Raw genomic sequence first — 56,067 nt, forward strand, 5'->3', positions numbered from 1 at the left:
CGGCGAGGAGTGTACGGGAAATGCGGGTGGGCATGGTGAAACCTTTCAGGCTGCAGGATGTCTGCAGCAAGAGGTAGAACACTTGGCCGCCCTGCCCAGCCCGATCAGATCCTATCCATACCAGTCCAGCGCCCCATGATCGGAGATCAGGTCCACGGCCCCGTTCAGCATCCGGAAGAACATGTCGTCACCGCGCGGCGTCTGCGTGACCAGCATGGCGGCGAAATAGGCGGTGAAGAAATGCTGGTAAGCCCCGGCCACATAATGGCGCAGGAAGTCCTCCCGGCCATAATTGGAGACGCCCAGCCGGTCGAGCTCTGAGAGATAGAGATCGACAAGCGCGCTCTCATTGGCCTGGCGTGTGGCCGGGTCGATGGCGCCAGCGATGAAATAGCCGACATCGGCGCCGCCCGGCCCATAGCCGAAACTCTGCCAGTCCACCACGGTGACCGGCTTGTCTTTGTTGGAAAGGTCGAACAGCATGTTGTCCGGTCGGAAGTCCGAATGGATCAGGCATCTCTGGCCTTCCCGGCTTTCATCGAACTTGTCCATATTGCGCGACATGCCATCGCCGACCCGGATGGCTTCGGGTGTCACGCGGTCGCCATAGCGCGCCTTGAACCCGTCCCAGAGACCAGCGACCATGTCCGGATCGAGAACGTCGGGCGCGTTCGTCGTGCCCATCACCCAGTCATATTCGTCCAGCCTGTCGTCTTCCCAATAGGCTGAGTGGAGCTTGGCGGCCTCTTTTAGCACCAGCTTGGCCTCGTCCAGCGTGACCCCGGCCAGCTGGTCGCCCTGTTCGGCCGGCGCCATGTCGCCCATCATCAGGACGAAATCATGGGTGTCCTCATTCACGTCCGTGAAATAGCAGCGGGGGGTGGAAATCCGCGCATCCGGCTGCAGCAGCTGGTAGAATTTCACCTCGCGCAGGTAATTACTCAGCTTGATGCCGGTGGCGCGGCTTTCTTCGCCTTCGGCTGGAAACTTGCCGACCAGCGTCTTCGGCGCGTCCGGCGCGGCGCTTTCATAATCGAGCTTGAAGCGCACACAGTCGCCGATCTGCCCGGTGCCGACCTTGCCAGCCTCGAACGACCTCACCTTGGCGTCCACGCCGCCATCGCGCAGCGCCGCGGTCAGCCAGTCGGCATCGATCTCTTTCCAGTCGCGGATATCAGGCATTCGCGGCGTCTCCGCTCAGGGGGTGAACATAGACCTCGTTGTGCTTGATGAGGCTGTTCTCGAGAAGAACGAGGTCGAAACCGCGCAGCTTGCCCTCGCTGGCGCCGTCACCGACATCGCAATACCAGCGCCCGCAGAAGCCGCCCTCAATGGCCCAGACCGTTTCCGGCAGATAGATCATGGGCGGGGTCGATCCGAACAGTGTTTCAAGATAGCCGCGCAGCGCCTCGCGGCCCTCCACGCCGTTGGGCACCTGCGGGTCCTTGTACACCGTATCGGCCGAATAGAAGCCGACCAGCCGCTCGACATCCTTGTCTGTCCAGGCTTGCAGCCAGTCTGCGTTGAAGCGTTCGATATCCATGGGGCTCATCCGTTGAGAACCCTTTCCTTGTGGGCGTCAGTGAAAATCTCGTCGGGCACGCTTTCCGGCCCGCCCATGATGGCAAAGCCGTGCATGCCGAGCGTCTGGTCGGACGCGCTGCGCTCATGATAGCGCTTGCGCCGTTCGCGGGCCGCCTCGCCAAATTCCATGTCGAGCGTTGCCTGAAGGTGGCCGGCAAAGCGAAGCCGCCGCATCCGTTCGGCGCGCTCTTGTGCGTAAGATGAAAAGTCCGGCGCCGCGCCCGGCGGGGTCGCTTTCAATATGTCGGAAACGATCCGCACATCGCGATACGTGATGGAGAGGCCAAGCCCGTTGATCGGGTCGTTCCAGCCGGCCGCATCCCCGATCAGCACACATCCGGCTGCGAAAGGCTCATCGGTCCAGCTGTCATTGTTGAAATAGGAGAGGAGCGGTCCGGCCGGTGTGCCATCGGCAATGGCTTCATTGCCGGGGGCGCAATTCATGCGGAAGCTCTCCAGGAATTTGCGCGGCCCGTCCTCGCCCGCGAACCGGCCTTTCTCTTCCAGCGCATAGCCGCCATAGACCCGCACCTTGTCGCCGCCCTGCGGAAAGGCGAGAAAGCCGAACTGGCCCTCGGTGCCGATGGCCTGACGGGACGCATCCCATCCTTCGACGCCTTCGACCAGCAGGCCCGCAAACCAGTGATGCGGCTTGTCCTGATGCAGCTTGATGCCCGCTTCCTTGCGCACCGGGGACATGCGGCCCTCTGCGCCAACCACCAGCGGCGCCTCAGCCGTATGCGTCTCGCCCTCATGCTCATAGGTCACAGAAGGGGACGCCCCCAGCTGGATGTCGGTGACATTCACACCGCGCAGCGTCCTTGCACCGGCGCGGCCCGCTTCATCGAACAGGGTCTGGCAATGATGCGGATGGCCGATGGTGAGCGGACCTGGAACGGTTTCGGCGAAAATGCCGAGGGGCAGGGCGGTGGTCTCTGCCTCTGCCGGATCGCGGCTCTCATCATAGGTGACGTGGCTGGTGATATGATGCCCGCCCGCCTCGACCAGCAAGTCATAGAGACCAAGGCGCTGGACTTCGGCGACGCCCCAGGGCGCAATCCATTCGCCGCGCACGCGGTCTTCATATTCTGTCGATTTTTCAAGCAGCAGGACTGACTGTCCGGCCTTTGCCATGGTCGCGGCCAGCGCAGAACCACCGATGCCGCCACCCACAATGATCAGATCATAGCTCATCTTTTCCTCCCGGATGTCTCTTGTCGGACATTCACGTTGGGCAAAGCGTATCGGGAGGAATGGTCTTGGCAAGACGCGACGCCGCGTCAGGACTGTCTCAAAGCTCAGAAAAATGCTGAGGCTAGAAGCTCGCTCATACGTCCTTTAGTAGCCAAAAAAGCAGGATCGGCAGAGCGAGAGCGCCACCCACAACAGCAAGCTTGTTTGACATTGGAAATCTCTCTTCCGTACGGTCTACGGCGCTATTGAACGGTGGCTGCCCAAAAGCCTTTCCACAACTGGGGCAGGTATTCCAGCTGGGGTTTAGCGCTGTGTTGCAATCTGGACATTTCATCGGGCTGCTCCTCCAAGGCGGATCAACTGAAGATTGATGGACGGCAGCATATCATCGACTTTCTTCCTGTCAGCTGTAAAAGCCCTCTCAATGAACGGATTTCTCTATGTCGCTCTAGGCGGCGCGCTTGGCGCCAGCCTCCGCCACGGGGCGGGGCTTGCGGCTGTGCGCCTTGGGCTTTCGGGCTGGCCATGGGCGACCTTCTTCGTCAACCTGCTCGGCAGCCTTCTCATGGGGCTGCTGATCGGGTTTCTCGCCTTCCGGGGCGAGAGTCTTGGCGGCGGGCAGGGCACGCGTCTCTTCCTCGCCACCGGCCTTCTCGGCGGGTTTACCACCTTCTCGGCTTTTTCGCTGGAAGTGGCACAATATATCCAGAAGGACGACTGGACGCGCGCCATTGCCTATGCCGGTCTTTCCGTTGTAGCGGGCCTCGCTCTCGTTCTCCTCGGCCTCTTCGTGATGAGAAAGGTGCTCGCATGAGCCAGCAAGTCATCAATGAAACTGTCAGCCCCAAGGAAGAGGGCACGCGCCTCGACCGCTGGGTGAAACGCCGCCTCTCGGTGACGCAGGGCCAGCTGGAAAAGCTGCTGCGCTCGGGACAGATCCGCGTCGATGGCAGCCGCGCCAAGGCGAAGGACCGTCTTGAGGCGGGCATGGTCGTGCGCCTGCCCCCCGTCCATCAGCCCACCGAGTCTGAGAAAAAGGCCATGAAGGCGAATACCGCCTCTGCCAAGGATGAGCAGTTCATGCGCGAAATGGTCATCTATCAGGATGATGACCTCTTCGCCCTGAACAAGCCCGCCGGGATTGCCGTGCAGGGCGGCACCAAGCAGGGCGACCGTCACATTGATGGCATGCTCGACATCCTCTCGGATGGCGAATACCGCCCGAAGCTGGTCCATCGGCTGGACAAGGAAACATCCGGTCTACTCCTCATCGCGCGTCACCCGGCTGCCGCCGCCTGGCTGGGCGATCTCTTCCGCTCGCGCGACATGGAGAAGGTCTACTGGGCTGTTACCGTTGGCGCGCCGAAACCGCCTGCCGGTCAGGTCCGCTGCTGGATGACAAAGGGGCAGGGGCCGGAAGGGCGCGAACGCATGGTCCAGTGCGCCCAGAATGATGAAGGCGCCCGCCACGCCATCACCGACTATGTTACCGTCTCTCAGGCAGGCCAGAAAGCGGCATGGGTGGCCCTGCGCCCCCAGACCGGCCGCATGCATCAGCTGCGCTTCCACATGCATGAGCTTGGCACGTCCATTCTCGGCGATGACAAATACCTCACGCGCCGCGAGGTCCCGCAAGGTGTCGCCAATGGCCTTCACCTGCATGCCCGCGCGCTCCTCATCCCGCGCAAGAACAAGAAGCCGCTCCTGCTTCAGGCCCCGCTCTCGGGCCACATGAAGCAGACCTTCAAGACGCTCGGCTTCCTTGAGGCCGAAGCGGGGAAGGATCCGCTGGAGCTATTTCTTTAGGGGCTTGCTTGCGAGAACTAGGGTCTGATCTATTCCGTCAGCTTAATCTAGCTGCATGGCCAGAGGGCAAACGCCCGCCTCGGTTTGGCCGGGGGGGAGTGTCAATAGCCACCATCGAAAGTGCAGAGCGCGATCTCGGCTTCTCCATTCCGCCGGATTTCAGATATTTCCTTCTAAATTTGGACGATCCAGACAGTGTGTTTTTCCCGTGGTCTGACTTTTCGATTCAACTCTATCGACAGAAGATAAATCGGGTTTGGGAAGGAATCGCGTTCGATATCGATGACGGTTTCTGGATGCGAAGATGGGGAAATAGGCCTGCGTCCTCGGCTGATGCGATCACCATCGCCAAAGCCGATTTTGCTCTCTGGCCGCCGCTTCTTCCCATTTTTGGCCACAGATTCTTGCCTGCAGCGCCGTGCCAGCCCAACAATCCTGTTCTGTCCATCATGCAGACCGACATTATATTTTACGGTGTGAATCTAGCGGAATATTTGATCGACGAATTCGTGAATCCGGAACCGGCATTTGGGGTGTGTTGGCCTGGCCGGCATATCGATGTCTGGACCGACTTGGTTATGGGCGAAGGCCTGGAGGAGTGACTGAATGACCACCCTCAAACTCGCCATCTGGGACATCGATGGCACCATCGTCGACAGCCGCGAAGTCATCCAGACGGCCATGTGCCGGGCCTTTGGCACATGCGGCCTGCCAGAGCCGGAATATGAAGCGACCCGCAAGATTGTTGGCCTCGGCCTGGAAGAGGCCTGCCGCATGCTCGCGCCCGATTATCATGACATTCCCGGCCTCACACAGGCCTATCGGGAAGCCTTTGTCCTAAGGCGCACTGAGGAGGGCTTTACCGAGCCGCTCTATGACGGCGCCGAAGAGACACTGAAGCGCCTTGCCGAGGAAGGCTGGCTCATCGCCATGGCGACCGGCAAGTCCCACCGCGGTATCCGCGCCATCTTCGAAATGCATCCGCTGGAGCCGTATTTCGACACGATCTGGTGCGCCGATGACGGCCCCGGCAAGCCGCATCCCTTCATGGTCGAGCAGGCGATGAATGCGCTCGGCTGTGAGCCGCACCAGTCGCTGATTATCGGCGATGCGATCCACGACATCGCCATGGGGCGCAATGCCGGCATCCACACAATGGGCGTCAGCTGGGGCTTCGGCCGGGCCGATGAGCTGGAGGCGGCCGGCGCGCATGAAGTGCTGCATGACTACAGCTCACTGAACCTCGCCCTCGATAGGTTTGCCCAAGCCCTTGCTGATCGAAGCTCAGTGGCCACGACTTGATCGAAACCGATTGGGCCGAGCCGGCGATTTGGCGAGCCCCATGACGCTCCAGCAAAAAAAATGAACTCTTTTAGGAACAGGATCGGGGGAATGACGTTGCTGTCCTGAGTATTCAAGCAACAAGGGGAATCTCATGAAAAAGTCTATTGTCGCGCTTCTCGTCGGTATGGGTGCAATTGGTGGTGTTGCAGCATGCGACAGCAATGACGGCCCGGCCGAAGAAGCAGGCGAAGAGCTCGACGAAGCTGGCGACGAAATGGAAGAAGCCGGCGACGAGATCGAGGAAGAAGTCGAGTAAGACTTTTCATTCAGTTGAACGGGAAAGCCGGCCTGGAAACCAGGTCGGCTTTTTCTATTTAGTGCACTGATAAACATGACAAAAAATGCAGAGAGCGTGGATCGATCCTGAGGGCGTTGCGTTGAGCTTCTAACCGGAACGCAGACAGAACGCGAAAGGACGCAAAGCTGTGAAACTCAACATCGACCATATCCTGACGGGACTTGCAGTTGCCGCAATCGGTGGCGGTGCACTGGCTTTGTCGGCCCACTCCAGCGTATCCAGCGCGACCATCGCCTCGCAGTTCACCCCGAACGATCAGGCCGTATTCGACCGCAATTTCCAGATCGCGGACCGGTCCTGCGAAGTCGGCTATGCCGCGCAGGAGCTGTGTTTCGAACGCACCGCGCTTGAAGACCGTATCGCTGTCGGTGAGCCCTTCCCGGAAACCATGTATCCGCTGGCGCTCGAATGGCGCGCAAAGCTCGCGCTCGACCGCAAGGCGGACAATCTGAAGACTGTGCGGATCGGCCAGACGCTCATCCTGATGGACCGTGAAGACCGCATGGTTGTCGACAAGATGGACCTCTCGCCCCAGCGCCATGCTGAGTCGGCGCTCGCCGCCGAAGGCTAGGTGCACCCGCCACTTTGCCCCATCGCGCGGGCATGGCATGAGGTCGCCTCATGACAGAGCGCAAGCCCCAGACCCCCAATCTGCCCCGCCGCTTCTACAAGGAGGCGGCGGTTTCGCGTGAGGGCGACACCTTTGCCATCCTTCTCGACGGCAAGCCTGTGCGCACCCCGCAGAAGAACCACCTCGCCACCACGCACGAAACGCTCGCCAATTTGATCGCCGCCGAATGGGACGCGCAGGGTGAGCTGATCGACCCCACCACCATGCCGCTCACCCGCCTGCTCAACGTCTCGATAGACGGCACACCCGGCGCGCGCGACGCGATGGCGGACGAGGTGGCGAAATACACAGAGACCGATCTTGTCTGCCACCTTGCCGAGGGGCCGAGTGAGCTGCGCGCCCGCCAGGAAGCTGGCTGGGGGCACTGGCGCCAATGGGCCGGCAAGTCGTTCGACATCGTCCTGGTCCCCGTCGAAGGCATCATTGCCTCGCCGCAGCCCGACGCCTCGCTCAAGGCCGCGCGCGCCCATGCCGCCAGCCTCGATGACCTCCGCCTCACCGCACTCACTTGGGCGATGGCGCTCTATGGCTCCGCCGTCCTCGCGCTGGCGGTAGAGCAGGGGGAGCTGGATGCGCTCGACGCATTTGATCTCTCCCGGATCGATGAGACCTGGCAGATCGAGCAGTGGGGCGAGGATGACGAAGCGATGGACATCGTCGCCCGCCGCCGCGCTGATGCCGACGCCATCGGGAAACTGTTTGCCGCCATTGCGCGTTAGGCTGGTCTGGCCGCAGCGCCCGGCAAGGGGCCGGAAAACCAGATGTCTGCGCGCCAGCCAATGGGAGGCGCTTGCCATGACATACCGACTTCACCTTGCCTGCAGCGCGGCTGCCACGGCGCTTTTCCTGACCGCCTGCGACCCGGTCACACCCGCCGATCCCGCACCGCTGACCCCGCCCGAAGAGACCGGCGCCCCCGCAGGCCCGGGCCTGCCAGCTACCGACCCATCATCCGGCACACAGGCCCAGCCTGCCGGAGCCGATGCAGAAGACCAGACCTCCTGCACCACAATTAGTGCGGACGGCCTCTGCGGCGTCAGATTCGGCATGAGCGCGGAAGAGGCGAAAGCGGCCCATGAGAGCGGCCTCCATGAAATGGGCGACAGCGCGGCGGGCGAGGAGCAGGCCTGCTACTATCTCGGGCCCCAGCGCGGAAACTATGATGTCGGCTATATGGTGGTCGATGGCAGCGTCCAGCGTGTCGATATCCGCGCGCCCGGTGTCGCCACCGCCCAGGGGCTGGAGGTCGGCATGCCCGCCACGGCCGCTGAGGGCCTCTATCAAGAGATCGAGCGCCAGCCGAACAAGTACACGGACCGCGACAATCTCATCATCCAGCTTCAGGGCGACGCAAAGCTCATCATGGAGACCGATGAAGCCGGGAATATCTCCACCTACCGCGTCGGCCTGCCGCCAGCGGTCGATTATGTGGAAGGCTGTTCCTGACGCGCCCACAAGGCTGAACAAAAGCTCAGGCGCCGCACCAGACCACATGGCGCCTGAAATTTATTCTGCGCTAAGCGTCTGAATAGAAACAACAAAACAGGGTGAACGAAACCCGAATGCGCCGGTCAGCCTGGGTTCCGGAGCCCCATGTTTTCCTGCACCCATGATGAAACGCATCATGAAGACCCGGGTGGCAGCGCTGGCTTTTGCGGCTCTCCCACTCACCGCAGCTCCGGCCCTCGCAGACGAGGCGCCGCACCGCACCCAGACCGCCTTTTCCGGCGCCATCCTCAGCGTCGGTGACGCCTCCTTCTATATCTCTGTCGGCAATGATCGCTGGCGGGGCCGCGACGGGCGCTATTACAACAATGACCGCTATGGTCAGCGCCCCTGGGAAGTCCGCCAGATGCGCCGCCAGGCCGTCCGCATGTGTTCGGCCGCCATCCAGCGTGAGGGCTACCGCGCGGGCTTCCGCGATGTCGATATCGACAATGATCTGCGCGTGAACCAGATCGGCCCGCGCGGCTTCCGCGTCCTGTTCGATGATGTGGAGTTCGAAGGCCGCCGGCGCGAATTCTACCGCGATGTGAACTGCACGGTCCGTCAGGGCAGCGTGGTGCGGATCACCGGCCTGCCAGAGCGCGGCCGCCGGGGGCACGGCCATCATGACGACCGCTGGGACAGGGGACGCGGCGATCACCATGACCGCTGGGACCGTGGCCACAATGGCTATCGCAGCTACTCGTCCACGACCACAAGGACGCCGGTCACCCGCACCGTCACCACGACGCGCACGGTCAGCTCCAGTGATCAGGGCAGGGGCCGCACCGGCCCGGGCGGCCAGCGCCGCTATGGCAAGGACGGAAATCTGCGCGGCGGGCGCGCCGGCAACTAGGCGGCAGATACCCCCTCCAGAATGACAACTGAAGAAAGGCTGGCAGGTTGCCCATGGGGCAGCCTGCCCTTTTTCTTGCGTCGCCCGTCCCATTCAGTAACAAGGACAGCCAGATTTGAAGGACTCACCGATTAAGAGGCTGCCGGTATGAAAGATGTGATCGAAGCGCTTGAGGCAAAACGTGAGGAAGCCCGCCTGGGCGGCGGCGAAGGCCGCATCGCCAAACAGCACGAAAAGGGCAAGCTCACCGCGCGCGAACGCATCACCCTCCTGCTCGATGAGGGCAGCTTTGAGGAAACCGATATGTTCGTGGAGCACCGCTCCCACGATTTCGGCATGGAAGAGCAGCGTATTCCCGGCGACGGCGTCGTCACCGGCTATGGCACGGTCAATGGCCGCCTCGTCTATGTCTTCTCAAAGGACTTCACCGTCTTCGGCGGCTCGCTGTCGCTGGCCCAGTCGGAAAAGATCGTGAAGATCCAGAAGGCCGCGGCCCGCAATGGCGCGCCCGTCGTCGGCATCTTCGATGCGGGCGGTGCGCGCATCCAGGAAGGCGTCGACAGCCTCGCGGGCTATGCCGACATCTTCATGGAAAACGTCCTCTCCTCCGGTGTCATCCCGCAGATCTCCGTCATCATGGGGCCGTGCGCGGGCGGCGACGTCTATAGCCCTGCCATGACCGACTTCATCTTCATGGTGAAGGACACCTCCTACATGTATGTGACCGGCCCGGATGTGGTGAAGACCGTCACCAATGAGGAAGTCACGCATGAGAGCCTGGGCGGCGCGTCCGTTCACGCCAAGAAGTCCGGCGTTGCCGACGGCGCCTTCGACAATGACATTGAGGCGCTGATCCAGATGCGCCGCCTCATCGACTTCCTGCCGCTGTCGAACCGCGAGGAAGCCCCGAAACGCCCAAGCTTCGATGATCCGGACCGCGTGGAAGAAAGCCTCGACACGCTCATCCCGGACAATCCGAACACGCCCTATGACATGCGTGAGCTGATCGAGAAGACCGCTGATGAAGGCGACTTCTTCGAGATCAGCCCCGATTTCGGCGCCAACATCCTCTGCGGCTTTGGCCGTATGGAAGGCTCCACCGTCGGCTTCGTCGCCAACCAGCCGATGACCCTCGCCGGCGTCCTCGACATTGACTCCAGCCGCAAGGCCGCCCGCTTCGTGCGCTTCTGCGACTGTTTCAATATCCCGATCGTCACCTTCGTGGACGTGCCGGGCTTCATGCCGGGCACCAAGCAGGAATATGGCGGCCTCATCAAACATGGCGCGAAGCTATTGTTCGCCTATGCCGAAGCCACCGTCCCGAAAGTCACCGTCATCACCCGCAAGGCCTATGGCGGCGCCTATGACGTGATGAGCTCCAAACACCTGCGCGGCGACATGAACTATGCCTGGCCAACCGCCGAAATCGCCGTGATGGGCGCCAAGGGCGCGGTGGAGATCATCTTCAGGAAAGACATTGGCGACGAGAAGAAGATCGCCGAGCACACCAAGATGTACGAAGACAACTTCGCCAACCCCTATGTCGCCGCCCGCAAAGGCTATATCGACGACATCATCATGCCGCACTCCACCCGCCGCCGCGTCTGCAAGGCGCTACGCACCCTACGCGGCAAGGAACTCGAGAACCCGTGGAAGAAGCACGATAATATTCCGCTTTAGGGGGCGGAGACTATTGGCTGGTAAAAGAACTTCTCAGCAGACATTTTTTGCCAAGTTCATGGCCATTATATCAATAGTTGGCACCATTTGCACTTTGGCCAGCATTTGCATTTGGATTTTCACTAGGAATGATTCACGCGAGCAAGACACGTTGGTGCATCAGGCTGAAATATACCTTCAGAACTATGCGCACCAAGAAGATACAATTTCCGAATATTTCCTGCATCAGTCGAGGCTCTCTGAAATTGTTGAAGTTCTCAATTCAAATGGGAGGCCAATTTCTATTAAAAATAGAGAGTACGTTGGCATAGATTGCCAAGGTCAAAATATTCGATCTTCATTGCACTTTGATGCTGAAGTAGTAAGCATAGATAATTGTGTATTTGAAGGAGGAAGCGTCCGTTTGTCCGGATCAGATATATGGTTAACGAATGTACAAGGTCGACCCGAATATTTTTCGATTAAGCTACGACCGCGTACGTCGATGGCGAGGACTGAATGGCCAGAAGTCTGGATTGTGAAATCGGAGATCGGACCAGAGAATTTTAGAATTCAATCGATTACTTCGGGAAGAATGATCCTGGAGCGGTTCAATTTGGATGCGACCTACGCCAATACGAGCATAGCGATAACAGAAGATCGGACGATTTTCGGAAATGAAATAATCGAATTTTCTCTTGCTATTAAAGGAGTGCTTGAGGTCGTGGGGCCGCAAGACTCGCACTTGCTCACTCAACTACGGTGGTGCAAGGACGAGTTCGAGCAATTCGAGTCAGCGGACGGCGAGGATTTCTACGTAGCTGCCAATAGCAGAATCGAATGCCATCCGCCGCAGTTCGATACGTTCCGCAGCGTTGCTGCTCAGCGGCGGTGATTGGCATTTCGATGCCATTATTTCCATTCCACAAACATTTTCGAAATGGGGTTTTCTGCTAGTACTCTTTCGCTTGAGAGCTGCGAACGGCAGGCCCTGCCGTTTGGCCATAGCCAGCCTCTGACGATCTGTTTCGTGCGATCAAGAGTGAAATCCTACGGATGCGAAGCGCCTTTGACCGCCTGGAACAGATCGGACGGCGCGCCCCACCTCAAAATACGCGGCTTTTCCCTCTCCCCTTGGAGAGGGTGCGAAGGGTGAAGCATCGCACTGCGATGCGCCGGAGCACGGGTGAGGGGTAGGAGACATCGTACCAAGCGCTGCCGTCGCAGTGATGCTCCATGCGATAGCGCGTCACTACGCACACGCCGCTTTGTTGAAACGTCGTGACCCCTCATCCCCGGCCCTTTTCCCCAGGGAGAAGGGAGTTGCGTTTGTCTCAACTGCCGCGCAACATCCCCGCATGTCAGACCCCCGCAGCACGGCACGCGCGCGGCGCCTTCGCCAGACGGCGAACACGCCCGAACAACATGCGTGGCAGACGCTCCGCAAGCTGCGCGCGTATGGCTTCCCGGTCAAACGCCAATACCCCATCGGCGCCTATGTCGCCGATTTCGCCATCTACCGCGCGAAGCTTATCATCGAAATTGACGGGAGCATCCACGCCCGAGAGGACATCACCCTCAGCGACCCTGTCCGCCAGCGTGAGATCGAAGCGATGGGCTGGCGGATGGTGCGCTTCAGCGCAGAAGAGGCAATGGACGCGGATCTGCTTTGGGGGCGGGTGGCGGACGCATTGGGACTTTGAGATGCGCGCTTTTCCCCTCTCCCCTGGGAGAGGGGGTAGGGGGTGAGGGGGTGGAGACGTCGTATCAAACGCTGCCGTTGCAGTGATGCTCCGTGCGAACGCGCGTCACGGCGCGCACCCCGCTTTGCTGAGACGGTGTGACCCCTCATCCCCGGCCCTTCTCCCCAGGGAGAAGGGAGAAGGGAGAAGGGAGAAGCCGCCCCACATCACCGCTTGGCAATCTCATTTTTCATGGTATGGGCAGCGCAAGATCGCACCCCACGGGAAGTTACGTCCATGGCCATCAGCCTCGACATCATTATCGATCCGCCAAGTGCCGGGCTGGTCACGCCTTTCACCGCGTAATCAGCCGACGTCTTCCTGCCTTTAAAACCTGTTTCATGAGGCATGGGGTGGCCGTCGCCGCCTGATGCGCGCTTTTGCCTTTCCCTGTCAGAAGGCAGCGCGGCCCGCCGTCCCGAGATGACGGCCTGATCGCCCGCTGATCGCATCATGAAATATCTACCCGCGACGGTTTACGTCCTCCTCGCCCTTGTCTGGGGCAGCAATTTTATCTTCGTCAAATGGGCGGCTGAGAGCATCACGCCCGCGCAGATCACCCTGTTGCGGGTGTTGTTCGGCTTTGTCCCGGTCCTGATTTTCGCGCTGGCGCGCCGGGCGCTCAGCTGGTCGCATCTTCGCCATCTCCACCATTTCGTGGTCATGGCGCTGCTTGCCACTGCGGTCTATTACTACGCCTTCGCCGCTGGCACGGCGCTTTTGCCGTCTGGCGTGGCCGGCATGCTGGGCGGGGCGATCCCGCTCTTCACCTTCCTGTGCGCCTGGATTTTCCTGAAGGAGGAAACCATCGGCGCGCGCCAGGTGGTGGGGATCCTTCTCGGCCTCGGCGGGATCATCCTCATCGCCGCGCCCTGGTCTTCGGATGGCCAGATCGCGCCGCTTGGTGTCGCCTGGATGATCGGCGGCGCGCTCAGCGTGGGAAGCTCCTTTGTCTATGCAAGGCGCTTCGTCACCCCGCTCCGCCTGCCCGCGGCGGCCCTGACGACCTATCAGATCGGCCTCGGCCTTCTCTTCCTCCTGCTCTTCACGGACAGGTCCGGCATTGAGGCGCTTCTGGGGGATAGACGGGCGAGTGTCGGTCTGGTCCTCGGGCTTGGCCTCTGCGGGACAGGGTTTGCCTATATCGCGTACTACTATCTGATCGACCGGCTTGGCGCCGTCACCGCCTCCAGCGTGACCTATCTTCCGCCCATCGTCGCCCTGTTCATCGGCGTCGTCCTGGCAGGAGAGGACATCACACCGGCGACCGGCGCGGCCGTCGTGCTGATCTTTGCCGGGGTCGCGTGCCTGCAGCGTTTCAAGCTGCCGGGGGCGGCGGTGGTCGCGCTCGCAGCCGTCAGAAGACGGGCGCCGCGATAGGGGGGCGGGGCAGCTTGCCGGATAAAATCTCAGGCAATCTGTCCCACCCCGCCAGACCACGCCCATACTCCCGGCCATGCTGACGCGCGCGTGGATCCTCGAAACCCTTGCAAAGCTGCCAGTCTGGACCTGGCCGCTTTTCCTGATCGAGGTCTGGGCGTTCGAGCGCTATTACCGCGCCTATCGCGCGGCCAATCCCATCGGCATGCTGGGGATCGGGGTCCTGGCCAACGGACGGATCGTCATCAAGCTTCGGGTTGCCGGAAAGCCAGAGGGCGAGCGCGGGAGCGTGGGCGCGGACTGGACCGGTCTCGCCCCGCGCGCCCCATGGCAACGCCTCGCCCCGGGCGCCGCTTTTGCCAGCGTTCGCGCAGACCCGGCAAAACACCGTGCATGCACCGGGGGTGCACCGCCCATGCACTGCCGCAGCACCGTCCTTGCACTGGCCACTTCTGAACCCGCAAGACCGCTCGCCCCACCCTAGGGGTGCGCATTTCTCCAGTCTCAATCTCATGAGCGTCAGCGGGAAGCCCCGTCTGGCGCCGCCCGTGCTGGAGGCGGTCATGGGGCTCGCTGGTGACGGGCAGGGCAGGGGCCGCTATGCTGCAGGACAGAGTGCCATCCCGCATAAAGGTCCAGCCCCATGCCGAAATTCCTCGCCTCCATCCTTGCCAGCCTCGTTCTCGCTGGCGCCGTCTTTACCGGCTGGACCCTGTTTTCCGCGCCGGCCCATGCCCAGACCATGACGGTCCACAAGACGCCCTGGTGCGGCTGCTGCGCGAAATGGGCCGAACACCTTGAAGAGAACGGCTTTACCGTCGTCATCGAGGAGCATGAGGACCTCACCCCCATCCGCAGCGAGCTTGGCGTGCCCGATGAGCTTCGCAGCTGCCATACCGGTGAGGTCAATGGCTATGCGGTCGAGGGCCATGTCCCGGCCAGCGATATCCGCCGCCTGCTGGCCGAGATGCCCTCTGCGCGCGGTCTCTCTGTGCCGGGTATGCCGGCCGGCTCGCCCGGTATGGAGATGGGCGGCCGGGTCGATGCCTATGACGTCGTCCTGTTCGGCGATGAGGGGTATTCCACCTGGGCAAGCCATGGCACAGCAGCCGGGGATGAAGGCCCTCACGGGTCCCACGGCCACTAGGTTTCTGGCGCGGCTCCGGCGCCTTCCTTACCGAATTGTCATCCCTCAACCCCTGCGATGGATTGGACGTCCCCGGCGGGCGAATGCTAGAACACGGGTTAATTGCAATTGAAATGACTTTTTCGGCCCGCCTCTTTTCGGGCCGGGCTTATCAAAACTGGAGTGATGATAAACGTGAATCTGAAGACCTTATTGTTCGCAGGCGCCTCCGCGCTGACACTGACAGCAATGGCGCCCGCCTTTGCGCAGGATGAATCTGCCGAGACCGATATGACCGAGGCCGATGGCGAAACCACCGCCGAAGCAGGCGACCCGCAAGTCCTGCTGGCCGAATGGACCGGCCCCTATGGCGGCGTGCCGCCCTTCGACAAGGTTGAGGTGTCCATGTTCCAGCCCGCGCTGGAGCAGGCCATGGAAAGCGCGCGCGCCGAGATCGACGCCATCACCGCGCAGGACGCAGCCGCGACCTTCGACAATACGATCCTTCCGCTTGAGCAGGGCGCCGGCGAGCTTGACCGTGCGCTTGCCGTCTATGGCATCTGGGCATCGGGCCTGAACGGGCCGGAGGTTCAGGCAGTCCAGCGCGAAGTGGCCCCGAAACTCGCCGCCTTCCAGGATGCGATCTATCAGAACGGGGCGCTCTTCGAGCGGATCGACGCGATCTATAATGGCGATGCCTATGACGACCTGACGGCTGAACAGCAGCGCCTCGTCTGGGACTATTATACCGATTTCGTCAGCGCGGGCGCCGCCCTTGATGAAGACGAGAAAGCCCGTGTGGCGGAGATCAATCAGGAGCTGGCAACGCTCTACACGACCTTCTCCAACAACCTCCTGCATGACGAGGAATCCTACGTCACCTGGCTCAGCGAGGATGATCTGGCAGGGCTTCCGGATTCTGTCGTGAACGCGGCGAAATCGGCGGCAGAGAGCCGCGACAATGAAGGCGGCGAATACGCCATTCTCAACACCCGCTCCTCCATGGACCCGTTCCTGACCTATTCCGACGACCGCGCCCTGCGCGAGAAGGTCTGGCGCACCTATTATGCGCGCGGCGACAATGGCGGCGAGTACGACAATAATGACATCATCGCCAAGATCATGCCGCTGCGGGCCGAGCGCTCGAAGATCCTCGGCTATGAAAGCTTCGCTGACCGCTCGATCGAAAAGGCTGTGGCGGGCAATCCGCAGGCGGCGATGGACCTGATGATGAAGGTCTGGCCGGCGGCTATCGCCAAGGTCGATGAGGAAGTCGCCGCAATGCAGGCGGTGGCCGATGAGGAAGGGGCCGATATCACCATCGAGCCCTGGGACTATCGCTACTATGCCGAAAAGGTCCGTCAGGCCGAGTACGACTTCGACTCCGAGGAAGTGAAGCAGTACCTCCAGCTCGAGAATTTGCGTGAAGGCATGTTCTGGATGGCTGGCGAGCTTTACGGGATGGAATTCGAGCAGGTCACCGACGTGCCCGTCTTCCACGAAGATGTCCGTGTCTGGGACGTGACCCGCGACGGCGAGCATCTTGGCCTCTGGTATTTCGACCCGTATGCCCGTACCGGCAAGCGGTCCGGCGCCTGGATGAATGCCTATCGCACGCAGGACAATCTCGACGGCTTCACCACGCCGATCGTGTCCAACAACTCCAACTTCGTGAAGGGCGCCGAGGGCGAGCCTGTCCTGATTTCCTGGGACGATGCCTCAACGCTGTTCCACGAATTCGGTCACGCCCTGCACGGCCTCAGCTCGAACGTCACCTATCCGACACTCGCCGGTACGGCTGTGCCGCGCGACTATGTGGAGTTCCCGAGCCAGGTTCACGAGAACTGGCTGCCAACGCGTGAAGTGCTGGAGAACTATGCGCTTCATGTCGACACCGGCGAGCCCATCCCGCAGGAGCTGGTCGACAAGATCGAACGCGCCGCCAATGCGCGGCAGGGCTTCGATACGACCGAGTATCTCGCCAGTGCCCTCGTCGACATGAAGCTTCACATGATGACGGACTTCGAGGATTTCGATCCGGACGCGTTTGAGCGCGAGACGCTGGAAGAGCTTGGCATGCCGGAAGAGCTTCCGATGCGCCATCGCATGCCGCAATTTGCGCATATCTTCTCCGGTGAGGGCTATGCGGCCGGCTATTATGCCTATCTCTGGGCCGACACGTTCAGTGCCGATGCGTGGGAAGCCTTTGAAGAAGCAGGCGGGCCCTATGACCGCGAAACGGCCGATGCCTTCGGCAAGTGGATCCTCTCGGTCGGCAACACGATCCCGCCGTCTGAAGCCTATGAGAAGTTCCGTGGCCGTCAGCCCGATACCAATGCGCTGATGCGTGATCGCGGCTTTGGCGTTGCGGGCGAAGCCTCGGGCGGTGTCGGTGACGACACCAATGCCCCGATCGAGTAAACCCGAAACAGGTTTCTCCCAATCAAAAGCCCCGGCGAAATCTCGCCGGGGCTTTTTTTGTCCGCCTGTCTTCAGGACGGAGTAGTCTTAGCTCGAAATCTCAGTGATGAGGGCTTCGATGTCGCCATTGTTGCGGTCCAGAATGGCCTGGAACTGAGCACGTTGCTCAATGGCGAACCAGATGTCCTGTGCCTGGATGTCGACGATGTGCCAGCTGCCATTGGCAACCACGCGCCAGCTCATCTCCTGCGGCTGGGAATTGTCGGAGGTTCTAACCTGGCTGACCACGATGGCATCGTTTTCACCGCGCGGAATGACATCCGTCACGCGGAAATCTGCGCCCGAAAGTCCGGACAGGTGTTCTTTCATCTGGTTGCGGGCAAAGGTCTGGAAGGCTTCTGTGTAGCGGGCCTGCTGGTCGGCGCTGAGGTCCGGCCACTTGTTGCCAAGCGTGAATTTCGCCACAGCGTCGAGGTCCACATTGGTCAGGATGCGGTCTGCTTCCTCATCGGAAATGACCTGGTCGTTCAGCGCCTCAATGGTCTGGTCGGCGGTGGTCGTGACGATCTGGGTGGCGTCATGATCTTCATTTGCGGCCTGGGCAACTGGCGCGGCGGCGAGGGCGCCGGTGACGGCGAACACACCGGCGACGAGCCGGGTGCGCAGGTTGCGGGGTGTCTTGTTCAGGGCGGGCGTCATTCGGGTTCTCCTTGTGCGGTTGCACGACAATTCTTGCTTACAACGCGTCGTTGCGTTTCGCTCATGACGCAGATTGAGAACGCGCTTGGGCAGAACCGGTTTCACGCAAGCCTGCGATGTCACCTATTGCGAGAGTGCATAGGTGAAGGGGAAAGCAGCAAACCGGTGCCATTCGACAAGTCGCGCGCCCCCTCTACATTACCGGTCATCGCACGCAATCGGAGGTGTCCTCATGTCCAGTCCTGTATCGCCCAGCCGCCGCCAGCTCCTGATGGGGGCCGGTGCCGCCGCCCTTGCCATGTCGTCTGCATCTGCGGCCGCGCAGTCAGCAGGCTCAGGCCGGTCCGCAGGGGCAGGGCTGACCGGAAAATCGGTCCTGATCACAGGGACGTCCTCAGGTTTTGGCCGGCTCGGGGCCGAACACTATGCGCGTCTCGGCGCAAAGGTCTTTGCCACGATGCGCAACCTGCCGCGTCCGGAAGCCGATGAGCTGCGTGCCCTCGCCGAGGATGAAGGCCTCGATATCACCGTGATCGAGATCGACGTCACGTCGGATGAACAGGTCGAAGCGGGTGTGGCAGAGGCAGAAGCGGCCGCTGGCGGGACGCTGGACGTACTAATCAACAATGCCGGTATAGCCATGTCGGGGCCCATCGAAGTGCAGGACCTTGAGGCGACGAAGCTGATGTTCGACACGAATGTCTTCGGCGCCCAGCGTATGATCCGCGCCGCGCTTCCGGCCATGCGGGAGGCTGGCCGCGGACAGATTTTCAATGTGACGTCGCAGCTCGGCCGCCTCATCATTCCGGGCCTCGGGCAGTATTCGCCCACCAAATTTGCGCTGGAAGCACTCAGCGAGCAGCTGGCCTATGAGACGGTGGAGAAGGGGATTGATGTCACCATCATCCAGCCGGGCGGCTATCCGACCGAGATCTGGCAGAATGCGGCCGACCGGTCCGCCGCGCTCAAGACGCGCAGCCGCGATAGCCTTATCGAGGCCTATCCTCAGCTCACAGCCGGTATGGGCGAAGCGAGCAATGGCGGGGGGAACACGGACCCGATGGATGTGCCGCGCGCGATTGCGGAAATCATCGCGATGCCGGCCGGCCAGCGCCCGCTGAGAAAGCCGGTCCATCCGGCTGCCAAGCCGCAAATCCCGATCAACAAGGTATCGGCAGAGCAGCAGCTCGCCATGCTTGGCGGGTCCGGTTACGGGCCGTGGCTGCGCGCGGTGTTGAAGAACGGCTAGGCGGTCAGGCCGGCTCCGGCTCCCAGAACTTTATAAGGGCCGGGGGCGGAGAGGGGTTGAACTCGGTCTCTTCCAGCGCGGCAAGTGCCCGCTCCCGGTCGGCCTCATCGAAGCTGCCGGTGGTCAGGCAGAATTCCACCGCATTGCCGCTCGGATCGGTCGTATAGATGGAATGGCACCAATTATGGTCGATCTCGAAGACGTTGAGGCCCGCGGCCTGCCATTTCTTCCGCCAGGATCCGAGTTCTTCCTTGCTGGAAACGGAGAAGGAGTAATGATTGGTCAGTGGGGGCAGGTTTGCCGCCTTGTTGAGATCATGGATGTGGGTCTCCTGATCGACGGTGTCGTGAAGCTCCCAGAAGGCGATGAATTTGGAATCGTCGCCGTCCATCCGGTAGAAGAAGTGCTTGCCCCATCCCCCGGACTGGATCGGCGCGACCTCCACTTTCACCAGTTCAAACCCCATGATGCCTTCATAGAAGTCATGGGTCGCCTTCATGTCTTTCGCCGCAAGTGCGAGATGATGATACGCCATTATTTTTCCTCCCCTTTATCTTTTTCATCGACCATGGACATCACGTCGGCGCTGTCACCTGCCGGAGCGGGCACTTCGACAACACGCTCGTCCACATCGTCATATTCAAGCCGCAGGGCACGGCTCATTATGGCGTGCATCATATAGGTGCAGGTCGTGTAGGTCAGCTCCAGGATCTCTTCGTCGGAAAGCCCGGCCTTGAGCCCGTTGAAAATGCCATCGCTCACTCGCCCGCGCTCCAGCACAAGCGCGTCCGTATAGGCCAGGACCGCACGCTCGAGCGGGTCGTAGCAGTCGGCAACCTGCCAGTTTGGGATCGCTTCGATTTGCGCCTCTGTCAGACCGACATCGCGGCTCGCCTTGCAATGCTGGGAAAAGACAAATTGCGAGCCGACCGCATAGCCCGCCCGTGTCTGGCCCAGCTCACGCAACTTCGGATCAAGTTTCCGGTCCTTGGAGCGGTAAAACTGGAAGCCTTCGGTCGTGTGTTTGAAGGCGTCGGGCACGATGTTGAAGACGGTCCACCAGTTTCCCGGTGTCCCTGTTGCGGTGCCGGGACTTTCAATCGGGTCGCGATCTTCGAACAAAAGGTCGAAAATACGGTTGGCGAACGGGTTTCCGGCTTCCCGGCCGGCCTGTTTCAGTCTGGGCAAATTGTTTCCTCCGGCACGCCGCCCGGTGATCTTTAAGGTGCCACCCGGTCAGCATGAAGGAAGCCTGCGCGCCTTTCCCTGTCGTTAGTCAAGCGCGTAATCGGAAAGGAGAAGAGGGGGGATTTTGCTATTCGCGCACGAGCGCCGCGCGCGGCGCCCCACCTTCCATATGGCCGGAAAAACCCTCGCCTGCGCGCCGGCCCTGCCAGACGATGTTTGCGCCCTCATCCACAAGCGTCAGAGTGTCCGGGGCGAGATAGAGCCAGCGGACCGGTGCCCGTGTCGCGAAGGGCCAGTCCCCGGCAATCGAAACGTCGCCGCTGGCCATGCGGGGCTGCCCTGAGAGCTCTATACCGGCCATTCCGCGTCCCTCCGAGATCAAGGACCAGTCGCCCATTATGCTGGCAGCATCGTCACGCGGGTCAGGTTCCGCAGAAGCCTTGCTATTCGGATCGGCTGGCTCCGATGTCTCGGCCTGTTGCGGCTCGGCCATCTCGCTCGCGGGTGCCGTCTCCACGCCAGCCTCCTCGTCGGACTGTACCGGCTGGGCGCAGGCTGTGAGAATGAACAGGACTCCCGCGGACAGCCCCCCGGCCGGAGAATGAAAAAGGCGTTTTGCAGATGTCATGACGCAGCTCCTCGACGCAATTGACAGATATAAGATGCATCGGGCGTCATTGGTTGCAATTCCGGCGCGCCAGTCTCCGCCTCGCATTGCTCGCAAGAGCTTTCGGGCGGGAGGGCGCATGGTTTCTGATCAACGCTGAACAGAAATCTGCGTCCCACCGGAAAACCGCCTATCCTATAACCTCGGACTTGCCTGCAACCCACAGAAATCACACTTCAATATATCTAAGATACCTGAAAGCTGGTATGTTCGGAAAAGAAAATGAACCAAAGTCAGATAAGGCTGACGCGCCGATAGAGTGGCTGGCGTCGGTCAATCTGAGCGATCAAGAATTGCGGAGTGGGTGAAACGATGTACCGTCTGGTCTATGTGAGTACGGCTGCCGAGTCCCTGAAGGAAGACGATATAGACAACATCCTGAATGTCTCCCAGTCGAACAATGATGAGCGTTACATTACAGGCTTCCTTGCCCACAATGGACGCTCCTTCATGCAGGCGCTCGAGGGTGAGCGGCGCGAAGTGGTCGACATCTATGATCGGATCGTGGCCGATGAGCGCCATTTTGGCGTCGCCCAGATTATTGGCGAACCTGTCGAGAAGCGGGCCTTTCCAGACTGGTCGATGAACTATCACCGGGTGGACGACAATGAAGGGTCTTCGGCCATGGTGGTGCGTCAGGACGAATCTATCGATGCCCTTCTCAATCCGGATATGCCGCGCGACCTTCTCTATCTCTTTTCCAAATTCCTGCGGATGCGCTAGGCCGGGCAGCCTGGCTCTCTGGCGTGCTAACGTGATCGAAACGGATTTGTGAAACCTTCCCCTCTGCCAGACCAGAGGGCGAGGGGCCATGTCGCAAGCATTTCAGATCCGGATGGCGCAGATCGCTCAGCTCGGTGACCTTAGCCGCAATGAAGCTGGCCGTATTGTTCAGCACGTTTACCGCAACGGGATCGTCGAACGTTCCGAGGCCGAAGCGCTCTTTCGTCTGAATGCCAAGCTGGACGAGCCGGGCCCGATGTGGACCGACCGGTTTGTCGAGGCGATCAAGGATTTCCTGATCGAGCGCGAAGATCCCATCGGCTGGGTCACCGACGAGGAAACCGAATGGCTCATCTCGCAGATCGGCGTTTCGGACAAGGCCCCTTCAGAAGGCGAGATCGACCTGATGCTCGCCGTGCTCCGATACTCGGAGGGCGCCCCCCAATCGCTTTCTGATTTCTGTCTGGACGCCATTTCGCGCCGGATCATCGAAAACGGTCATGCGGATGAAGCGATGGCAGAGCGGATGCGTCGTATTCTCCACGCGCCCGCTGGTGACGGCGCCGTCTCGATCACGCGCCATGAAGCGAATGTCCTTTTTCGCACGAATGACGCTATTGCAGATGTGTTAAATGCCAAGAGCTGGGACAATGTCTTTGCCAAGGCCATCATCAATCATCTCCTCTCGGCCGCCCATCCCGACCCATCAAGCGAGGAATGTGCGCTCACCCGGGAGGCGTGGATGAAGGACATGGATACGAATATTGCCGGATTCCTGGGTCGTATGGCGGACGCCTTCACAAGCGGGACGTGGTTCGACAGGATCAGCTATAGTGAGGCGTCTGCTGCGCGCGCGCGCCATCATGCGGCTGAGATCGCCAGGCGTGGTGGGGCCCGCGTGACCCGGGAGGAGGAGCAATGGTTCCTGAAACGGCTGGGCTGGGACAGATCCGTGAGTGCGGCAGAACAGCGTCTGGTGGAGCTGCTAAATGAGGAAGCGCCCGCATTTGCACGCGGCCTGTCGGAAGCGCTGAAGGAGGACGGGCTGGCCATGCCGGCCTGAAGGCGCAGTCAACCTGCAGTGGGCACTGCAGCATTATTGGCAGAGGCTGACGTTAGGAGACGTCATGGACACGCCGCCCGGCGGGCTATAAGCCATGCCTTCCAACACAATCCACTGCTGATTCAGGGGGCAGTCCATGTTCAAGAAAATCCTGATCGCCAATCGCGGCGAGATTGCTGTCCGCGTGATCAAGACCTGCAAGCGGATGGGCATCAAGACGGTCGTCGTCTATTCAGATGCCGATGCCAATTCCATGGCGGTCGAAATGGCCGATGAGACCGTGCATATCGGCCCGCCGCCTGCTGCCGAGTCCTATCTTGTCATGGACAAGATCGTGGACGCCGTGAAGCAGACCGGCGCCGAAGCGATCCATCCGGGCTTTGGCTTTCTTTCCGAGAACCCTGAATTCGCCAAGCGGCTTGAGAAAGAGAAGATCGTCTTCATCGGCCCCAATCCGCATGCCATCGAGGCGATGGGCGACAAGATCAGTTCCAAGAACCTCGCCGCCGAAGCAGGCGTGAGTACCGTGCCCGGCCATATGGGCCTGATTGAATCGACTGAAGAAGCCGTGAAGGTCTCTGGCGACATCGGCTACCCTGTCATGATCAAGGCGTCAGCCGGTGGCGGCGGCAAGGGCATCCGCGTTGCCTATAATGACAAGGAAGTCCAGGAAGGCTTCCCGGCAGTGAAAGCCGAAGCGAAAGCCTCGTTCGGCGATGACCGGATCTTCATCGAGAAATTCATCGAGCAGCCGCGCCATGTCGAGATCCAGGTCATGGGCGACAAGCATGGCAACTGTATCTATCTGTTCGAGCGCGAATGCTCGATCCAGCGCCGTAACCAGAAAGTCATCGAGGAAGCACCGAGCCCGCTTCTGGATGAGGCGACGCGCAAGAAGATGGGGGAGCAGGCTGTCGCGCTCGCGAAGGCCGTGGACTATGACAGCGCGGGCACGGTGGAATTCGTCGCTTCGGGTGTCGACAAGAGCTTCTACTTCCTGGAGATGAACACCCGCCTCCAGGTCGAGCATCCGGTGACCGAGATGATCACGGGTGTCGATCTGGTCGAGCAGATGCTGCGGGTCGCCTATGGCGAGAAGCTCGCCATCAAGCAGGAAGACCTCAAGATCAATGGCTGGGCGGTCGAGAGCCGTGTCTATGCCGAAGACCCTTACCGTAAATTCCTGCCCTCCATCGGCCGCCTGCGCCGCTTCCACCCGCCGGGCGAAGGTGAGCTGGGCGAGGGCACGGTGCGGATGGATTCCGGTGTCCGCGAGGGCGACGAGATTTCGATGTTCTACGACCCGATGATCGCCAAGCTGGTGACCCACGGCAAGGACCGTGACACGGCGCTGGACACGCAGGCTTCCGCGCTGGACCGTTTCCACATCGAAGGCATCCAGGACAACATTCCGTTCGTTGCCGCCGTGATGGACGAAAAGCGCTTCCGCTCGGGCGACATCACGACAGCCTATATCAAGGACGAGTTCCCCGAAGGCTTTGATGGCGTGGAGCCGACGGACAAGCAGCGCCTCTATCTGACGGTCACGGCCGCCTATGTGCACGGCGTTTTCGCGCGCCGCGCCGAGAAGATTTCAGGGCGGATGAGTGAGCCGGCAGAGGCGCGCAAGGAGTGGGTCGTCATTCTGGACAAGCACCAGCAGCCGATTGAGCTGGAGCTTGGCGATGACAGTGCGAAGATCACCATCGAGGGCAAGGTTCACACACTCGAGACCGACTGGAAGCCGGGCACGCACCTGCTGGAAGGAACGATTGATGGCGAATCCTTTGCGGTAAAGTTTGCCGACAAGACCGAAGGCTATCTGCTGCGCCATCGCGGTGTTTCGGTACGCGCGCTTGTCTGCACGCCGCTCACGGCAAAGATGCTGGAGCGTCTGCCCGAGAAGCCGAAACCGGATACGTCCAAGCTCGTCATCTCGCCTATGCCGGGTCTTGTGGTCTCCATCGACGTTGAAGTCGGCCAGGAGGTTGAGGAAGGCGAAGCGGTCTGTATCGTGGAGGCGATGAAGATGCAGAACATCATTCGGGCCGAAGCCACCGGGACCGTGAAGACCATCAATGTCGGCGCCGGTGACAGTGTCGCGGCCGATGAGGTCATGGTCGAGTTCGAATAGGGCAGGGCCGAAGGGCAATCATGGCGCAGTCTGGCCAGCAGGCGATGACAGAGCTTCTGTTCAACCCGAAAGGGCGGATCGCCAGAAACCGTTTCTGGCAGGGCCTGATCGTGGTCACCGTCGTTGCGGTCATCAAGCGCGGCGTGGAGATCAAGCTGGCCGGTGCCATGGGCGGGCTGCTTGGTCTCATCACCATGATGATCACGCTCGGGCTGGTCTATGCGAACATCTGCATCTTCGCCAAACGCTTCCACGACGCGGGCACCACCGGCTGGTGGATCGTCGCCGTCTGGGTCGGCAAGATGTTTGTGTTCATGATGCTGTTCGGCCTGTTTGGCGGCCTTTTCCTCGGCAGCGAGGGAAGCGCGCTGATCGAAGCCATGATGGAAAGCTGGGCGAACGCGAATGAAGCCCAGCTCGCCGACGCGTCGCAGCGGCTCATGGACATGCTGTTTCCGCTGGTTGTCATCTCCTATGTGGTCAATGCGGGCCTGGCGGCCCTGATCGTCGGCGGGCTGCCAACCGAACCGCGTGACAACAGTCACGGACCCGTTCCTGAAAGCGCCGCCTAGGCTTGGCGCTGCGAAATATTATTATCGTTTATTGATAAATTCGAATTGCTGGTTATAAGCGTTTATCGATAAGACGCGAAAGCCGCACAGAATGTCACAAACGACTGAGACTGTTCTCGACCCCAAGCGCCCCTGGCTGACCGATGCGCGTGAGCTGCCGGGGCACATGAACTGGTTCGAAACCCTGTTCGACCCGACTGGCGAGTCGCCGCGCCTGCATTTCACGCGGGCCTGGACGCTGTTGTTCAGCCTGCAGTCGCTCATCATCATCGTGCCTTTCACTATTGCGCTCGTTCTCAATCTCGCAGGCGGCGATGGAGAGGGCGTCTCGCTGTTCGGGACGTATGCCACCCCGATCGTCTTCGTTGTGACGACGCTTCTGTCCTATGTGATTCATTCGCGCCGTCTCAACGATGCGGGCAAGTCGCCGCTCTGGGCCATTCTTCCTCTTTTGCCATTGTTGCTGGGGGCTGCTTTCTTCGCCACCACAGCGATGTCGAAAGCGGCTGAGTACGACAAGAAGTTTGAGATGCGCCAGGATTACCTCACCGATCCGGAGGCCTTTCGTGAGCGCCAGCGCGAAGAGCGTGAAAAGGCAGAGGCCGCCGCTGCAGAGAAAGGCGGCGAGCAGCCCCAGCAACGACGTGGCGGTCCTCCGGGCGCTCATGGCGGCATGAATCTGGACCAGCCCCTCCCCCCCAAGACAGGCTATGTCCTCAAGGCGGCCGCCCCGATGATCCAGTATTTCATGATCCCGCTCAGCGCTCTGATTGCGATCTGGAGCCTTATGTGGGTCGCGCGGGTTCCCTTTTTTGGTGCCTATCCGGGCAGCGAGGGGCAGGTCGACGAGCGCGCCCGATTCTAAGGTTCGTAATCGCGCAAGGGCGCCGGAACGTTTTCAAGCTCTGACAGGAAAATCTCGCTGAACGCCTTTTTCAAGGCGACATCGGCGTCCGTCATCGTCACCGGCAGGCCCAGATCGACGAGGCTGGTGACACCGAAACCTTCCTGCGAGATGCCGCAGGGCGTGATTCCCTCAAAGTGGGAGAGGTCCGGCTCCACATTGAGGCTGATGCCGTGAAAGCTGACCCAGCGTTTCAGGCGAAGCCCGATCGCGGCGATCTTGTCCTCGCGCGGCGGCGTGCCCGGTTGTGAGCGGTCGACCCAGACGCCGACCCGGCCGTCGCGCACTTCGCCCCTCACATTGAATTCGCCAAGCGCGGCAATGACCCAGGCTTCGAGCTTCGCCACAAAGTCCCGCACATCCTTGCCGCGTTCTGCCACGTCCAGCATGACATAGGCGACCCGCTGGCCGGGGCCGTGATAGGTGTACTGGCCGCCGCGGCTCGCCTCATGGACGGGAAAGCGATTCGCGTCCTTGAGGTCCTCAGGCCTGGCGCTCGTGCCGGCCGTATAGAGGGGCGGGTGCTCAAGCAGCCAGACAAGCTCGGGCGCGCCCTCGTCACGAATGGCGCGCACCCGGCGCTCCATAAAGGCCAGGGCGGCCTCATAATCGACCGGCGTATCGCTGACGGCCCATTCAACTACAGGAAAATCTGTCATTCGCCGCATATAGAGGTGCAAGGAGGGCTTCACAAAGCCAGTTTGCGCACTTATACCGCGCGGACTTCCCGAAGGGATCCAGTGCGGTCGTGGCGGAACTGGTAGACGCGCAGCGTTGAGGTCGCTGTGGAGCAATCCGTGGAGGTTCGAGTCCTCTCGACCGCACCATCCCTAGGGAAGCAGGCAGTCGGACGCCCTTGCCGTCCGTAACGAAGGAGGGGGCCCTCATGTCCGACCTGCCGCAATCATCCCAGACAGATATATCCGACGAACCCGTCCGCGAAGCGCATATGGATTATGTGCCCGATGTGCGCGAGGCGGTCTGGGACCGCGATACGCGCTGGCTTTCGCGCCTGCTGAACCGGCTGCACCCAGCCGACGCCGCCGACCTGTTGGAACAGCTGTCCAGCGATGACTTTGCCGCCTGTGTCGATCTGCTCGGCGGCCAGCTTCCGACCAATATCATCATCGAGCTTCGCGACGAGTACCGCGAGGAAGCTGTCGAAGTCCTGCCGGATGAGGCGGTTGCCGCCGTTCTGGGCGAACTTGATTCCGATGATGTCACCACCATTCTGGAGGACCTTGAGGATGACCGGCGTGAGCGCATCCTGGAAGAGCTGGCGCCGGAGGACAGGGCCTCGCTGGAGCAGGGCTTTGCGTATGGCGAAGAGACGGCCGGCCGTCTCATGCAGCGCGAATATTTCGCGGCGCCCGAATTCTGGACGGTAGGTCACACAATCGATCATGCGCGGGAGAATGCCGACGACCTGCCGGCGGAGTTCTTCGAAGTCTATGTGATTGACCCGGCTCACAAGCTGAAGGGCGAGGTGCCGCTTGCCACGCTGCTGCGCTCTGCGCGCGATGTGAACCTGTCGGACATCATGCAGGAAGTGGAATCGACCATTACGGTCGATATGGACCAGGAAGACGCCGCCTATCAGTTCCAGAAATACTCGCTCGCTTCAGCGCCCGTGACCGACCCGGCCGGCCGGCTGATCGGGATGCTGACCGTCGACGATGTCGTCGATGTCATCCAGGAAGAGAACACTGAAGACCTTCTGGCGCTCTCAGGTGTGAACGCCGCCGACGGGTCCGACACAGTGCTCGATTCGGTGAAATCCCGCGCGCCCTGGCTCGCCGTCAATCTTGTGACCGCCTTCATCGCCTCGGGCATCATCTCGCTGTTTGAGGGCACGCTGGACCAGATCGTCCAGCTGGCGATCCTGATGCCGGTCGTCGCCGCGCTGGGCGGGAACGCCGGCAGTCAGGGCCTTGCGGTCGCCGTGCGTGCCATCGCGGAACGGGAAATGGAAGGCGATGCGGGCCGGCGCGCAATCCTGCGCGAGACGCTCACCGGTCTTGCAAATGGAATCATTTTCGCGATTGGCGTTGCCATCATCGCCTTTGTCTGGTTCCAGAGTTCCCAGCTTAGTTTCACCATAGCTGTCGCCATGTTTGCCACCTTCATCTGGGCAGGCTTTTCCGGCATTGTTGTGCCACTCGCACTGAAACGTGTGGGTGCCGACCCGGCGGTTGCGTCTTCGGTCTTTGTTCTGACGCTAACCGATATTATGGCTTTCTTCAGCTTCCTCGGGCTGGCGACACTGATCCTGCTCTGAAGCCGGGCGGGGCTGGCTGGGCACCATGCGGCCTGCGACTTGCAGCGTCGGGTCTGACTGTATCGGTTTGGAGCATTTACTGTGTCAGAACTTCGAACATCCGACGCTGGACTGAGGCTCATCAAGGCATATGAGGGCTTCCGCCCGGATTCGCGTCAGCTGCCGGATGGCCGCTGGGTGATCGGCTTTGGTCACACCAAGGCCGCGCGCGAGGGCCTGACCATTACCGAGGCCGAAGCCGAAGCCATCCTTTCGGAATTTGACCTGCCCCCCATTGAGGAAGCGCTGAACAAGCTGCTGCTTGTGCCTGTTTCACAGAATGAGTTCGATGCGCTCGTTTCCTTCTCGTTCAATATCGGCCTGTCGCAATTCGAGGCGTCCGACGTGCTGGCGCATATCAATGCCGGTAACAAGCTGAAGGCGGCCTGGGCGATGGAAAGCTGGCGCAAGGCGCGGGTTGGCCAGCGTGACATGGTCGTCGACCCTCTGGTGCGCCGGCGCGCAGACGAAAAGGCACTTTTCCTGAAGACCGAAGGTCCTGTCCCGCACGCCTCCAGCAGCCAGTTCCGGCCCATCGTCGATATTGAAGAGACCGAGCGCTACCGCAAGCAGGTCCAGATGGCTGCCTTCCAGGCGCCGGGCTTGCCCGCGAATGACCAGATCGATGAAGAAATCTCCACCGAGGCCGCTGCCCGCCACGTCAAGGACAGGCTGACGCGCATCCTCGGTGAGGAAGAAGCCAATGAGATCCTCGCCGAGCATGGCGAGGGTGCTTATGATTATCCGTCCGACGGTGAAGACAAGAGTGTTGACGACATCCGCGCCGCCGTTTCCGCCCTGGCTATCGACACCGCGCCCAAGGGCAATCTGGCCGGCCACCTCCAGACCGAAGAAGCGATAGAAGAAGACGCTGTGGTCGAGGCAGAAGCCGAGGTCGAGGCTGAAGCTGAAGCAGAGCCGGTCTCCGAAGAAGAGGATGGTCAGCAGGCCTTCACGATCAGCGCTGACAATGATGCTGACGAGATGGACACCAGCGAGGCTGAAGAGGCGGGCCAAGCAGAAACCGCAACACCTGCCGATGAAGAAGACGATGAAGCCCACCGCGCATCCTCGCCTTTCGATCTGGTGGTGCCGCCGGTCCATCAGCAGGCAAGTGAAGACGAGCAGGAAGAGGGCTCAATCGAAGCTGAGACGGCTGAAGCCGTTGCCTCTTCCGATGAGGAAGCCGCCGCTGCCAGCGAGACCGAAGACGAGACTTCCACGGCCGCAGACGCTGATGCCAGCGAGGCTGAAGACCTCGAAACGGATGCAGATTTCGATGTCGATCTTGAGCCGCTGAGCGCTGCCTCGCTTGAAGACGAAGACGACAATGAAAACCGTGACGAACGCGGCCGCATCCTGATTGATGATCTGCGCCCGTCCGACGTTTGGCTGTCTGAAGGACGCGACGAAGAGGATGAAGTGCGCGAAGGGCCGCTGGAAACCCTGCTGTTCGCCATCCTGGCACTCGTCGGCGCAGGCCTCTTTACCTATGGCGGCTCGGCCGAGTTCGGCTGGTTCGGAATGGAGCAGGCCGAACAGACCGAGATGATGGCCTACCTTCCACCTTTCCTGATGCTGCTGGGCGGCCTGATCTGCATTGTCATGGCCTATTACTGCATCAAGGCGCTCATGGGCGGCAAACAGGAAGGCTGAGCCGCGGATACCATTCGCGCCATTGGCTTTCGGGGCAATCATGGCTAAATCCCAGCCATGATCCCGAACACATATCCCACACTGAACTTCGATCTCGGCGAAACCGCCGACATGATCCGTGAAACCGTGAAAAGTTTTGCCGCCGATCAGATCGCTCCCCTGGCTGCCGAGATTGACCGCACGGACGTCTTTCCCCGTCACCTCCTGCCCAAGATGGGCGAGCTGGGGCTGCTTGGCATCACCGTTGAGGAAGAATGGGGCGGCACCGGGCTGGGCTATCTCGAACATGTTGTCGCGATGGAAGAGATTTCACGCGCCTCTGCCTCTGTTGGCCTGTCCTATGGTGCGCACTCCAATCTTTGCGTGAACCAGCTTCGCCGCTGGGGCAATGACGACCAGAAGAAGCGCTACCTGGAAAAGCTTGTCACGGGTGAGCATCTGGGCGGCCTCGCCATGTCCGAAAGCGGCGCAGGATCTGACGTTGTCTCAATGAAGCTGAAAGCCGAGAAGAAGGGTGATCGCTACATCCTCAACGGCTCGAAGATGTGGATCACCAATTCACCGGATGCCGACACGCTGATCGTCTATGCCAAGACCGAGCCTGAGAAGAAGTCGCGCGGCATCACAGCCTTCATCATTGAACGCGGCATGAAAGGCTTCTCCGTCGCCCAGAAGCTCGACAAGCTGGGTATGCGCGGCTCGGAGACTGGTGAGCTGGTCTTTGAAGACTGTGAAGTGCCCGAAGAGAACATCATGGGCCCGCTGAACGGCGGCGTCGAAGTCCTGATGAGCGGTCTCGACTATGAACGCGCGGTCCTCGCCGCAGGCCCGACGGGTATCATGCAGGCCTGTATGGATGTCGTCCTGCCCTATGTTCACGACCGCAAACAGTTCGGCCAGTCGATTGGCGAATTCCAGTTGGTGCAGGGCAAGCTTGCCGACATGTATGTTCAGATGAACGCCGCCAAGGCCTATGTCTACACTGTTGCCAAGGCCTGTGACCGCGGCGAGACGGCGCGCAAGGATGCGGCCGGCGCCATTCTCTATGCCGCAGAGCTCGCCACCAAGATCGCCCTCGACGCGATCCAGCTGCTGGGCGGCAATGGCTATATCAACGAATATCCCACGGGCCGCCTGCTGCGCGATGCCAAACTGTACGAAATCGGGGCAGGGACGTCGGAAATCCGCCGCTGGCTCATCGGCCGCGAGCTTTTCGGGGAGACGGGCTAGATCGCGGACTTGTGGGCGAACGACCTGTCAGGCTTTTGCTCGTTTCCTCCTGAACTGAAGGATGCGTTCGGTGAAGCTGCCTCCCGGCCTTTGTACTCTGCAATTTCTGCCGGAATCCGCAGCGTAAATACCGATCCGCGCTCAGCTTCGCTCACCACGGTGATATCGCCGCCCATGAGGCGCGCGAGGCTCTGGCTGATCGAGAGGCCGAGCCCTGTCCCGCCGAATTTGCGTGTGATGGATCCATCGGCTTGGGAGAAGGACGCGAAGATATGGTCGACCTTGTCTTCTGGAATGCCGCAGCCTGTATCCGACACATGTACGGTCAGGTCTGAATAGCCGTGCGAACGCGGGTCCGCTTTGACGGCAATCAGCACTTCGCCGCGTGCCGTGAACTTGATTGCGTTGGAAATCAGGTTGCTCACGCATTGGCGCAGACGAATGCAGTCCAGAATCAGGTAGGCCGGGACGCTGTCATCGATGAAAAGGCGAAAGGAGAGGTCTTTTTCCTCGGCCGACGGCTTATGCAGTCGGAAAATACTGTTGAGCTTCTGGCGCACGTCGATCGGATGCGGTGAAAGTTCGAACTTGCCTGCCTCGATCTTGGAAAGATCCAGAACGTCATTCAGCAATGACATCAGGGCGCGTCCGGACTCGAGGATGATGGACACGTTTTCGGCCTGCACGTCGGTAAGGCTATCCTGGGCGAGGATCTGCGCCATGCCCAGAACGCCGTTGAGAGGCGTGCGGATTTCATGGCTCATATTGGCCAGAAACTGCGACTTCAGCCGCGTCGCCTCTTCTGCGCGTCCCAGCGCATCATTGAGCTCTGCCACGCGGCGGCGCTCCGGCCGGATATCCTGAATATGCGCGATATGCACCGGCTCGGTCTGGCCAGCGAGAAAGGCGCTGTTGATCGCAATCGATGTCAGGATTGTCTCTCCCGCCGCCGATACAAGTTCGCATTCATGAACATTTTTGAAGGAGCCATTTCTCGCGACCTCCTTCAGGAGTTCCTCTTCTGCAGGCAGGGAAGGCCGGCCGAGCAGCTTGCGGCAATTGTGTCCCACAAGATCGCTTGAGCGACAGCCCAGAAGTTCCTCCAGGGCGCTGTTCACATAGGTCACAGTCCCATTGTGATCGCTCAGCAGGATGGCGTGCAGGGCGTGGTCGCAGGCGAGTTTCAGACGCTCTGCCTCGCCGATGGCCTTGTCGCGCGCCTTGGCAAGTTCGGTGACCTCGTGTGAGCAGCACAGGACGCCGCGCCGTGTCGGGGTGAGTGTCGTCTTGATGACCCGTCCGACCTTTTTTGCTGCCCGGCCCTCATCGGTCATGAAGGTGACTGGCTGCCCGCTCCGGATCACGTCCAGGATTTCGCGCGTGTTACGCGCCGTGCGGTATTCAGGGTCGAATTCGAAGACACGTCTTCCAACAATGGACTGGCCGTCGCCAACCAGAGCTTCATTCATCAGCCTGTTGGCGTAGACCCATTCAAGATCGACAATGGCACCGTCCTCATTGCGGACGGGCACAACCTCGCTGATGAACAGCGGTAGTAGATCTGCAAGTTCAGGGTCCATCGGTTGGTGTGCCTGCCGGTCATTCTGTCCTTAATTTCATGAATGTCCGACTTTACTTAACGAGGCGTTGAAGGCGCTGATTCCATTGCGGATTGTGCTCGATTTGACAAATGGATGCTGCAATTGCCCGATGACTTCCGTCTGGACGCATTGTCGTGTCCAGCACGCGCTATAGTTGTCTCATCAAGTTAGCCATGCCCAGAGACGCCAATTAAAGGATGCCACATGCTTTCAGCCCGCCCATCAAGCGCGCCGAATAATCTGGCCCGTATGCTCGCAGATTTTCAGGAGATGCGTGCTTATTCGCGCGCTCTGGCCGAGGGGCTATCGGACGCCGATGCAACGGTGCAGTCCATGGAGGATGCAAGCCCGGCAAAATGGCATCTGGCCCATGTGACCTGGTTCTTTGAGTGTTTTATCCTGAAGCCGCACCTTGCCGGCTATGAGGAATTCGATCCGGCTTTCGAGTATCTTTTCAATTCCTATTACGATGCCGTAGGCGAGCGCCATCCACGCCCGCGCCGGGGCATGCTGACACGGCCCTCGCTTGACCACGTCCTGGCTTTCAGGGCGCATGTGGATGCTGCGATGGAAGAGCTGCTTGGCACGGATGTGGAGCCTGCAGTCGCGGAGCTGGTCACGCTGGGCATCCATCATGAGCAGCAGCATCAGGAGCTGTTCCTGACCGATATCCTGCACCTGTTCGCACAGAACCCGCTGAAACCCGCTTTCAGGCCGTCAGAGCCGCGCGCGATGACCGCACCGGCTACCCCGCTCACCTGGCACCGTTTCGAAGCCGGCCTGATACACATGGGGCACGAGGGGGAGGGGTTTCATTATGATTGCGAAGCGCCGCGCCACCAGACCTATGTCTATCCCTTCGAGCTTGCCAGCCGCACGGTGACGAATGGCGAATGGATCTCCTTCATCGAGGATGGCGGCTATGACCAGACACGGTTCTGGCTGTCGGATGGCTGGGCCGCCCGCCAGGCGCAGGGCTGGCAAGCGCCGCTCTACTGGCACAGACGCGACGGCGAATGGTGGACCATGACGTTGCGCGGTGCGCAGCCGGTGGATCCCGAGGCGCCCGTCTGCCATGTGAGCCAGTATGAAGCCGACGCCTATGCCAGCTGGGCCGGGGCCCGCCTGCCCAGTGAAGCGGAATGGGAACTCGCGGCGAGTGGTCTGCCCGTGAACGGCAATGATGCCGGCACAGGCCGGCTCAGCCCGGCGCCGCAGAGTGCGGACGGGCTTGCCGGCATGTTCGGCGATGTCTGGGAATGGACGCGCAGCGCTTTTCTCCCCTATCCGGGCTTCAGAGCGCCCGAGGGCGCTGTCGGCGAATATAATGGCAAGTTCATGAGCGGGCAGATGGTCCTGCGGGGCGGCTCGTGCGTTACACCTGCAGGCCATATTCGCCCGACATACCGGAATTTCTTTCACCCCGATAAACGCTGGCAGTTCTGCGGCGTAAGACTCGCAAAGGACGCATGATGGACGGCGAAGCCACAAACCCCTTTCTCGACGATGTGCTCGCCGGATTGTCGGCGCGCCGTAAGGCGATCCCCAGCCGCTGGCTTTACGATGCCCGTGGCTCGCAGCTGTTCGACGAGATTACCGAGCTTGACGAATATTATCCCACGCGCACCGAGCTGAAAATCCTGACCGGGCAGGCGCGGGACATGGCGAACGCCATCGGCCCAGATGCGGTGATTGTCGAATATGGTGCGGGCAGCCTGATGAAGGTGCGCATTCTCCTGGACGCGCTTGAGGCGCCCCGAGCCTTTGTGCCGGTAGACATCTCGTCTGAACATCTCGAAGCGTCAGCCAACGAGCTGAGAGCCTTCTATCCCGACCTGGACATCTATCCAGTCGCGTCCGATTTCATGGCCTCCAATCTCGGCGCAAGTCTTCCTGAAGGTGGGCGCCGCCGGGCCGGTTTCTTTCCCGGCTCGACCATGGGCAATTTGCTCGACCGGGAGATTGACCGCTTTCTCAAGACTACGCGCGAGGATCTCGGCGACGAGGCCTGTTTCATCATCGGCCTCGATCAGCCCAAATCGCCTGACATCCTTATTCCGGCCTATGACGATGCCGGGGGTGTGACCGCGGACTTCAATCTCAACCTGCTGGAACGCATCAACCGGGAGCTGGAGGGCAGCTTCGACGTGTCCGCCTTCAAGCATGAAGCGCGCTGGAACAGTGAGGATAGCCGGATCGAGATGCACCTTCGCAGCCTGAAGGATCAGACGGTGACGGTGGCCGGCCGCGAGTTCAGTTTTGCGGAGGGCGAGACGATCCATACAGAGAACTCCCGCAAGATTGCGCTCGACCGTTTTGCCGGAATGGCGGAAAATGCAGGCTGGACGCTGACCCGCAAATGGACCGATGAGGACGGCCTCTTCGCTGTGGTCCTGCTGGAGGCGGCCTGAGGATTTAACCCGCCGCAGGGAGGGGCCGGTTGGACATCAAGACCTATAACGCATTCTGCGAAACCCTTGCCCATACCAGCCATGTCGTTCAGTGGGGCGGCAGCCATGTCTGGAAGGTGGACGGCAAGGTGTTCGCGATCGCCGGCGATGACAAGCAGGGCGGATTTCGCTGCAGTTTCAAGGTCTCCGAGCTTGCCTTTGATATTCTGAAAGAACAGCCGGGGTGCCAGGGGGCGCCTCATCTTGCTTCGCGCGGCATGAAGTGGATCCAGCGCTTCAGCGAAGAGGCCGTCGATGATGAGGCGCTGAAAGACTATCTGCTTGAAAGCTACCGGCTGGTCTCGCTGGGCCTTTCGAAGCGCCGCCAGCGCGAGCTTGGCCTCAATCAGGACTGACGCAGCCGCTTCAGCAGGAATGGCCGGACGAAATAGGCGACAAGACCAAGAGAGATGACGATGCCGAGGCTGATGGGCGCATTGTGGGCGAGGCGCCAGACAAGGATCACACCCAGAAGAAGCCCGAGCGCAATGCCCGTCAGTGGTATGTACCAAAACCGCCCCAGCTTCCGGATGCAGATCAGGTTCACGGTCAGGAATGTCGCGAGAAAGACGAGGCTTGCCGCCTCCACCAGGTCTGACAGCGATCCTGTCACGGACAGAATGCCTGCCACCAGGCCGAAGCCGATGATCGACGCGTAGGGCGTGCCTTGCCCGTTGGTCCTTGCGAACAGGCTGGGCAGTTCATTGTCCTCGGACACGCGCTTGGCAAGGTTGGCGGAGGAGTAAAGCGTTGAATTGATGGCGGCAGAGGTCGCAAAGCCTGCAGCAATGGTCAGGAGGACAAGGCCGGCAGGGCCCCACGCTTCGCGCGCGGCGACGGCGAGGGCGACGTCTTTCCGCTCGACCACAGTGGAGGCGCCTGCAAGCATTGTGGCGCCGAGCGCGACGGCCACATAGATCGCGACCACGGTAAGCGCAGATCCGACGAGCAGCGGGACGAAGCGGGTCTTTGCCTTGCGGATTTCCTCATACTCATATGTCAGCAGCTGGAAGCCTTCATATGAGACAAAGATGGCCGCTGCCCCGATGAGAGACGCTGAAACCGGCCGTGCCTCGATACCTGCCGTCAGTTGCTCCGGCGCCCACTGAAACAGACCGAATACGGCAAGCGCGACAAGCGCTGAAAGATTGGCGACGACGATCACGATTTCGACGCGCGTCATCTTGCCCAGACCCAGAAGATTAAGACCGGTGAGCCCGCCCATGGCCGCGATGGCAAGGCCCCGCTTGAGCCATTCACCGCCCCCGAAGGCATTGGCCACATACTGGCCGAACGCATAGGCATAGAGTGCAATTGTCAGGACATAGCCGCCCAGAAGGAGCCAGGACAGCGTGCCGGCGAGCCCTTCACGGTCCATTTCTTCCAGAAACTCAAATGCCCCGCCTGACCGGCCCGCATCCACCGAAAGACGGGCATAGCTGAACGCCGATGAGACAGCGACAAGGCCGGCGAGAAGAAAGGACAGCCAGGCCCACTGGCCGGCGGCCTTCACGACGACGCCGAGTGCAACGTAGATCCCGCCACCCACCATGCCGCCCGCCGCAAGTGCAAACACCGATACCGGACCAAGTTTGCCCTCACCGGACGAGGCGCTGTTCGACATGTCGGGTCTCCTGCTCTGCCCACCGCAACGCGGCATTGAGACCGGAACTTGCGAAGCGGCCTTTTCGTTTCTGACTGTGAAGCTTAGCGCACCAACATAAAAGGATGAAAATGACCCTCACAACAAAGCATTTCGGCGTCGACATTCCGGTCATCGGTTTCGGCACCTGGAAACTGAAGGACGACACCGCACATGAGTGCGTCTCCAAGGCGATTGAGGCCGGTTACCGGATGATCGATACGGCGCAGGCCTATGAAAACGAGAAAGCCGTTGGCCGTGGCATCAAGGATGCCCAGCTTCCGCGCGAGGACCTCTGGGTGACCACCAAGGTGTGGATGTCGGAATTCAAGGATGGCGACCTGCAGGAGTCGGTCGAGAAAAGCGTTGATCGGCTCGGGACAGACTATGCCGACCTCATCCTTCTTCACTGGCCAAACAAGGATGTCCCACTTGAAGAGACCATCGGGGCCCTCAATGATGTCCGCAAGAAGGGCCTCACAAAACACATTGGTGTATCCAATTTCACCGTCGATCTGCTTGGGCAGGCGGTGAAATTGTCGGAGGCTCCGATCCTGACAAACCAGATCGAATATCACCCCTTCATCGACCAGACGGCGGTGCTGGAAGCGGCCCATGGTATTGGGACCTCCGTCACGGCGTTCTCGCCGCTTGCCCAGGGCAAGGTGTTTGAGAGCGACGTGCTGAAAGAGATCGGCGAGGCGCATGGCAAGAGCGCGGCGCAGGTCGCGATCCGCTGGTTCGCCCAGCAGCCAGGCATCATCACGATTCCCCGCTCTTCTTCACCGGAGCATCTTCGCCAGAACAATGATGTGCACGATTTTGAGCTCTCGCCGCAGGAGATGGGCCGCATCACGGCGCTCAAGGCCAATCATGAACGCCTGATCAACCCGAGCTGGGCACCGGACTGGGACGCGGCCGCCTAGACCTGACATGCCCCGGTCAGACGCCGTCAGACCTCGTGCAGATCCACGCCCTTGGGTCTGGCGGCGCTCCCCGGTCCGTAGCAGAATTCGGTCAGCGAGCCTTTGGCAATCGCCTTCTGGGCGGCGGTGTAGCCCGCTTCGACCGCCTCCTCGAAAGCGGTCCAGTCACGCAGTTCGATGTCCCGCAGCTCCGGCAAGATCAGCATGTCCACGAGGGCACGGCCTGCGCTGGGATTCACCTTCAACGTAGCTGACCGCATGAGCAGGCCTGCGATGGGCGGGGCCGATGAAAAGCCGTGTTTCCATACCCATTCAAAGAAGCCGGGCGGATTGACGAAATCCTCGGCCTTGAGGCCTTCCGGTGCACGGGCGACGTCCGACCCGATGACGACGCCCCGATGCAGTTCGCGCATCACATCCGTGGGGAAATTGTTGAGCACGGCACCATCGACCAGCACTTCTCCATTATGCACGACCGGTGGCAGAATCCCCGGAAGGGAGATCGTCGCGCGAAGCGCTGTGCGCAGCTGCCCGCGCCGGTGAACGCGGTAGGTCCCATCGGTGAGATTGGTAGAGACGGCAAAGAAGGGAATGTGCAGATCGTCGATATCCACATCGCCGAAATGCTCTTCCAGCCGCCGGTTCACGCGTTTGCCGCGAATGAGGGAAATGACCGGCAGATTGTAGTCGCCGAGGGGGTTGGATTCCACGAAAGCCTTGCGGATACGCCTTTCGATCTCGTCATCCGGCCAGCCCATGGCGACACAGGCGGCCACGACCGCCCCCATGGATGCCCCGCCCGCAAAGTCGATGGGAATCTCAGCTTCCCGCAGGGCACGGACGACGCCGATATGGGCATAGGCCCGCGCTCCGCCCCCCGACAGGATAACCCCGGTTGAGCGCCCGGCCATGACACGGGCAAGGCGCTCACAGCTTGGCGTGTTGAGACCATGCCAGTGAAACAGCCTTGCCGCGCCAGATGCGTCCAGCCAGTCCGCAGGCTGGGAGGCAGGCCGCTGGGAACTGTGATGAAGAAGGATCATGTCGACCAGTTGAAGCGTGCTGGCCGGCGAGTCGTGTGAGGGCAGGAGAGGGTTGGACGGGCGCGCATCGGCCCGCCCGAAGACCCACACCCGGTCGGCCTGACGGGTCGACAGCCGGAACCAGGAGGAATCCCCGACAGACGTCACCAGCATCACAATATCGTAATTGGCTTCCAGCTCGTCGAAATAGCCTGTGGGTTTGTCGCGCCCTTCGGCTTCATCGATGATGCGGCAGTTCATATTGAACCGCTGAAGCGCCTTCTGCAGGGCCTCGGCCCTCAGTTCGAGATCGATGGTTGGCGACGTCGCGACCAGGGCAAATACTTTGGGCGCATTGCGGCGATTGGGTTTGCGGCCCTCCCTCAACCGCATCAACATCACACGGATCATCGAAGACAGGATGTCGGGATCGGCTTTGGTGATCCGGTCAAAGCCCTTGCGTGAAATCTCCAGGACTTCCGAATCTCGCAAGGCGTAGACCGAGCTCGTATGGGGCGCATTGTCCGGCAGCCCGTCGCCATCCTCATCGACGGCGCCTTCGAAAAGGGCCATTTCCCCCACGGGCTCGCCCGCGCGAATATGGCCGAGGAAGTCGGAACGACCGTCCGGCATGGCCTGGAAGGCGCCGAGGGAGCCGGAAAGCACGAAATAGATAGAGTCGGAGATTTCGCCCGCCTTGAACAATTCCCAGCCGGCCGGCAGCGCAAACCATTTTGCCTCGCGCCCGGCCGCTTTCAGGGCGCGTTTGGGAACGTCCCCGAGAATGGGGATCGACTTCAGTGTTGGCGAAATATCGAGACTCATTTGCCTGCCAGTGTGTTCGCTCGGGAAGCTTGTGAAAAGACCTTTCTGAAGCGGCCTAATGGCGCTGATATATGTCAGCGCGATAACCGCCGCGGGATGACATTGCCCTCAACCGGCGATAGGTCTGCAAGAAACAGTCTCCGGGAGGGCCAATGCCCGTACTGAAATCCACGCTCGACACGTCTGGCGAAAAATTCTCGTCGAACCGGCAGGCCATGGAAGGCCTTCTGGAAGAGCTGCGCGAAAAGACGGCAACAGCAGCAAAGGGCGGCTCCGAGCGCGCCCGCACGCGTCATACAGAACGCGGCAAACTCCTGCCGCGCGAGCGTGTCGAACGCCTGCTCGATCCTGGCGCGCCTTTTCTCGAGATCGGCGCGCTGGCTGCCAATGGCATGTATGACGATGACGCCCCCGGCGCCGGCATCATCACCGGTGTTGGCCGCGTCGAGGGCCGCGAGTGCATGATCGTCTGCAATGATGCGACGGTGAAGGGCGGGGCCTACTTCCCGATGACGGTGAAGAAGCATCTGCGCGCGCAGGAGATTGCCGAACAGAACCATCTGCCCTGTATCTATCTGGTCGACAGCGGCGGCGCGAACCTGCCGCATCAGGCAGAGGTCTTCCCCGACCGAGAACATTTCGGGCGTATCTTCTACAATCAGGCCCAGATGAGCGCGAAAGGCATCCCGCAGATCGCGTCGGTCATGGGCTCCTGTACGGCGGGCGGCGCTTATGTCCCGGCGATGTCCGATGAGACCATCATCGTGCGCAAGCAGGGCACGATTTTCCTTGGCGGCCCGCCCCTCGTAAAGGCGGCCACGGGCGAGGAAATCTCCGCGGAGGATCTTGGCGGCGCAGAAGTTCACGCCCGTAAGTCCGGTGTGGCTGACCACTATGCCGCCAATGATGAGCACGCACTCGCCATTGTCCGCTCGATCATCCGCACGCTGCACCAACCAAAGCCTGAAACGGTGGGCATCGCTGAGCCGCGCGAGCCGCTTTATAATCCGCGAGAGCTTCACGGGCTTGTCCCGCGCGACGTGCGAGAGCCATATGATGCGCGTGAAGTCATTGCCCGCACTGTGGACGGGTCCGAGTTTCACGAGTTCAAACAGCTCTACGGCGACACGCTGGTCTGTGGTTTTGCGCATATCTACGGGATGCCGGTCGCGATCCTCGCCAATAATGGCATCCTGTTTTCCGAAAGCGCGCAGAAGGCGGCGCATTTCATTGAGCTTGCCGACCAGCGCCGCACACCGCTCATCTTCCTGCAGAACATCACCGGCTTCATGGTGGGGTCGAAATACGAAGCTGGCGGCATCGCCAAGGACGGCGCCAAGATGGTGACGGCTGTGGCCACCGCCTCAGTGCCCAAGCTTACCGTTGTGACCGGCGGCAGCTTTGGGGCCGGGAACTACGGCATGTGCGGGCGGGCATACTCCCCACGCTTTCTGTTCATGTGGCCGAACGCCCGGATCTCCGTCATGGGCGGCGAGCAGGCAGCCTCGGTGCTTGCGACCGTCCGGCGTGATGGCATGGAGCGGCGCGGCGAAGACTGGAGCGCCGAAGAGGAAGAGGCCTTCAAGGCCCCGATCCGCGAGGCCTATGAGGCGGAAGGCAGCCCCTACTATTCCACTGCGCGCCTCTGGGATGACGGCATCATCGACCCGGCCGATACGCGCCGCGTCCTCGGTCTCTCGCTCGCGGCAAGTCTGAACGCGCCGCTGGGTGAGCGGGGTTTCGGCGTTTTCCGGATGTAACCGATACGCACTGATACGGATTCCGGTCCGCAAGACGTCTGCGCACAATGGTCTTCCCTTCAAGGAGATCGTTCGCCGTGACCCGTATCTGCCTGATCGATGCACATCCCGATGCGGCCGACCACCTCTGTCATGCGCTGGCTGATGCCTACGAACAAGGCGCGCGAAAGGCGGGGCATGACATCGAGCGTATCGATCTTGCGCAACTCGAATTCGGTTTTCTCGAAAAGGTCAGCGATTTCGAGATAGCGCCTCCCGAGCCGGTCCTGTCGGAACGTGAGAAGATTGCGCGGGCCGATCATGTCTGCCTGGTCTTTCCCCTATGGCTTGGCAATATGCCGGCCAGGGCGAAAGCCTTTCTGGAGCTGGCGGCGTGCGGGAACTTCTTTCTTGCGGCGGCCAACAGTTCACGAAACTGGCCGAAGCAGATGATGAAAGGCAAATCGGCCCGGACCATAATCACCATGGGCATGCCGGGGCCGGTCTACAGTCTGGTTTTTGATGCCGGCGCCCTGAAAGCACTGGAGCGGGGCCTGTTCGGGATATCGGGGTTCAAACCGGTTCGCCACACCATCCTTGGCGGCGTTGAACAGGCGGGTGATGAGGCACGGCAAAAATGGTTTCGGAAAATAGATCTGCTCGGCCAAAGGGCTGAATAAGCGGGTTTTCTCCCTCCTGTTTTCCTTGCAAGCAGACGGAAGCCATGTCACCCGGTCAGGCCTTGTTGCACCTGACTGGAGGCGAGGCGCTGGCCACCAACCGTTTCGATCTGCTGCGTCTGCTCTTTGCCGGCGGTGTCGCCGTTTTCCACGCCGTGGCCCTGTCGGCGATCGCACCGCTTTCTGATCTTGAGAACGTGCTCTCCCACCTTGCCGAGCTCTGCATCGAAGGCTTCTTCATTGTGTCCGGCGCGCTTGTCTTCGGGTCTCTGGCGCGGGCGGATGATCTGGCGGATTATGCGGGTAAACGGGTCCGCAGGTTGTATCCCGCCTATGCCGTTATCATCCTCCTGCCTGCACTGGTTAGCCTCATTATTGCCGGGCCGGGCGCTCTGGCTCAGATCGCCCATTATCTCGGCGCCAATCTCGTCTTCCTGAACTTTCTGTCGCCCGAGCTGCCAGGGCTGTTTCAGGGCCAGCGCTTTGAGGAGGTCAATGGCGCGCTCTGGACCCTCAAGATCGAGGTGATGTTCTATCTGGCCTTGCCGGTCATTGCCGCCCTGATGCGTTTGGCCGGCAGAGGGGGTTGGGTAGTGCTTCTTGTCCTCTATGTCGCGGGCGAAGCGTGGCGGCTGCTGGTCCCGGCCATTCTGGAGGGGGACGGTGTGGCGGGGATGCTCAATGCCTATGGCCCCCAGATCGCCCGCCAGCTACCCGGACAGATGGCTTTCTTTGCCAGCGGCATGGCGCTCTGGCTGATGTGGGATCAGGTCAAGACCCGTCCCGGCCGGTTCGGGCTCGTTGGTTTCGTCCTCTTCGCGGCCTCGTGGCTGCCCTGGCTGGAGCCGCTGCGCGCGGCAGGACTGGCCGGCCTCATCGCCTGGGCGGCATTCGCACCGGGACCGGTGCTCAATGCAGCTCGGTTCGGCGATATCAGCTATGGGCTCTATATCGCGCATTTCCCCATCATTCAGATGATTGTTATGGCCGGTGTCTTCAGCGCCGCTGGTCCCTCCATCGGCTTTGCGGCGGCAGCCGTTCTGACTGTGGCTGCAAGCTTTCTTCTCTGGTGGCTGGTGGAGAAACCGGCCCTGCGCAAAGACAGCCATTACCGGCAGGCTGCGCGCGACAGCTGACAGGCGTTTTCAAGACGGCCAATCGCGCCTAGTTTCGCTTCCAGATCACAGGAGACCTCAATGGCCTACCAGACCATTTCGCTTGATGCGACGCCGGGTGGCATTGCCATCATTACCCTCGACCGGCCCGAAAAACACAATGCCTTCAACGCCATTGTCATCGATGAGCTGACCGATGCGCTGGAGACGCTGGAAGAACAGACCACCATCCGCATGGTCATCCTGCGCGGCAACGGGCCGAGCTTTTCAGCCGGGGCTGATCTGGAATGGATGAAAGCGGCGGCCGACTATACCCGCCATGAGAATGAAGAGGACGCCTACAAGCTGGCCGAAATGCTGCGCAAGCTTGCCAATCTGCCTCAGATGACCGTGGCGCTGGTCCATGGGGCCGTCATGGGCGGCGGGGCAGGGCTGGTGGCCGCCTGCGATATCGCGGTCGCCATGCAGGATACCAAGTTCCGCTTCTCAGAGGTGCGCCTTGGTCTGACGCCGGCAACGATCAGTCCCTTTGTCATCTCTGCCATCGGGCCGCGCTGGGCGAAGGCGCTTTTCGTTTCGGCAGAAAGCTTCGACGCCGCCTTCGCAGAGCGGATCGGCCTTGTTCAATATGTCGTCGAAACCGATGAGGGCCTTCTGCAGATGGAGGAATATCTCGCGGACCTCGCCAGCAAGGCCGCGCCCGGTGCCATCCATGACAGCAAACGCCTCGTCCAGGATTTCGCAGGCGTCGAGATCGATCAGGGCCTCAGCCATGAGACCGCAAAGCGCATCGCGGCCCGCCGTGCCAGCGATGAAGGCAAGGAAGGCCTCACGGCATTCCTTGAAAAGCGCAAGCCCAGCTGGACTGAATAGATCGGGTGGGGAGAGGCCTGTGCAACGCGCCTCAAAACCGGCTTTTGAGTGCACAGATGACCTTATAGGCGCCATTCAGGTGCCTTGTTGAAAAGCGAGACAGCCTGTCATGTGGACATGGACCCAATGGCAGGACTGGCTTTCGGCGAGGCGAGAGAGGATCAGGCAGCGTCTTGTGCGCGGGGCCTGGTCGACAGCGCTGTTCGAGTTTCTGAGTTTCGGCATCAAGCAGGGCTGGGCCTGCATCTTCGGCGGGCTCTTGCTGGCCCTTATGCTGGGCACTCACCTCTATTACCCCGAAGACGCCTGGCTCAGCCGCTACGACTTTCTGGTCATCGCAGCAGTCCTCATCCAGATCGTGTTGATCGCCACGGGTCTGGAAAGTCTGGAGGAAGCCAGGGTCATTCTGGCGTTTCACATCGTCGGCACGATCATGGAGCTGTTCAAGACCCATGCGGGCAGCTGGGTCTACCCCGAAGACAGTTTCCTGCGGATCGGCGGTGTGCCGCTCTATTCAGGCTTCATGTATGCGGCGGTCGGCAGCTATCTCGCACGGGTGTGGCGGCTTTTCGATTTCCGGTTTGACCGCTTTCCGCCGCTCTGGCTGCAGGCGCTTCTGGCGGCTGCGATCTATCTCAATTTCTTCACCCACCATTTTACGCTGGATATCCGCAATGGCCTCTTCGCCGCGACCGTCCTGATCTACGGGCGCTGTGTGGTCTGGTTCAGGCCTGACCGGGCCTACAGGCCCATGCCTCTGATCATCGGTTTTGGCCTGGTTGCACTTTTTATCTGGTTTGCCGAAAATATTGGAACACTTGCGCGGGCCTGGAGCTATCCAGGGCAGGAGTCAGCCTGGAAACTTGTCTCTCCGGCAAAATTCGGCTCTTGGTACCTGCTGATGATCATAAGTTTCGTGCTGGTGGCCCTGATCCACCGGCACCGGAAAGGACAAGATGCTGAACAGCCTGCTGATCGCGAACCGGGGTGAGATTGCCTGCCGGATCATAGAGACCTGCAAGCGCCTCGGCGTGCGCACGGTGGCTGTCTATTCCGATGCTGATGTCTATGCCCGGCACGTCGCCATGGCGGATGAGGCTGTCCACATTGGCGCCGCCCCGGCCACTGAAAGCTACCTGAAAGGCGATCGCATCATTGACGCTGCGAAGGCGGCTGGCGCCGAGGCCATCCATCCGGGCTATGGCTTCCTGTCAGAGAATGCAGACTTCGCGGACGCCGTTGTCAAAGCCGGGCTCATCTGGGTTGGGCCGACGGCTGAGACGATCCGGTCCATGGGGCTCAAGGATGAGGCCAAGCGCATTGCCGAAGAGGCTGGCGTGCCGGTCTTGCCCGGCTATCGCGGCGAGGCGCAGGATGCCGGCACGCTGGAAGGGGAAGCCGAGCGGATCGGCTATCCGCTATTGATCAAGGCCGTGGCCGGGGGCGGCGGGCGTGGTATCCGTCTGGTGTCGAGACGCGAAGACCTCGCCGGCGAACTGGAAAGCGCCGTGCGCGAAGCAAAATCCTCTTTCGGCGATGGCCGTGTGATGCTGGAAAAACTCGTCGAGCGGCCACGCCATATCGAGGTTCAGGTCTTCGGTGACAGCCATGGAGGCGCCGTCCATCTCTATGAGCGTGACTGTTCCTTGCAGCGCCGCCGGCAGAAAGTGGTTGAGGAAGCCCCCGCGCCCGGCATGCCCGAGGATGTGCGTGCCGCCATGACCGGCGCAGCCGTCAGCCTGGCGAAAGCGGTTGGCTACCAGGGGGCTGGCACCGTCGAATTCATCGTCGATGGCACCCGCCCCCTAGCGAAGGACACCTTTTTCTTCCTTGAGATGAATACCCGCCTCCAGGTTGAGCATCCCGTGACGGAACTCATCACCGGTACAGACCTTGTTGAATGGCAGCTGCGTGTTGCTTCAGGCGAAAAACTGCCGCTGGAACAGGGCGATATCCCGCTGAACGGACACGCAATCGAGGCCCGCATCTGTGCTGAGGACCCGGCCGACAATTTCCGGCCCGGGGCAGGGCGGCTCTATGCGTTCAGCCTGGGCGATGTGGAGCGTTTGTCGGAAAGCAGCGCCGGTGCGCCGGAGGGCAGTCTGGAGGATGATCTCATCCTCTACCGGCTCGATAGCGGCTTTGGCGCAGGCGATACCGTGCCAGCGGTCTACGATTCCATGATTGCGAAAGCCATCGTGAAAGGCTGGGACCGCGAGAGTGCTGTCGATGCGCTGGCCGATAGTCTCGGCGAGAGTATCGTGGCCGGCATTCCCAGCAATATCGGCTTTCTGAAACGCTGCCTCGACCATCCGGTCTTCCGCTCCGGTGAGCATCATGTGAACTGGATCGCCGATGAGATCGATGCGCTGACCCAGCCAAAGCTCGACACGCGTGAGGCCGCCGGGCGCCTCGTCGCACATGCGCTGATGAGGCCTGGCGATGATGGCCCGTTTGATCGCAGGGATGGCTGGCGGATGAACGCGCCGGCGCGCCGGTCCATGCGCCTTAAACTGGATGGTGAGATTGCCGAGATCACGCCAGACCCGGCCGAGGCGCCCGTCATCATGCCGGCGGTCTCCATTACCGATCACAGCTTCGCCGTGGGCATCGATGGCGACACGGTACTCGTCGACATCCCGGATTATGAGGCCGAAGCCGAAGCCATTGCAGGCGGCGACAAGGTCTCGGCCCCCATGCCGGGCAAGGTCATCGACCTTCGTGTCCAGCCGGGCGATGAGGTTTCCAGAGACCAAACGCTCGCCGTGATGGAAGCCATGAAGATGGAGCACAGCCTGAAAGCACCCCGCGACGGGGTCGTGAAGGCAGTGGGCGCCGAAGTGGGGGAACAGGTTGCCGAAGGTGTGATGCTCGTCGAGCTTGAGGAAATCTAGCCTCCGCCGGCTGGTGAGCCGATTGCTGCTTTTAAGGCAGGTCGGGACTGGCCTCGCTGTGTCTGCCCATTAAATTCATGGGCGTGAGCCTGAACATGGTCAAACTCTGCGTGGGCGCCGAAGAGATCGGCGACCTTGAAGCGTGGCAAAAGCGCGTGATGCGGACGCGCAAGCAGCCCGTTCATCAGACGCGCATGGTCCCCAAACGGATCGACGAGCTGCTTGATGGCGGCTCGATCTACTGGGTCATCAAGGGCATCATACAGGTCCGCCAGCCTTTTGCAGACATTCGCGTCATAGAGGACCGCAATGGCCGCAAGGCGTGCGAGCTTGTGCTGGACCCGAAGCTGACGCTGGTCGAGCCGACCCCCAAACGCCCTTTCCAGGGCTGGCGCTACCTCAAACCGGATGAGGCCCCGCTGGATATCCGGCGTGACGGCAAGGCCGACGAAATTCCCCCAGCGCTTCATGCCAAGCTGAAAGAGGCGATGGTCTGGTAAGCCATCCGGCTTCTGGGATCAGACCCGTTCCCACAATATAGAAAAAGCCCTCGCGCGCTGGCGAGGGCTCAATCGGTTGTCTAAGGCTTCGGGCCTATTCGACCTCTTCAGGCTTGCCCGGCTTTTTCTTCTTCGACTTGGACTTCTTGCTCTTGTCCTCGATGTATTCGAAGGCGAGCTTTTCGGGGTCTTCCATGTCCACCGTGATCTTCACGGCGCCGCCCTTGGCGAGCTTCCCAAAGAGAAGCTCCTCGGCCATCGGCTTCTTCACATGTTCCTGAATGGTACGGGCCAGCGGACGGGCCCCGAATTCCTCGTCAAAGCCGCGCTCTGCCAGCCAGTCACGCGCCTCCTCTGAGAGCTCGATGGTGACGTTGCGGTCAGCAAGCTGGACTTCCAGCTGAAGCACGAACTTCTCGACCACGCGCTCGATGATCTCCGGCGTCAGTCCGCCAAATGTGATCGTCGCGTCGAGGCGGTTGCGGAATTCCGGCGTGAAGAGGCGTTTCAGCGCTTCTTCCTGCTCGTCTTCCTTCTTGCCACGGCCAAAGCCGATGGAGTTCTTCGCCGCATCCGACGCACCGGCATTGGTGGTCATGATCAGGATCACATTGCGGAAGTCGACCTTGCGGCCGTTTGCATCCGTCAGCGAGCCATTGTCCATGACCTGAAGCAGGATGTTGAACAGGTCCTGATGGGCCTTCTCGATCTCATCGAGCAGCAGCACACAGTGCGGATGCTGCATGACGCCATCGGTCAGAAGGCCGCCCTGATCGAACCCGACATAGCCGGGAGGCGCACCGATGAGGCGCGACACCGTATGGCGCTCCATATATTCCGACATGTCGAAGCGCAGCAGCTCCACGCCCATGATGGAGGCGAGCTGGCGGGCGACTTCCGTCTTGCCGACACCAGTCGGGCCGGTGAACAGATAGGAGCCAATTGGCTTGTTCGGTTCGCGAAGGCCGGCGCGCGACAGCTTGATCGCAGAAGACAGCGCCTCGATGGCCTGGTCCTGACCGTAGACCACACGCTTGAGGTCCGGCTGCAGGTTCTTGAGGGCGATCGCGTCGTCCTTTGTGACCTGTTTCGGGGGGATGCGTGCGATCTTGGCGATCACCGCCTCGATCTCCTTTGTCCCGATCTGTTTGCGGCGGCGGCTTTCCGGCACGAGCCACTGCGTGGCGCCGGCTTCATCGATCACATCGATGGCCTTGTCCGGCAGCTTGCGGTCGGTGATGTAGCGGGCCGACAGCTCCACGGCCGTCTTGATCGCGTCATTGGTATAGCGGATGCCGTGAAAGTCCTCGAAGGTCGGCTTGAGGCCGGTGAGGATCTTGATCGTGTCCGGCACGGATGGCTCAACCACATCGATCTTGCGGAACCGGCGGGCGAGAGCACGGTCCTTCTCGAAGTGCTGTTTGTACTCCTTGAAGGTCGTCGAGCCCATGCAGCGGACCTCGCCGCTCTGCAGGGCAGGCTTCAGCAGGTTGGATGCATCCATCGCGCCGCCGGACGTTGCGCCGGCGCCGATTACTGTATGGATCTCGTCGATGAACAGGATGCCTTTCTCCTGCTCGCTGATTTCCTTCATCACGGCCTTCAGCCGCTCCTCGAAATCGCCGCGATAGCGCGTACCGGCCAGCAGGGCGCCCATATCAAGGGCCCAGATGACCGCATCGTCGAGAATTTCCGGCACTTCGCCGTCGACGATCTTCTTGGCGAGGCCTTCGGCGATGGCCGTCTTGCCGACACCCGGATCGCCCACAAGAACCGGATTGTTCTTGGACCGGCGGCAGAGCACTTCGATACAGCGCTCGATCTCGAAATCGCGCCCGATCAGCGGATCGACCTTGCCCTGCTTGGCCTTCTCATTGAGGTTCACGCAATAGGCTTCCAGCGCCTCTTTCGCAGGCCCCGGCTTCTGTTGCTGTTCGGTCTCCTCGGATCCACGCGGCGTTGTCGAGCGCGACATGCCCGGCGATTTAGCGAGGCCATGCGAGACGAAGTTCACCGCATCATAACGCGTCATGTCCTGTTCCTGGAGGAAGTAGGCGGCATGGCTTTCGCGCTCGGAGAAGATGGAGATGAGGACGTTAGCGCCAGACACCTCGTCGCGGCCCGAGCTTTCCACATGGAGGATTGCGCGCTGCACCACACGCTGGAAGGCGGCGGTGGGCTGCACGGCTGTGGCCGGGCTGTCGGTGATAAGGCTGGACAGCTCGTCATCGATATACTGCGTCAGCGACTGGCGCAGCTGCGGGATGTCGACCTTGCAGGCCGTCATCACTTCCACCGCATCGGTGTCTTCAGTCAGGGCCAGAAGCAGGTGTTCGAGCGTCGAATATTCATGCGAGCGCTCACCAGCGAGGTTGAGGGCTTTTTCCAGGGCAGTTTCGAGACTGTCAGTCAGTGAGGGCATCTAGCTTTAATCCTCTTTTTCCATCGTGCATTGCAGAGGATGTTCGTTGCGCCGCGCCAGGTCCATCACCTGGGCAACCTTTGTTTCGGCGACCTCGAAAGTATAGACGCCGCACACCCCCACACCTTTCTGGTGAACATGCAGCATAATCCGAGTCGCCTGTTCCGGGCTCTTGTTGAAGAATTGCTCCAGAATGAAGACCACAAACTCCATTGGCGTGTAGTCATCATTCAGAAGCAGTACCCGGTACATGCTTGGTTTTTTCGTTTTGACCCGTGTCTCGGTGACGACGCCCGTGCCGTCATTGTCGTCGGTGCGGGCTGGGCCGGAAGGGCCTTCCGGGTCAGCGAGCAGGGGTCTGAAATCTTTTGCGGCCATGGTCATGACTTAGGTTTGCTGGTTGGCTTTTTAAGCCTGATACGTTCTTTGTCCCCGATCAAGCTGTGGCTGCCGCATTTCCTTTCAACTCCGCGAGCAGCGATTGGACGCGCTTGCGGTTGGCGTTGAAATCATACTTTCCGACGCGTGAGCGTGAATAGACGGCAAGGGCAGAGGTCTGCCCATCCTCGGAAGCGGGGTAGGCCTTGAGCGAAATGTCGTCCTTGAACTTCAGCAGCTTGGTCACCGCGACGAATTCAAGCTGATGCTCAGCTTCATCGCTTTCCCCGAGTTTCCAGTCGTCATGGCCCGATACCATGGACTGAACCCGTTTGAACAAAGCTGCAGGGGATTCGCCGAAAACAGGGGAGGTTTCGTCGGCCTCGCTTGGCGATTTAACATTGCCGGGCAGGACGAGATAGGTATTTGGCGTATCAGGCCGCTGGAGCGTTTCGAAGGACGTGAACTGGCTCATGCTTCAAATATAGGTCGCGAACCGGCTGCATGCACGGGCTGCGCTGCAGAGAGCCCGACGAAAAAGGCCGGCTGTCATCACAGCCGGCCTTCCTGAAATGGTCATGCCTGTTTTTGAGGCAGGCAGATCAGGCGGCTTTTGCCTTGGAAGCGGCTTCCTTCGTGGTCGCCGTGGCTTCCTTCGCGTAGCCAGCGAACGGCTCGAAGCAATCTTTCATCGCGGTGGTGTAGATGCCAGCCAGCTCGCTGAGGCCGTCCATATGGGCCTTCACAGCATTGCGCATATAGGCCGACTGGATTTCCATCGCTTCTTCCATCGTGGTCGCGCCAGCAAGCGTTTTGCCGGTCTCGACGGTCATGCTCATGCGGTCCTGTGCCTGGCGCATGACAGCGGCGCTGACGTCCTGAAAGCTCTTGACGGAAGCCTTGGCGCTTTCGGTGCTTGCGGACATTGCGTCCTTGCCCATTTCGCCAAAGGGGAATGCCTTGACGAAGGTCTGCGGATCGAACGTGCCGAACATTGTGGTTTCAGTTTTAGCCATGAAGCAATCTCCTTCTATGCCGTTAACATAGGGGAATCTGTTCGCGCTTGCAACATGTTTTTGTGCGGTGCACAAAAATTACGCCCGAGCCGGGAATTTCGGGTTAACCGATCGCGCATGGCGGTTAACGACTGGATAACTCAAATCTAGCACTCTAGGGTCAGGCCCGGTGGCAGCCGGGGGATCTGCAGCCATCGCATCATGGGAGGATTATATGAAATTCGGCTTCGGTAGAAGGATGAGTGAAATCCTGTTTGGTGCGGTTGCCATCGCGCTGATGCTGTCGCCGGTGGCCCATGCAGAGAAATATGCCTCCATCGTTGTCGATGCAGATACCAATGAAGTCCTCCATGCGCGCTTTGCAGATGAGCCGCGCTATCCTGCCTCCCTGACCAAGGCGATGACCCTCTATATGGTTTTCGATGCGCTGAAGTCCGGTGAGCTGACCCTCTCGGAAGATATGCCGGTCTCGCGCGCGGCCGCCTCGCAGCCGCCCTCCAATCTTCGCCTGACGCCCGGCTCGACCATTTCAGTGCGTGACGCCATCCGCGCCCTTGTCACCAAGTCCGCCAATGATGTGGCCGTCGTGATCGCAGAACGGCTGGGCGTGACGGAATCGCGCTTTGCGACGCTCATGACCGCCAAGGCTCACGCGCTTGGCATGTCGCGCACCACGTTCCGGAATGCCTCGGGCCTTCCGGATGCGCGTCAGGTCTCCACAGCCCGGGACATGGCGATCCTGGCTGAACGCCTTCTGGAGGATCATGCCGGTTATTATCATTATTTCTCGACCGACAGCTTCCAGTGGGGCTCGCGCAAATATCCAAACCACAACGCGCTTCTGAACTCGGTTGACGGCGTCGATGGCATCAAGACCGGCTATACCCGCGCCTCCGGTTTCAATCTCATGACCTCTGCGCGCCGGGACGGGCGCCGCGTCATCGCGATCATGTTCGGCGGCTCCACCTCGCGCTCGCGCAATGAGCATGTGACGGATCTGGTGGAGGCGGCCTTCAACAGCTTCAACACCCAGCAGATGGATGATGCGGTGATGACCAGCTATGCGATGAGCGCGCCCAATAGCCCGGCCCATCAGGACGGGGCCGCGCTGCCCATGCTGAACGGTCAGGTCTTCGTGCCGGTCGTGGGTGAGGGCGATGAGAGCGGCGCCGTGATCGAGGCTCAGGCCCCCGCCAACTAGGCTGCGGCTTTCACCAATTCCAGACAGACAAAAGGGGCGCAGATGCGCCCCTTGATCGTTCAGGCTCCAGGATGCCGGTCTAGATCGTGATCTCGTTATCGGCGAGTTCCGGCAGGCGCAGCATGCCGACAAGCTCGCGAAGCTCCTGGCGGGCGGCAACATGGCTCATCGTGAAGGCAAAGTTCGATCCCTTTTCGGTGAGGTCCAGCAGCGTCAGCCCGGCCGGGAAAAGCTCGCGATAGATGACCCGCTCTGAAAGCCCGGGCGCAAGGCGGAAACCGATCCGTTTGGACAGATTATCCAGCGCTTCGCCGACCTTCTGCTTGTTGCGCGCTTCCAGCGGCGACATCCGGTTGCGCATGACGATCCAGTCGATCTGCTGGCGGGTCTGCTGCGCTTTTACCTTGCGGCAATTCCAGACCATTTCCGAATAGAAGCTGGGCGAGAGCACCTTGAGGGTCTGTGGATTGACGTCCCCCAGAAGGTCGAAATCGACGAAGCTGTCATTCAGCGGCGTGATGAGTGTGTCAGCCTTTGAATGGGCGAGGCGCGACAGGAAGGTGTCGCTGCCGGGCGCGTCGATCAGGATCATGTCGCAGGAGGTTTTCAGCCGTGCGATGGCGCTTTCCAGCCGTTCGGTCTCTTCGGCCTCCGCATCGTCCAGGGCGCGCTGCTCGCTCGCATCGACGCGGATGATTTCCGGCATCGGCAGGCGAGAGCCTGTGGATTCTGTCCAGCGCTGGCGATTTTCCAGATAGCGGGTGAAAGAGCGCTGGCGCACATCAAGGTCGATGGCGCCCACCCGTTTGCCCAGCCGGAGCAGGGCAATACAGAGGTGCATGGCGACCGTCGATTTACCGGCGCCGCCTTTCTCATTTCCGATGACGATGATGCGGCAGTTGCGTGAGCCGGCGCCTTGTGGGCGCTGGTCTTCAGTGCCGGCCGGTCCGATGGAGCCGAATCCGTCTGCTGGCATGGCAGGCCTCCCCAATGATCTGTTGTGTTCGTCTGATTGCCGGAAGGCCCGTCAGGCGGGCATCGCTTCGGGCGATCGCGCGAACAGGAATCTGTCGAGCCGCTCGATGACGGGTACAGGTGGCCGCGGAGCTGCCGGACGATCGAACAGCTCATCGTCGAACAGCGCCTCGTCTTCAAGCGAGCTATAGTCGGAAAATTCGACACGGTAGCAGGTCGGGCGTTCCTCGCGGATCGGCGCCTCGCTGGCCACGTCGACCAGGCAGTTGCGCAGCCTGCAGAGAGATGCGGTCAGCCGTGAAAGCACATCCGGCTTGCCGACCACCGGGCGCTCATCCTCAAACAGCCAATCGTCATGCCGAAGCCTGTCAGTGGCCAGGGCATCGCGGCCGGCAGAACTTTGTGTCACAAGACGGCGCGGGCGCTTTTTCGATTTGAACGGAAGGGCCGCCCGGGCCAGAAGTGTTTGCAAACGAGGCATGTCGGACTTTCTCATAAGTGAACAAATCGGCTGAATTGGTTAACACCTCGTTGAGGAAATCAGAATTCGGAGGCATCTCCAAGTGAGCTTTCAGGAAGCGAACATTGTCAGGAGTCGCGAGGCTCTCCAGAGCCAGATCGCAGTTGCTCGCAGGAAAGGGCAGCGTATCGGATTCGTTCCGACGATGGGCGCCCTGCATGACGGGCATATCTCTCTCGTGCGCAGGGCCAGTGAAAAGGCCGACTTTGTCGTGGCCAGCATTTTCGTGAACCCGACCCAGTTCGCGCCGGGCGAGGACCTCGACAGGTATCCGCGCGATGAGGAGGGCGATGTGGCCCGCCTGAGTCAGGCAGGGTGCCATCTCGTCTATTGCCCGGGCGTTGAGGAAATGTACCCCGAAGGCTCCGTCACGAACGTCCGCGTAGAAGAGATGTCAGATCTGCTCGACGGGATCTATCGGCCGCACTTCTTTTACGGCGTGGCAACGGTCGTGGCGCGGCTCTTCATTCACGTCCAGCCGGACGTCGCCGTCTTTGGTGAGAAGGACTACCAGCAGCTGCAGATCATCAAGCGGATGGTCCGTGACCTTGGCTTTGGCATCGAGATTGTTGGCGGCAAGACCTGGCGGGATGAAGACGGGCTCGCCCAGTCCTCGCGCAACGCCTATCTCAGCGAGGAAGAGCGCCAGCGCGCCAATGCCATGTTTGCTGCCCTGCACCGGGCCGCCGCGCGTATCCGCATCGGCGTGCCCGTGGCCGAGGCCATAAAGGAAGCCCGCAGCTTCATTCTCGCCGCGGGCTTTTCCAGACTGGATTATGTAAATGCGGTCGACCCGGCGAGCCTGCAGGATCTGCCTGACGGCCCTCTGGCGGAGGACCAGGCCTGCCGCCTGCTTGCCGCCGCCTGGATGGGATCAACCCGCCTGATTGACAATCTCGGCGTATAGCTGCTCGTTCAGTTCCGGGCCGCGCGTATAGATCAGCGTGCCTTCGGCAATGCGCGGAATTAGGTCTGCCGCCACGGCCTGTTCAAGCGCCGGGCAACCCCAGCTGCGGCCGATCTTGGTGCCGCCAGGAAAGACATAGTCAGCGCCGTGGATGACGATGGCGCGGTCGCGGGCCAGCGAATTGGCGTCGTCCAGACCATCAAGGCGCAGCGAAAGGCCGTGTTTGCCGTAATAGGTCTCAGCTGTGACGAAGGTGCCGAGAGACGACATCTTCGACCCGGAAATATTGGAGAAGGTGTCAGCAATGCCGTCATGGTCGGGGTCCGAGCCCTGACCATGTGAAACGAGATATCCGTCCGCCGTCATTGTTTCCATATCGACGAGAAAAAAACGCGGCTCGCTGGAATGGCGCCTGTAATCGATCACGATCATGTAGCGATCATTCGCAATCTT

The 56,067-nt window shown here is 60.8% G+C and carries 56 protein-coding genes and 1 tRNA gene (1 of these 57 only partly in view); 39 read left to right on the top strand and 18 right to left on the bottom strand.

Features of this window, described 5'->3' with window-relative positions:
* Positions 1-111 precede the first annotated feature (111 nt).
* The 3 genes from ABNU55_RS11430 to ABNU55_RS11440 are packed head-to-tail and all read right to left on the bottom strand — an operon-like array spanning position 112 to position 2,778.
* Positions 112-1,182, bottom strand: a complete 1,071-nt coding sequence (locus tag ABNU55_RS11430) for a phosphotransferase (RefSeq protein ID WP_290751689.1) — start codon at positions 1,180-1,182, stop codon at positions 112-114.
* Positions 1,175-1,543, bottom strand: coding sequence for a nuclear transport factor 2 family protein (locus tag ABNU55_RS11435; RefSeq protein WP_290751687.1), 369 nt, complete (start codon positions 1,541-1,543; stop codon positions 1,175-1,177). Before ABNU55_RS11435 ends, ABNU55_RS11430 begins: the two co-directional genes overlap by 8 nt.
* Positions 1,544-1,548: 5 nt before the next feature.
* Complete coding sequence (locus tag ABNU55_RS11440; RefSeq protein WP_290751685.1) at positions 1,549-2,778, bottom strand: FAD-dependent monooxygenase; 1,230 nt, start codon at positions 2,776-2,778, stop codon at positions 1,549-1,551.
* A 424-nt stretch (positions 2,779-3,202) separates the two neighbouring features.
* Here ABNU55_RS11440 and ABNU55_RS11445 point away from each other — a divergent pair, with 424 nt between their 5' ends.
* The 16 genes from ABNU55_RS11445 to ABNU55_RS11520 all read left to right on the top strand — a co-directional run bounded on the left by ABNU55_RS11445 (position 3,203) and on the right by ABNU55_RS11520 (position 17,526).
* Positions 3,203-3,592, top strand: coding sequence for a CrcB family protein (locus ABNU55_RS11445; RefSeq protein ID WP_290751683.1), 390 nt, complete (start codon positions 3,203-3,205; stop codon positions 3,590-3,592).
* Positions 3,589-4,584: an RluA family pseudouridine synthase gene (locus ABNU55_RS11450; RefSeq protein WP_290751681.1), complete on the top strand. Its 996-nt coding sequence runs from the start codon at positions 3,589-3,591 to the stop codon at positions 4,582-4,584. Before ABNU55_RS11445 ends, ABNU55_RS11450 begins: the two co-directional genes overlap by 4 nt.
* A gap of 98 nt (positions 4,585-4,682) precedes the next feature.
* Positions 4,683-5,186: a hypothetical protein gene (locus tag ABNU55_RS11455; protein WP_290751679.1), complete on the top strand. Its 504-nt coding sequence runs from the start codon at positions 4,683-4,685 to the stop codon at positions 5,184-5,186.
* Positions 5,187-5,190: 4 nt separating this feature from the next.
* Positions 5,191-5,886 carry an HAD-IA family hydrolase gene (locus ABNU55_RS11460; protein WP_290751676.1) on the top strand — a complete coding sequence of 232 codons (696 nt, stop codon included), beginning with the start codon at positions 5,191-5,193 and terminating at the stop codon, positions 5,884-5,886.
* Positions 5,887-6,019: 133 nt separating this feature from the next.
* Positions 6,020-6,184, top strand: a complete 165-nt coding sequence (locus ABNU55_RS11465; RefSeq protein ID WP_290751674.1) for a hypothetical protein — start codon at positions 6,020-6,022, stop codon at positions 6,182-6,184.
* Positions 6,185-6,353: 169 nt separating this feature from the next.
* Entirely contained in the window at positions 6,354-6,797 is a 444-nt protein-coding gene (locus ABNU55_RS11470; protein ID WP_290751672.1) for a hypothetical protein, read from the top strand.
* 50 nt (positions 6,798-6,847) lie between these two features.
* Positions 6,848-7,576 (top strand): ATP12 family protein, encoded by a 729-nt coding sequence (locus ABNU55_RS11475; RefSeq protein WP_348764368.1) that lies wholly within the window; start codon positions 6,848-6,850, stop codon positions 7,574-7,576.
* Between the two features lie 76 nt (positions 7,577-7,652).
* Positions 7,653-8,303: a hypothetical protein gene (locus ABNU55_RS11480; RefSeq protein WP_290751668.1), complete on the top strand. Its 651-nt coding sequence runs from the start codon at positions 7,653-7,655 to the stop codon at positions 8,301-8,303.
* A gap of 178 nt (positions 8,304-8,481) precedes the next feature.
* The gene (locus ABNU55_RS11485) at positions 8,482-9,198 is read left to right on the top strand and encodes a hypothetical protein (RefSeq protein WP_290751666.1); all 717 of its coding nucleotides are present in this window, start codon (positions 8,482-8,484) and stop codon (positions 9,196-9,198) included.
* A gap of 147 nt (positions 9,199-9,345) precedes the next feature.
* The gene (locus ABNU55_RS11490; RefSeq protein WP_290751663.1) at positions 9,346-10,878 is read left to right on the top strand and encodes an acyl-CoA carboxylase subunit beta; all 1,533 of its coding nucleotides are present in this window, start codon (positions 9,346-9,348) and stop codon (positions 10,876-10,878) included.
* A 13-nt stretch (positions 10,879-10,891) separates the two neighbouring features.
* Positions 10,892-11,752 carry a hypothetical protein gene (locus ABNU55_RS11495; RefSeq protein WP_290751661.1) on the top strand — a complete coding sequence of 287 codons (861 nt, stop codon included), beginning with the start codon at positions 10,892-10,894 and terminating at the stop codon, positions 11,750-11,752.
* 463 nt (positions 11,753-12,215) lie between these two features.
* A complete protein-coding gene (locus tag ABNU55_RS11500) occupies positions 12,216-12,560 on the top strand; it encodes an endonuclease domain-containing protein (protein WP_290751660.1) in 345 nt (114 codons plus the stop codon).
* Between the two features lie 492 nt (positions 12,561-13,052).
* Positions 13,053-13,979 (top strand): DMT family transporter, encoded by a 927-nt coding sequence (locus tag ABNU55_RS11505; RefSeq protein WP_348764369.1) that lies wholly within the window; start codon positions 13,053-13,055, stop codon positions 13,977-13,979.
* 76 nt (positions 13,980-14,055) lie between these two features.
* Positions 14,056-14,463 (top strand): hypothetical protein, encoded by a 408-nt coding sequence (locus ABNU55_RS11510; RefSeq protein WP_290751656.1) that lies wholly within the window; start codon positions 14,056-14,058, stop codon positions 14,461-14,463.
* Positions 14,464-14,622: 159 nt separating this feature from the next.
* On the top strand, positions 14,623-15,126 hold the full coding sequence (locus ABNU55_RS11515) for a DUF411 domain-containing protein (protein WP_290751654.1): 504 nt from the start codon (positions 14,623-14,625) through the stop codon (positions 15,124-15,126).
* Between the two features lie 165 nt (positions 15,127-15,291).
* Complete coding sequence (locus ABNU55_RS11520) at positions 15,292-17,526, top strand: M3 family metallopeptidase (protein WP_348764370.1); 2,235 nt, start codon at positions 15,292-15,294, stop codon at positions 17,524-17,526.
* An 87-nt stretch (positions 17,527-17,613) separates the two neighbouring features.
* Here the strand turns inward: ABNU55_RS11520 and ABNU55_RS11525 are convergent, their stop codons facing one another.
* Positions 17,614-18,225, bottom strand: a complete 612-nt coding sequence (locus tag ABNU55_RS11525; RefSeq protein ID WP_290751650.1) for an ABC transporter substrate-binding protein — start codon at positions 18,223-18,225, stop codon at positions 17,614-17,616.
* 232 nt (positions 18,226-18,457) lie between these two features.
* Here ABNU55_RS11525 and ABNU55_RS11530 point away from each other — a divergent pair, with 232 nt between their 5' ends.
* Positions 18,458-19,474, top strand: coding sequence for an SDR family NAD(P)-dependent oxidoreductase (locus tag ABNU55_RS11530; protein WP_290751648.1), 1,017 nt, complete (start codon positions 18,458-18,460; stop codon positions 19,472-19,474).
* A 4-nt stretch (positions 19,475-19,478) separates the two neighbouring features.
* On the opposite strand, the gene ABNU55_RS11535 is transcribed toward ABNU55_RS11530, so the two are convergent.
* The 3 genes from ABNU55_RS11535 to ABNU55_RS11545 all read right to left on the bottom strand — a co-directional run bounded on the left by ABNU55_RS11535 (position 19,479) and on the right by ABNU55_RS11545 (position 21,290).
* Positions 19,479-20,009: a VOC family protein gene (locus ABNU55_RS11535; RefSeq protein WP_290751647.1), complete on the bottom strand. Its 531-nt coding sequence runs from the start codon at positions 20,007-20,009 to the stop codon at positions 19,479-19,481.
* Positions 20,009-20,662, bottom strand: a complete 654-nt coding sequence (locus tag ABNU55_RS11540; RefSeq protein ID WP_290751645.1) for a carboxymuconolactone decarboxylase family protein — start codon at positions 20,660-20,662, stop codon at positions 20,009-20,011. The genes ABNU55_RS11535 and ABNU55_RS11540 overlap by 1 nt, the downstream gene beginning before the upstream one ends.
* A gap of 127 nt (positions 20,663-20,789) precedes the next feature.
* Complete coding sequence (locus ABNU55_RS11545; RefSeq protein ID WP_290751643.1) at positions 20,790-21,290, bottom strand: hypothetical protein; 501 nt, start codon at positions 21,288-21,290, stop codon at positions 20,790-20,792.
* Between the two features lie 339 nt (positions 21,291-21,629).
* Between ABNU55_RS11545 and ABNU55_RS11550 the strand changes: the two genes are divergently transcribed.
* The 5 genes from ABNU55_RS11550 to ABNU55_RS11570 all read left to right on the top strand — a co-directional run bounded on the left by ABNU55_RS11550 (position 21,630) and on the right by ABNU55_RS11570 (position 26,686).
* Positions 21,630-22,052 carry a BLUF domain-containing protein gene (locus ABNU55_RS11550; RefSeq protein WP_290751641.1) on the top strand — a complete coding sequence of 141 codons (423 nt, stop codon included), beginning with the start codon at positions 21,630-21,632 and terminating at the stop codon, positions 22,050-22,052.
* 88 nt (positions 22,053-22,140) lie between these two features.
* The gene (locus ABNU55_RS11555; protein ID WP_290751639.1) at positions 22,141-23,115 is read left to right on the top strand and encodes a hypothetical protein; all 975 of its coding nucleotides are present in this window, start codon (positions 22,141-22,143) and stop codon (positions 23,113-23,115) included.
* A gap of 136 nt (positions 23,116-23,251) precedes the next feature.
* Complete coding sequence (locus ABNU55_RS11560; RefSeq protein ID WP_290751636.1) at positions 23,252-25,249, top strand: acetyl/propionyl/methylcrotonyl-CoA carboxylase subunit alpha; 1,998 nt, start codon at positions 23,252-23,254, stop codon at positions 25,247-25,249.
* A 20-nt stretch (positions 25,250-25,269) separates the two neighbouring features.
* Positions 25,270-25,821 (top strand): DUF805 domain-containing protein, encoded by a 552-nt coding sequence (locus ABNU55_RS11565; RefSeq protein WP_290751634.1) that lies wholly within the window; start codon positions 25,270-25,272, stop codon positions 25,819-25,821.
* A gap of 91 nt (positions 25,822-25,912) precedes the next feature.
* Complete coding sequence (locus ABNU55_RS11570) at positions 25,913-26,686, top strand: DUF805 domain-containing protein (RefSeq protein WP_290751632.1); 774 nt, start codon at positions 25,913-25,915, stop codon at positions 26,684-26,686.
* On the opposite strand, the gene lipB is transcribed toward ABNU55_RS11570, so the two are convergent.
* Positions 26,683-27,384, bottom strand: coding sequence for a lipoyl(octanoyl) transferase LipB (gene lipB / locus ABNU55_RS11575; RefSeq protein WP_290751630.1), 702 nt, complete (start codon positions 27,382-27,384; stop codon positions 26,683-26,685). The genes ABNU55_RS11570 and lipB overlap by 4 nt on opposite strands.
* A gap of 83 nt (positions 27,385-27,467) precedes the next feature.
* On the opposite strand from lipB, the gene ABNU55_RS11580 reads away from it, so the two are divergent.
* The 4 genes from ABNU55_RS11580 (at position 27,468) to ABNU55_RS11595 (ending at position 31,928) form a co-directional block, all read left to right on the top strand.
* Positions 27,468-27,552: transfer RNA gene (locus ABNU55_RS11580), tRNA-Leu, on the top strand.
* A gap of 59 nt (positions 27,553-27,611) precedes the next feature.
* On the top strand, positions 27,612-29,003 hold the full coding sequence (gene mgtE, locus ABNU55_RS11585; RefSeq protein WP_290751628.1) for a magnesium transporter: 1,392 nt from the start codon (positions 27,612-27,614) through the stop codon (positions 29,001-29,003).
* A gap of 81 nt (positions 29,004-29,084) precedes the next feature.
* Positions 29,085-30,698, top strand: coding sequence for a lysozyme (locus tag ABNU55_RS11590; protein ID WP_348764371.1), 1,614 nt, complete (start codon positions 29,085-29,087; stop codon positions 30,696-30,698).
* A 57-nt stretch (positions 30,699-30,755) separates the two neighbouring features.
* On the top strand, positions 30,756-31,928 hold the full coding sequence (locus tag ABNU55_RS11595) for an isovaleryl-CoA dehydrogenase (protein WP_290749114.1): 1,173 nt from the start codon (positions 30,756-30,758) through the stop codon (positions 31,926-31,928).
* Here ABNU55_RS11595 and ABNU55_RS11600 read toward each other — a convergent pair.
* Positions 31,925-33,508, bottom strand: coding sequence for an ATP-binding protein (locus ABNU55_RS11600; protein ID WP_290749111.1), 1,584 nt, complete (start codon positions 33,506-33,508; stop codon positions 31,925-31,927). The two genes, ABNU55_RS11595 and ABNU55_RS11600, sit on opposite strands and share 4 nt — an antisense overlap.
* Before the next feature lie 225 nt (positions 33,509-33,733).
* On the opposite strand from ABNU55_RS11600, the gene egtB reads away from it, so the two are divergent.
* The 3 genes from egtB to ABNU55_RS11615 are packed head-to-tail and all read left to right on the top strand — an operon-like array spanning position 33,734 to position 36,335.
* Entirely contained in the window at positions 33,734-35,002 is a 1,269-nt protein-coding gene (egtB, locus tag ABNU55_RS11605) for an ergothioneine biosynthesis protein EgtB (RefSeq protein ID WP_290749108.1), read from the top strand.
* The gene (gene egtD / locus ABNU55_RS11610; RefSeq protein WP_290749105.1) at positions 34,999-35,940 is read left to right on the top strand and encodes an L-histidine N(alpha)-methyltransferase; all 942 of its coding nucleotides are present in this window, start codon (positions 34,999-35,001) and stop codon (positions 35,938-35,940) included. The genes egtB and egtD overlap by 4 nt, the downstream gene beginning before the upstream one ends.
* A 29-nt stretch (positions 35,941-35,969) precedes the next feature.
* Complete coding sequence (locus ABNU55_RS11615) at positions 35,970-36,335, top strand: MmcQ/YjbR family DNA-binding protein (RefSeq protein ID WP_290749104.1); 366 nt, start codon at positions 35,970-35,972, stop codon at positions 36,333-36,335.
* Here ABNU55_RS11615 and ABNU55_RS11620 read toward each other — a convergent pair.
* Entirely contained in the window at positions 36,326-37,603 is a 1,278-nt protein-coding gene (locus tag ABNU55_RS11620) for an APC family permease (protein WP_290749101.1), read from the bottom strand. The genes ABNU55_RS11615 and ABNU55_RS11620 overlap by 10 nt on opposite strands.
* Before the next feature lie 110 nt (positions 37,604-37,713).
* Between ABNU55_RS11620 and ABNU55_RS11625 the strand changes: the two genes are divergently transcribed.
* Complete coding sequence (locus tag ABNU55_RS11625; protein ID WP_290749099.1) at positions 37,714-38,547, top strand: aldo/keto reductase; 834 nt, start codon at positions 37,714-37,716, stop codon at positions 38,545-38,547.
* A gap of 26 nt (positions 38,548-38,573) precedes the next feature.
* On the opposite strand, the gene ABNU55_RS11630 is transcribed toward ABNU55_RS11625, so the two are convergent.
* Entirely contained in the window at positions 38,574-40,394 is a 1,821-nt protein-coding gene (locus ABNU55_RS11630) for a patatin-like phospholipase family protein (RefSeq protein ID WP_290749097.1), read from the bottom strand.
* A 152-nt stretch (positions 40,395-40,546) separates the two neighbouring features.
* Here ABNU55_RS11630 and ABNU55_RS11635 point away from each other — a divergent pair, with 152 nt between their 5' ends.
* The 7 genes from ABNU55_RS11635 to ABNU55_RS11665 all read left to right on the top strand — a co-directional run bounded on the left by ABNU55_RS11635 (position 40,547) and on the right by ABNU55_RS11665 (position 48,195).
* Entirely contained in the window at positions 40,547-42,154 is a 1,608-nt protein-coding gene (locus tag ABNU55_RS11635) for a carboxyl transferase domain-containing protein (RefSeq protein WP_290749094.1), read from the top strand.
* 77 nt (positions 42,155-42,231) lie between these two features.
* Positions 42,232-42,813 carry an NAD(P)H-dependent oxidoreductase gene (locus ABNU55_RS11640; RefSeq protein ID WP_290749092.1) on the top strand — a complete coding sequence of 194 codons (582 nt, stop codon included), beginning with the start codon at positions 42,232-42,234 and terminating at the stop codon, positions 42,811-42,813.
* A gap of 44 nt (positions 42,814-42,857) precedes the next feature.
* Positions 42,858-43,949: an acyltransferase gene (locus ABNU55_RS11645; RefSeq protein WP_290749089.1), complete on the top strand. Its 1,092-nt coding sequence runs from the start codon at positions 42,858-42,860 to the stop codon at positions 43,947-43,949.
* A gap of 60 nt (positions 43,950-44,009) precedes the next feature.
* Positions 44,010-44,801, top strand: a complete 792-nt coding sequence (locus tag ABNU55_RS11650) for an enoyl-CoA hydratase-related protein (protein ID WP_290749086.1) — start codon at positions 44,010-44,012, stop codon at positions 44,799-44,801.
* 109 nt (positions 44,802-44,910) lie between these two features.
* Positions 44,911-45,792, top strand: coding sequence for a DUF817 domain-containing protein (locus ABNU55_RS11655; protein ID WP_290749079.1), 882 nt, complete (start codon positions 44,911-44,913; stop codon positions 45,790-45,792).
* Positions 45,758-47,695, top strand: a complete 1,938-nt coding sequence (locus tag ABNU55_RS11660; RefSeq protein ID WP_290749076.1) for an acetyl/propionyl/methylcrotonyl-CoA carboxylase subunit alpha — start codon at positions 45,758-45,760, stop codon at positions 47,693-47,695. Before ABNU55_RS11655 ends, ABNU55_RS11660 begins: the two co-directional genes overlap by 35 nt.
* Before the next feature lie 95 nt (positions 47,696-47,790).
* Positions 47,791-48,195, top strand: a complete 405-nt coding sequence (locus ABNU55_RS11665) for a DUF1489 domain-containing protein (RefSeq protein WP_290749074.1) — start codon at positions 47,791-47,793, stop codon at positions 48,193-48,195.
* A 94-nt stretch (positions 48,196-48,289) separates the two neighbouring features.
* Here ABNU55_RS11665 and clpA read toward each other — a convergent pair whose 3' ends face one another.
* From clpA to ABNU55_RS11685, 4 genes are all read right to left on the bottom strand, one after another.
* Complete coding sequence (gene clpA / locus ABNU55_RS11670) at positions 48,290-50,617, bottom strand: ATP-dependent Clp protease ATP-binding subunit ClpA (RefSeq protein ID WP_290749071.1); 2,328 nt, start codon at positions 50,615-50,617, stop codon at positions 48,290-48,292.
* Positions 50,618-50,623: 6 nt separating this feature from the next.
* A complete protein-coding gene (gene clpS / locus ABNU55_RS11675; protein WP_348764374.1) occupies positions 50,624-50,995 on the bottom strand; it encodes an ATP-dependent Clp protease adaptor ClpS in 372 nt (123 codons plus the stop codon).
* A 58-nt stretch (positions 50,996-51,053) separates the two neighbouring features.
* Positions 51,054-51,470 (bottom strand): DUF1499 domain-containing protein, encoded by a 417-nt coding sequence (locus ABNU55_RS11680; protein ID WP_290749065.1) that lies wholly within the window; start codon positions 51,468-51,470, stop codon positions 51,054-51,056.
* A gap of 127 nt (positions 51,471-51,597) precedes the next feature.
* Positions 51,598-52,011, bottom strand: a complete 414-nt coding sequence (locus ABNU55_RS11685; RefSeq protein ID WP_290749061.1) for a phasin family protein — start codon at positions 52,009-52,011, stop codon at positions 51,598-51,600.
* A gap of 214 nt (positions 52,012-52,225) precedes the next feature.
* Between ABNU55_RS11685 and ABNU55_RS11690 the strand changes: the two genes are divergently transcribed.
* On the top strand, positions 52,226-53,212 hold the full coding sequence (locus tag ABNU55_RS11690; protein ID WP_290749059.1) for a D-alanyl-D-alanine carboxypeptidase family protein: 987 nt from the start codon (positions 52,226-52,228) through the stop codon (positions 53,210-53,212).
* Positions 53,213-53,291: 79 nt separating this feature from the next.
* Here ABNU55_RS11690 and ABNU55_RS11695 read toward each other — a convergent pair whose 3' ends face one another.
* Both ABNU55_RS11695 and ABNU55_RS11700 read right to left on the bottom strand, forming a co-directional pair.
* Positions 53,292-54,188, bottom strand: a complete 897-nt coding sequence (locus ABNU55_RS11695) for a division plane positioning ATPase MipZ (RefSeq protein WP_290749056.1) — start codon at positions 54,186-54,188, stop codon at positions 53,292-53,294.
* A 51-nt stretch (positions 54,189-54,239) separates the two neighbouring features.
* The gene (locus tag ABNU55_RS11700) at positions 54,240-54,668 is read right to left on the bottom strand and encodes a hypothetical protein (RefSeq protein ID WP_290749053.1); all 429 of its coding nucleotides are present in this window, start codon (positions 54,666-54,668) and stop codon (positions 54,240-54,242) included.
* Positions 54,669-54,750: 82 nt separating this feature from the next.
* Here ABNU55_RS11700 and panC point away from each other — a divergent pair, with 82 nt between their 5' ends.
* Positions 54,751-55,614, top strand: a complete 864-nt coding sequence (panC, locus tag ABNU55_RS11705; RefSeq protein WP_290749050.1) for a pantoate--beta-alanine ligase — start codon at positions 54,751-54,753, stop codon at positions 55,612-55,614.
* Here the strand turns inward: panC and ABNU55_RS11710 are convergent.
* Positions 55,582-56,067, bottom strand: partial view of a murein L,D-transpeptidase catalytic domain family protein gene (locus ABNU55_RS11710; RefSeq protein ID WP_290749048.1) — the 3' portion only. Its footprint extends 144 nt past the window's final position; only the last 486 of its 630 coding nucleotides appear in the window; its start codon lies off the right edge, out of view; it ends in the stop codon at positions 55,582-55,584. The two genes, panC and ABNU55_RS11710, sit on opposite strands and share 33 nt — an antisense overlap.

The organism is uncultured Henriciella sp., from assembly GCF_964005855.1.
In the GTDB taxonomy this organism is placed as follows: Bacteria; Pseudomonadota; Alphaproteobacteria; order Caulobacterales; family Hyphomonadaceae; genus Henriciella.

Coding starts and splice junctions, on each gene's coding strand:
- ABNU55_RS11665 (WP_290749074.1), top strand. CDS start 47,791: ATGGTCAAACTCTGCGTGGGCGCCGAAGAGATCGGCGACCTTGAAGCG.
- ABNU55_RS11525 (WP_290751650.1), bottom strand. CDS start 18,225: ATGACGCCCGCCCTGAACAAGACACCCCGCAACCTGCGCACCCGGCTC.
- ABNU55_RS11510 (WP_290751656.1), top strand. CDS start 14,056: ATGCTGACGCGCGCGTGGATCCTCGAAACCCTTGCAAAGCTGCCAGTC.
- ABNU55_RS11685 (WP_290749061.1), bottom strand. CDS start 52,011: ATGGCTAAAACTGAAACCACAATGTTCGGCACGTTCGATCCGCAGACC.
- ABNU55_RS11460 (WP_290751676.1), top strand. CDS start 5,191: ATGACCACCCTCAAACTCGCCATCTGGGACATCGATGGCACCATCGTC.
- ABNU55_RS11530 (WP_290751648.1), top strand. CDS start 18,458: ATGTCCAGTCCTGTATCGCCCAGCCGCCGCCAGCTCCTGATGGGGGCC.
- ABNU55_RS11440 (WP_290751685.1), bottom strand. CDS start 2,778: ATGAGCTATGATCTGATCATTGTGGGTGGCGGCATCGGTGGTTCTGCG.
- ABNU55_RS11435 (WP_290751687.1), bottom strand. CDS start 1,543: ATGGATATCGAACGCTTCAACGCAGACTGGCTGCAAGCCTGGACAGAC.
- ABNU55_RS11485 (WP_290751666.1), top strand. CDS start 8,482: ATGAAGACCCGGGTGGCAGCGCTGGCTTTTGCGGCTCTCCCACTCACC.
- ABNU55_RS11630 (WP_290749097.1), bottom strand. CDS start 40,394: ATGAGTCTCGATATTTCGCCAACACTGAAGTCGATCCCCATTCTCGGG.
- ABNU55_RS11505 (WP_348764369.1), top strand. CDS start 13,053: ATGAAATATCTACCCGCGACGGTTTACGTCCTCCTCGCCCTTGTCTGG.
- ABNU55_RS11465 (WP_290751674.1), top strand. CDS start 6,020: ATGAAAAAGTCTATTGTCGCGCTTCTCGTCGGTATGGGTGCAATTGGT.
- ABNU55_RS11475 (WP_348764368.1), top strand. CDS start 6,848: ATGACAGAGCGCAAGCCCCAGACCCCCAATCTGCCCCGCCGCTTCTAC.
- egtB (WP_290749108.1), top strand. CDS start 33,734: ATGCTTTCAGCCCGCCCATCAAGCGCGCCGAATAATCTGGCCCGTATG.
- clpA (WP_290749071.1), bottom strand. CDS start 50,617: ATGCCCTCACTGACTGACAGTCTCGAAACTGCCCTGGAAAAAGCCCTC.
- ABNU55_RS11445 (WP_290751683.1), top strand. CDS start 3,203: ATGAACGGATTTCTCTATGTCGCTCTAGGCGGCGCGCTTGGCGCCAGC.
- ABNU55_RS11515 (WP_290751654.1), top strand. CDS start 14,623: ATGCCGAAATTCCTCGCCTCCATCCTTGCCAGCCTCGTTCTCGCTGGC.
- lipB (WP_290751630.1), bottom strand. CDS start 27,384: ATGACAGATTTTCCTGTAGTTGAATGGGCCGTCAGCGATACGCCGGTC.
- ABNU55_RS11655 (WP_290749079.1), top strand. CDS start 44,911: ATGTGGACATGGACCCAATGGCAGGACTGGCTTTCGGCGAGGCGAGAG.
- ABNU55_RS11480 (WP_290751668.1), top strand. CDS start 7,653: ATGACATACCGACTTCACCTTGCCTGCAGCGCGGCTGCCACGGCGCTT.
- ABNU55_RS11490 (WP_290751663.1), top strand. CDS start 9,346: ATGAAAGATGTGATCGAAGCGCTTGAGGCAAAACGTGAGGAAGCCCGC.
- ABNU55_RS11450 (WP_290751681.1), top strand. CDS start 3,589: ATGAGCCAGCAAGTCATCAATGAAACTGTCAGCCCCAAGGAAGAGGGC.
- ABNU55_RS11520 (WP_348764370.1), top strand. CDS start 15,292: ATGATAAACGTGAATCTGAAGACCTTATTGTTCGCAGGCGCCTCCGCG.
- clpS (WP_348764374.1), bottom strand. CDS start 50,995: ATGGCCGCAAAAGATTTCAGACCCCTGCTCGCTGACCCGGAAGGCCCT.
- ABNU55_RS11595 (WP_290749114.1), top strand. CDS start 30,756: ATGATCCCGAACACATATCCCACACTGAACTTCGATCTCGGCGAAACC.
- ABNU55_RS11695 (WP_290749056.1), bottom strand. CDS start 54,188: ATGCCAGCAGACGGATTCGGCTCCATCGGACCGGCCGGCACTGAAGAC.
- ABNU55_RS11555 (WP_290751639.1), top strand. CDS start 22,141: ATGTCGCAAGCATTTCAGATCCGGATGGCGCAGATCGCTCAGCTCGGT.
- ABNU55_RS11570 (WP_290751632.1), top strand. CDS start 25,913: ATGTCACAAACGACTGAGACTGTTCTCGACCCCAAGCGCCCCTGGCTG.
- ABNU55_RS11690 (WP_290749059.1), top strand. CDS start 52,226: ATGAAATTCGGCTTCGGTAGAAGGATGAGTGAAATCCTGTTTGGTGCG.
- ABNU55_RS11680 (WP_290749065.1), bottom strand. CDS start 51,470: ATGAGCCAGTTCACGTCCTTCGAAACGCTCCAGCGGCCTGATACGCCA.
- ABNU55_RS11660 (WP_290749076.1), top strand. CDS start 45,758: ATGCTGAACAGCCTGCTGATCGCGAACCGGGGTGAGATTGCCTGCCGG.
- ABNU55_RS11535 (WP_290751647.1), bottom strand. CDS start 20,009: ATGGCGTATCATCATCTCGCACTTGCGGCGAAAGACATGAAGGCGACC.
- ABNU55_RS11430 (WP_290751689.1), bottom strand. CDS start 1,182: ATGCCTGATATCCGCGACTGGAAAGAGATCGATGCCGACTGGCTGACC.
- ABNU55_RS11600 (WP_290749111.1), bottom strand. CDS start 33,508: ATGGACCCTGAACTTGCAGATCTACTACCGCTGTTCATCAGCGAGGTT.
- ABNU55_RS11545 (WP_290751643.1), bottom strand. CDS start 21,290: ATGACATCTGCAAAACGCCTTTTTCATTCTCCGGCCGGGGGGCTGTCC.
- ABNU55_RS11620 (WP_290749101.1), bottom strand. CDS start 37,603: ATGTCGAACAGCGCCTCGTCCGGTGAGGGCAAACTTGGTCCGGTATCG.
- ABNU55_RS11700 (WP_290749053.1), bottom strand. CDS start 54,668: ATGCCTCGTTTGCAAACACTTCTGGCCCGGGCGGCCCTTCCGTTCAAA.
- ABNU55_RS11635 (WP_290749094.1), top strand. CDS start 40,547: ATGCCCGTACTGAAATCCACGCTCGACACGTCTGGCGAAAAATTCTCG.
- ABNU55_RS11650 (WP_290749086.1), top strand. CDS start 44,010: ATGGCCTACCAGACCATTTCGCTTGATGCGACGCCGGGTGGCATTGCC.
- mgtE (WP_290751628.1), top strand. CDS start 27,612: ATGTCCGACCTGCCGCAATCATCCCAGACAGATATATCCGACGAACCC.
- egtD (WP_290749105.1), top strand. CDS start 34,999: ATGATGGACGGCGAAGCCACAAACCCCTTTCTCGACGATGTGCTCGCC.
- ABNU55_RS11645 (WP_290749089.1), top strand. CDS start 42,858: ATGTCACCCGGTCAGGCCTTGTTGCACCTGACTGGAGGCGAGGCGCTG.
- ABNU55_RS11565 (WP_290751634.1), top strand. CDS start 25,270: ATGGCGCAGTCTGGCCAGCAGGCGATGACAGAGCTTCTGTTCAACCCG.
- ABNU55_RS11625 (WP_290749099.1), top strand. CDS start 37,714: ATGACCCTCACAACAAAGCATTTCGGCGTCGACATTCCGGTCATCGGT.
- ABNU55_RS11560 (WP_290751636.1), top strand. CDS start 23,252: ATGTTCAAGAAAATCCTGATCGCCAATCGCGGCGAGATTGCTGTCCGC.
- ABNU55_RS11500 (WP_290751660.1), top strand. CDS start 12,216: ATGTCAGACCCCCGCAGCACGGCACGCGCGCGGCGCCTTCGCCAGACG.